A 57,671-nucleotide genomic window follows, 5' to 3' on the forward strand; every position below is an offset into this window, starting at 1 on the left:
GTCGTTAGCTCAGTCGGTAGAGCAGTTGACTTTTAATCAATTGGTCGGGCGTTCGAATCGCCCACGACCCACCATTTAATAATAAAGCGGGCGGTTAGCTCAGTTGGTAGAGCATCTCCCTTACAAGGAGGAGGTCGTTGGTTCGAGCCCAATACCGCCCACCACTTCTTTATTCCTTCGTTATAATTTCTTCTTTGTTCTCCCTAGTACTTCTCAAAAACAAGCAACAATAGTTATTTTGTTTTTAATACCTGTGTTATTGCCGTTTAGTTGCATTCTTTTAAGCCTTAATTGTTTTTTCTATATCTGTTGTTTTATCATCTTGCTCATACATGCCCCGTTCATGACCGCATATCTTTACTCACATGCTTTCCTAATCCTTGTATTGGCATATACCCTATACCCAAGGCAATACTTAGCGGCTTATTTTGTTCCTTTGGTGCTATTCGTTTCTAAGGCTGTTTTAACTTGCTATTGCATTGTGTTTTCTGTGAAAAGTGATCATTAGTCGGTTTCTTTATTACGCTTTTTTACATTCTGTTATGTTTTTATCATTTAAAGTGGAGGCGCTTAAAAAGAAAATCACTCTTCTATTGTTAAGTTAATCATTTGGGATGAGGGGGCTCAGTAGAAAGTATGTATTTATTTTTAAGTGGAGCTCAAATCTTGAGCCGAAAATATTAAAAAAATTATTCTAACTGAAAAAGAAAGAACTACTCTCTTTAGGCGTAGAAATAGGCATTTTCAGTTTATTAATAAAATTAAATAACCTCAGAGACACGGTTATAAATTATTTGAGCACTTTTTATGAGCAATATCTCTCATAAAATGAGTAAGTTAAAACATTTTAAATCAGCATTGAAAAATATGTGGCACGCATTTTTTTAGAAAAAATTCAGAAGATTAAAAGATAAAAATAGGGCTTTATAGTTAATACTTCTTACTTTTTATAAACTATAGGATAGCGCTAACAAGAAGAAAGATAAAATATAATGATGTTTTATCTTCTTTATTCTTCTTTTTTAAAGATATGATAGAACGGAATATCTTATTTAACTACATGATTTAAAATAAATTAATCTTAAAATTTGATATTTATCAATTTTTTCACCATAATGAACTGGATAGTAAATGATATAAAGCAAAAAACACTTGTTTCATCATTAATTGATTTGTCCTGAAGTGGTTAATTTCATTTTTTACGAAAAATAGAGAAAATTGTGCATTTAGCAGGAATATAAATTATATAAAAATATTAATGTTTATTTTGCCCTAAGAATAACTCTTATATGGAATAGGTGTGATTACTTAGGACGTAAAAAGATTAATTTTTGTTTTTTTTAACAAAATTAGATCATGCTAAAGGCGATATTTAATAGTTCATTCCCTCGTTAATTTGGCTTAAGATGCGATGATTACACTATTTTTGTAATGCATCAAATACGGGTATTTGAGTGAAAAAGAAAGAATAGTATTTTATGCTCATAAAAAGAATGGTTTTTATGGTAATAAGCATAATCTTCAAATAACTTACTGATAAAACAAAAATATTTATATTCACATTCACCTTTTTTCTATTTCATAAAGAAGATTTTTAATCTAATTGAAAATTAAAATAAGTTATTCATTAATAAAAATTCAAAAAAAATGCGTAATTAAATCTATAATTTTTTATTCTGGAGTAATAAAGAATTGTGGATCTTGAAATATATTTAGTTGAAAGAGTAAGGGTTTATGCTTATATAAATTAATTAACAAATGTTTAAAATGAGATTTATATCCATATTTCAATGTAATGCATGTAATTCATTGAAATTAAAGTGTAATATTGACTTTTTTATAAACTCATCAGATTTCATTGATATTGCTTAAGCTATTTAATAAAAATAAGAAAATCGTTACCTTTATGAGGTTAATTTATTATTTTAAATAAATTAGACTGATATAAGTTGATTTATTTTTACACAATTCAAACAATCACACTTTAAATTAAGCTTGTAGTAGATAATAATTCTAATTAATGAGTAAAGTTTAAGGAAAAAAAAGCGTAATTTTATAAATAAAATATTTTAAATGCATGAAAATAAAGGAAATATACCATTATCCTAGGTATTCTTTACTAGTGTGAGTAAATCATTGTGCTTGCACTGTCTTTTTTCGACTAGTTGAAAGTGTTTAAATGCGTAGTATATTATTTACATATGATAAGTCATGTTATGAATTGTAATATTTCTTATCTACTAAAAATAATATTTTATTAAAACAAAAAGGTGTCCTCGATAGTATATATTTTTATATATTATTACGCAGGAACACACCATTATAAAATTAGATATCAATCAAAGTGAAAAGCGAGAACAATATTATGAGTAGCAAGTATCCAGTCGCTTATGCAGTTGGACAAAAAATTAAGTCATTAAGAAAATCTCAAGGTTATACTGTATTTCAGTTAGCAAAAGAGATTGATATTAGTGAACAACAGTTATTTCGTTATGAGCGTGGTGTAAACCGTATTGATATTGATTGCTTAGTTAGAGTACTTGAAGTACTAGGCGTTAATATTGGTAGCTTCTTTGAAGAAGTAACAGGTGGAATAGCTCAAGAAACTGAGCGTAATGAACAACATATTCCAGCTCATTTCGATAGCAAGGCTCTTTCTATCTTCTAATAATATTCTTAAATTAGAAAGTAACTCATTTTAGAATAACTAAATTGAGTAAGATAATTCTTATATGTAAGTGTGTCTCTCTGGTTAGTTAATAATAAGAATTTTCTTAATAGATGAAATAAAGCCTCTATATGAAACCAATGCCCTTATTAGGGCATTTTACGTATATAGAGAATGAGAATTTTTAATTTTAAGAAAAAAAGAATAATTTTATTACAAATGAACTGAGAATTTCATACTTAGAGAAATATATTCTCGTATTTATTTGTATGAGAAAAAAACAGCTAATTAATACTTGTTTAGAATAAGCTTCCCATAAAATTACCTCTTATATTACCCACCACGATTTCACCTCCTGATAACATTTTTGAAGCTATTAAACGGATAACTTATGCCTTTTATACCAATAAATTTAAAAAGAATGAATTTTAATATGATTAAGACAAAATGTGTGCGTTGGAGGAAATACGTTATTAGATCAAAATTTAAGTATTTATCATTAAATGACTATCTATGGATAATAGTAGTTAATATCACATTGGGATGGGCTATTGTTGCCTCTTCGCTGTGAATATGAAGAGACGGTAACAGTTAGTCTTTGAGAGGTTTAAACATTAATGTGACAGCAGGACTTAATCCATTTTCGGTATGATTTGATCCACCAGCACGATAAGCTGTTTGATAACCAATTGCTGCACTCATTTGCCAATCTTCATGATACCCATCGCAAATGCAATGTATATCATTGCATAAATATTTATATAGCGAGAGTGGGCGCCGACTATACACCGAATAACATGTAAATAAAATGATATATTTGCTAATAATAAAACTATAAAATTATTTCTGAATTAAGATCAAAAAAAATGCCCGTTCAAACGGGCATTTTAGGAAATGAAACGTAACAGAAGGAATATTGAGAAATTAATGCTCTGTTTTTTCTGCTATGGAACCATGATCATCATGTTTCTGGTGACGGTGATGACCATCGATCATGCTACGGAATGTTTGAGTGAAAGTATCACCCAGTGTACATAAGTAGAAGTGTGCACAAATAAACATTAATGCCACTATTCCTAATACTAAGTGTGCTTTTAGCATCCAATAGCCATAACCGAGGACTTCAGGATATAAACATAATAATCCAGTAACAAGTAACAGTGGCACTAAACCAAACATCACACCTAAGTAAGCGAGTTGCTGAAGTGGGTTAAATTTATCAGTTTCAGTTGCTGCGAAAGGATGTGGTTCACCTTTCATTATACCGTAAAGATAAAAGCGAGCTTGTTTGATACAACGACCAATTAATCCGCTAAATCTTACTTTGTAATGCACACCGTTACTGGTTGTTAGATTGATAAAAATAAAACCAATCCAGAACGCGATAAGTACAAAACCACAGATCTTATGTAATAGCACCATTGAAGTGACATTTCCAATAGAGAAATGCCCTAAAAATCCGCTTAATAGTAATAGGATAAACAGTAAAGCATTACCCCAGTGCCAAAAACGAATTGCTTTAGAATATAAATAAACTCGCTCTTCTTCATAATGACCAGAGTGTTTTGGTGCAAGGGCATAGCGTAGTAAGCCATGAATAACTAATACTGCTATCATAGCAACGATTAATAAACCAGCTGCCATTAACCATACAGGCCAATAATCTGGCGTATAATGGAGTTCTGCTCCCCAGATACTAGTCATGCTTTATCTCCCTGATGGATTTCTTTACGACGGAATAAACTTGGTTTTCCGACATTATCTAATTGGTATTGATAAACGGATTTTTGTTTGATCCAAGCCTGAATTTCAGGTGAGTCGATGCGACCAAAAGCAAGTGCATCTGTTGGGCATACCGATACACATGCAGGTAATTCACCCTCAGATAATCGAGTATCAGAACAGAAGTTGCATTTGTCTGCGATATGCGTCATCGGATTGATATAACGAACATGGTAAGGACAAGCACCAACACAGTAATCACAGCCGATACACAGCTCTTTTTTCACCTGAACTATACCATTCTCATCAATAAAAGAGGCACCAGTAGGACACACAGAAACACAAGGTGCATCCTCACAATGCTGGCAAGAAACACGGAAAAATTGGTAATGTGGGTTACCCGCTTCGTCGTCATGAGGACCTTGAATTTGGACTTGAAGTCGGCTAAATCCTTCTGGAATGTCATTGATGACTTTACACGCAACAGTACAAGCTTGGCAGCCAATACAACGTTTCTCATCATGTAACATGACAAATTGTTTATCATTATTGTTCATCGTTATTTTTTTCCTTAAGCCCGACTAATTCTGACACCTGATGTATGCACATCAGTACCTGATACAGGACTAATTTCATGAGGTAATAAGTTGCCACAGTGAACGCCTGTTGTAGTCGCTGCTGTTTTCGCACCTGCTTTTGCACCTGATCCCATATAAACAAATACGGTGTCAGGGCGAATGCCTTCAGTGATCAAAGCATGTGCTTTTTCTTTGCCTATACTGTTTTCCAGAATGATTTCATCACCATGTTTAATTCCATGATTTTTAGCTGTTTCAGGGTGTAGCCAAACTGGGTTTTCCCACATTAATTCAGCTAATAATGGTACGTATTGTGTTGCACCATTAGTATGAACGGCGACTTTACCTTGGATAAAATAAAGCTCGTCTTTTTCTTTTAATGGGAAGTTGTGGAAGCGTGGAATACCATAGTTTTCTAAACGGCTTTCTAATTCTTCAGAGTAAATTTCAATTAAGCCACTTGGTGATTTAAATGAGAGAGCTTTTTCCATCATATCATTGTCATCAACATGCTTAATCGCATCAGGATATTGTTCTACGAACGCTTTAACATAGGTAGGTTCACGTAATAGCAATGGAATACCATAAGATAAATAGCCTTTTTTATGGATTTCTTTATACAGTGCCTCATCGCCATTAACTTGATACAACTGACGAACTCCCATATTTTCCCAAGGAAAATATTGGCTTAGACCTAATTTTTTACCTAGTTCCATCCAAATTAACCAGCTTGGTTTTGTATCGCCAATAGGTTCAACAACTTGCTGGCGTAAGGCATAAGCAGGATTTAGCCCTGAAACATCAGAAATCTCTTCATCACGCTCTAAATAAGTGGTTTCAGGTAACAGATAATCTGCATAAGCAGCACTTTCACTTAAATACACATCACAGCTAACAATTAAATCTAATTTCTGTGCTGCTTTTTCCAACTCTGGACGACAACTGACCGTTTGGAATGGATTATGACGAGACATAATCCATGCTCTTGTTTGATACGGCACACCTTCTAAAGTTGAATCAATAATGGACTGAACAATACCACCACCTTTATTGATGTATTTGAACTGAGGTGCTGTTGCATCAATGCGTTTTGCGGTAATTTCAGGCATACCTTTAACGCTTGGTTTCGCTAATTCAGGAGCAACATTAATGCCTGCTAATTTATTATATTTTGAAGCTGCTTTTTTCTGATACATACCGCCTTCACGTTCAATATTGCCGAGTAAGGCATTGAGGGTGAAGATCATTCTGCGCATATTGATTTCTTCTTTATTAAAGGTTGCGCGGTGACCAGGCATAATCAGTGCATGAGGTGCTTTTGCTGCTATTTCGCGTGTGATACGAACAATATCTTCAGCGGGAACATCAGAATGTGCTTGAGCCCATTCAGGTGTTGTATCTTGTAAAACGTCTTTTAATTGTGGGAAGCCAACGGTAAATTTCTCAATAAAATCTTTATCGTAAAGATCTTCTTTAATAAGAATATGGCTCATTGCCATTAAAACAGGTAAATCCCCGCCAGGGCGGATTGCGAACCACTCATCTGCTTTACTTGAAACGACAGATAAACGAGGATCAAAACTGACTAGTTTTGCACCACGCTCTTGGGCGCTCATTAGTTCGTGTGTTTCAGAGACTTCAATACCTTCATAAAGGTTATGACCGAAAGAGATAATATACTTAGAATTTGCTAAATCCATCGCAAGATCGCCACCCATCATCACTGATGCTGCAATGGCTTTACCCGCAGGGCAAGTCGATGCGTGTGTAAACGTGTTCGGTGAACCAAATGCGGCTGCCAAATGGAAAAGGTGAGAAGAGAGTGAACCTGATTTAGATGAAAAAGAGATACTTTCTGCACCATAATTTTGTTTTATGGCATTCATTTTTTCTGCAATTTCTTGATAAGCTTGTTCCCAGCTTATTACTTCCCATTCACCAGCACCTCTAGGGCCTTTGTGTTTCATGGGTTTGACAATCCGGTTTGGATCATTAACTAGGCTAACGCCACTTCCACCTCTTGCACAAACTCGGCTACTTTGGTGTTCCGCATTTCTATTTCCTTGGATAAAAACGGTCTTGTTGTTAACAACCTGAGCTTCTATCGGACAACGATAAGAACACATTTCACACAGGCTAGGTGTTAATTTTGACTGACCCTTAAGAGAATCTACAGGATTAAATGCAAGTGCACCTGGTGGTAAACTACTCACGGTACAACCCACACATCCTATTCCCATCCCCTTAATAAAAGAACGACGACTAATACTCATATAACCTCCAGTTTCTTCTTATAGCTAAATATTATATACAGACAGTTAAATAAATATTTGAAGGCGTCTCCATTTTATTAATCCATAAGTGATGACTTGGTTGTAAATAATAAATAATAGAGAATAAGACGTTAATAAATGTCACTAAATAATTTAACTAAAATAGACAAAATCAAATGATAATTATTTTCCTCCATTGGATACTATTATAAAAGTTTGGAGAAGAAATAGGAGATTTTAAGGGATATAACAGTTGTAGATTGTTCTTTTAAATTCACTAGCTTATATTATCAATCTATTTTATTAAAGTGTATTTAAAATATATGATTAATAATAATTTAAATTTGACAAAAAAGCCTATCGATATATAATTATTTATATATCGAAAATTCGTTATATTGTAATTAATTTGTTATTTAAAAATCAGAATAAATAATATTTTTTATTTTGTTTAAATCCAGTTTCTTCTTAAATTATTTTCTTTTGAAAAACAGCTAACTTATTATTTTGATGATAAATACAAATAAAAAAGAAAAATAAATTGGTGATTAATAATACAAAAAAGGCTCAGTAAAACGTGAACAAACTGATGCTAAATACGAGACAATTTATAAATTATTGTTCATTATGTTTAAATATTAATTAATGATATTAATAGTTATGGAACTGTATCGTGATTGTCAAAAAGAGATATTTTTTGTTTTATGTGTCTTAATATCATTAATGCTAAGTGAAGGTGCGTAGGAAAAAGATAAGGTGAAATGTTAAAAAATGGCGATTTTTTGAATACTAAAAACCACCATTTGCCACTATTTTATGTGTAGCCATTATTGTTTTTTTCGTTGTTTATTGCCTTTGTCTCTTCATAGAAGAAAGGATTTAAAACAGCATGACAATCAAAACAAGACTCAGTAACAGAGGATAGACTCTTGCATGCCATTTGTCGGGAATACGAGATAAAAAGCGTTCAGAGATCTTCAAGCCAACCCAAGTGCTACAAATCAGAATAAGTGCAGCTTTTAGCCAAATATAACCAATAAAACCAGATTCACTATTTAAAGGTGACGTAAAAGAGAGGGCGACATAAGTGAATGTTGCAGTGAGTGCTAAAGGTAAGGTTAATGCATTGGCGATTGCTGCTGATTGTGCCATTGGTGTTCCTCTACGGCGCAATAAAGGTACTGTCATCACACTTCCACCAACCCCTAGAAAAGCGGCAATAATACCAATTACTGTACCATTAATGCTTTCTTTTGCTTTGGTCACTTTTTTTGAGTTGTGAGTAGGAGCCATAAAACCGGGGCGAAAATAGCAGTCTAATATAGTGACAAAAAGATAACCAATAAAGATCCATTTGATCCACACACCTTCAACTGTTAAGGCGAGAAGAGCACCTAAGATCCCACCAAAAGCGATACCAATAAACAAAATGGACATGATATTCCAATCAAGCCTTTTGGCCTTATGGTGTTTAATGGTTGTGACTGTCGCAGAAAACAACATAATTAATGCAGAGGTAGCAACTGCGATTTGCATAGCATGTTCAGCAGGTAAACTGTCTATTCCCCAGAGTGTAAGAATAAGTGTATAGAGTAAGGGAACAGTGACAAAGCCACCGCCAAAGCCAAATAACCATGTTGTGATGCCTGAAATTAAACCAAAAGAAATCAGCCAGAGTGTCATTTCAAATCTCCTGTTGAGTCAGGAGATTAACAATATAGAATAAAATGATGGCTTACCCACGCGATAATGACAAATTTATACGAATTTAGGACAATTTAAATATTATGCGTAATATCGATATCAACAGTGTGGATAACCTTCCTCGTGATATTTTAGCATTAGGCTCTGATTATCCTTATGACACATTACTTGAAGCTCACCATCATCGACGAGCTCAATTTTTATATGCCCCTAATGGGGTAATGAAAGTTAAAACAGAAGATGGTCAATGGATTGTATTACCTTACAGTGGCGTGTGGATCCCAGCAGAAAAGGTACATCAAGTGCTGATGTTGGGGAGTAGTACTTATAGTCTCTATATTGAGCCTAATAAAATTCCTCGTCACTCAGAATATTGTGAGGTTTTACAAGTTTCCCCTCTGCTTCATCAGCTATTACTTTCGGCCAATGAACTTCCTTTACTTTATGATTTAGGTGGACGAGATAGTGCATTATTGACTTTGCTTTGTCATGAATTAGCTCATGCTAAGCCATTGCCTTATTTTACACCATTACCGCAACATGCTTTATTAGATGAATTGTGTACTGAATTTATGTCACAACCTAATATTCGCACGACACCAGAAATGTGGGCTGAAAAATTAAATAAGAGCCTACGTACTTTTACCCGTCTTTTTCATAAAGAAACGGGTCTTTCTTTTCGAGACTGGCGTCAAAAAGCGTGTTTAATGTATGCGTTAACCGCTTTAAAGAGAGGTGATTCAGTTACTGAAGTTGCTTTAGAACTGGGTTATGAAAATCCGAGCGCCTTTAGTGCGATGTTTAATAAAGAGATGGGATATTCACCGAAATTGTTTTTAAAACAACTGAAAGAGTTTTAATAGAACAGACATATATAAGAACAAACCATAATCATTGATGCTGATATTTATCAGATGGTTTTTAAGCCAAATTACATTGTTCAAAAAAGAAACAAAAAAATTCCTTCCAATATCAGTGCGTTAAAACTTGATTAATAGAGAGTGAGGGGGGTAGAATATAGCCCGTCCATAAGTTGTACTTAATTTTATTACGTATGTTCCCTTAGTTAAATGGATATAACAAGCCCCTCCTAAGGGCTAGTTACAGGTTCGATCCCTGTAGGGAACGCCATCTATTACCCATCCTGTAAATTTAAATATTATTCCTAGAGCAGTGTTTATCAGTTCACGCTATTATCACCCTTGTTTTACTTCTTCGTTCAATCACCAATAATATATTTAGGTTTTTATATGGACATAAAATCAATTAATGATATTCGATATCTGTAATTTTTATTTATTACTTATTTTTTTCTACTGGTGGGGTGTAACTCTAGGCTAATTGATATTCTTGTACCTCCTGAAAATTTCTATCAAGTTTCAGAAAAAGTTTATCGTTCAGGACAGCCAACACCGGGTGAAATGAAATGGTTAGAAGCCCAAGGCATCAAAACGATTATTAACTTACGCGAATATCATAGTGATAGTGATGATGCAAAAGGGACACAATTAGAAACCTTCCAAGTAAAAATGAACGCTAATAGAATTACTGATAAGGACGTTATTGAGATATTGCGTAAAATAAATAGCACGTCTGATCCTGTATTTTTTGTTTAAAAAATAAATTACTGCTAGATTTTATTTAGTCTATTTATAAGGTTTATTTTTATGTCATATTATACAACTTTTCCAGCAATTATTATTACCATCACTTAGTGGTGGTAATTGATTGTATTTAAGAACTCTCCTGATGAGCGTTTTTTTTATTTAAATTCCTTATCTGGCTTAAAGATAAGGAGAGGAATATTTTCACTACTGAAGAATTGGAACAATATACCCAATTGCTAACGCAATTAATAACCAATGCAGACCAAGCTGTTACTGACGAAAATCTTGAGTATTTAGTGAATTTTTATACTGAAAATGGCACGTTAGTGGTTAAAGATGATTTTCATATTTCTGGTAAACCTTCACTAAAAAAGCATTTTTCATACTTAGATCCAGAAGAGCCATTAGCGATAAAAGAATATAATTAAATCACACCATGTATTTTTATATTAGCCTAATAATATTGGGCTAATATTTTAAATCAGCTCGATAAGGTAATCACAAAACCCGAATTATCTTATAAGATCAAAACCTAATAAAAGTACCACTTATCATGCATTGACAGTATTATGTGTAGAGTTTATGAATATGCGAACTATGATGCTGCTCATCATAAGATAATTAGCGGAGAACATTATGAAGTATCGCCTGTGCGGTGTTGCTCTTTCAGTCGCCTTACTTTCAGGATGTGCAAGTACCCCTAATAATGGGGAGGGGCGCTCTGACCCATTAGAAGGGTTTAACCGCCAGATGTTTGATTTTAACTACTATGTTTTAGACCCCTATATCTTACGTCCAGTTGCCGTTGTTTGGCGTGATTATGTGCCACCACCAGCAAGAAATGGCTTATCTAACTTTTTAGGTAATTTAGAAGAGCCTGCAAGTATGGTAAACAGCGTATTGCGTGGTGACTTTGAAAAAGGTGCAAAACATTTTGGTCGTTTCTGGATTAATACCGTTTTTGGTATGGGCGGTTTAATAGATGTTGCTGGCATGTCTAAAGAGACGATGGAAAAAGAAGTCCCAATGCGATTTGGTAGCACATTAGGGCATTATGGTATGGATTATGGCCCTTATGTTGTTGTTCCGGGCTATGGTAGCTTTACTGTCCGTGAAGAAGGTGGTGATTGGGCTGATTTAACGTATCCTATGCTGAGCTATTTAACATTTTGGATGTCGGCGGGTAAATGGGCATTAGAAGGCATTGAAACACGAGCACAATTGCTCGACTCTGATGCAATTTTACAAAACTCGTCTGATCCTTATCTAATGATGCGTGAAGCCTATTTCCAAAGTAATGACTTCCAAGCGGGTACAGTAAAAGAAAACCCTAATGCGAAAGCCATCGAAGATGACTTAGATTCCATTGACTAACCTTTGCTGTTAGTTTTATGTATAAATAAAAAAAATGGTCTTAAAAAAGACCATTTTTTGTATAAAAATACAGTGAAAATTAAAAACGGTAGTTAAAGTTCATACCGTATAACCATGCTTTACCTGATGATTCAAATTCATAAGCAGGCAATGGTAAATCTTCAGATAATTTCTCTTTGATTGTGACTTTTTTACCGTGCATATACGCTAAGCCTACATCAACAGACATATCTTTATTAAATGCATAAGTTGTACCAGCACTTAACCAGAAGCGATCTTGGTCTGGAATGGAAATAGAACGTTTATCCGCGGGAACTGGGCTATCATCAAAGGCAATACCGGTACGGAATGTCCAGTTATCATCGTGATAATAGGTTGTACCTAAAGCCACACGCCATGCATCACGGAAGCCTTCTTCTTTCTTAAACAGTTGTTGACCATCGCTCTTACGTGTTGCTCTTAACTCTTCAAACGCACTCCAACTGGTGTAAGCGAAGTTATAGTGAACAGCCCATTTTGGTGCAACACGGTGGTAAGCTGCAAATTCCCAAATTTCAGGTAGGTTAAGATCCAGCTTACCTTTAATGGTTTCGCCGTTAGTGCCGACAATTCCCATTCCTTCGAGTTGTGGAATAGGGCGCAAATCACTTTGATATTCACCGTCTTTAAATTTCACTTTTACTTTAGAGCGATAAGTGAAGCTAATACGGTTACCTTCATCAAATTCGTATAATAGACCTGCGTTCCAGCCAAAGCCCCATGCATCACCTTTTAACTGAGCAAAGCGATCGCTAGGAGATAAGCTTGATAAATAACCACCTAATTGTTCCATGCCAGGCTTTTGAGATAATGCGCCACCTAACACTTTACCCGCTTCACCAACATGACGAGTAATTTCCGCATCAGCGTAAAGAGCATTTAACCCTAAACCTACGCTAAATTGGTTATTTACACGGTAACCTGCACTTAAGTTTAAGTTCATGGTTTTCAGATCAGTTTTACCGCCGATAAGTCCTGCAGGATAATCGTTAGGGAAATCTGTCGCTAAACCAAAGTTTGTTGTACCTGATGCGCCAATGGCCCATTTATCATTGATGGGTGCTACAAAGTGGATATTAGGTACTAATGCACTTGGTGCGATATCTTTTGCAGTGGTATCAGTACCTGTTAGAGGGGATTTACCTTTAACATCAACGCCTGGGTTAATGAGAATAGCACCGACAGAAAATTCGGGGCGATCAAACATAGTCAGTGCAGCTGGGTTTCGGCTACCTACGCTTGCGTCATCGGCAATAACGCCTTCCCCTGAAAATGCACGCCCTAGTGCTGAAGTTGAATATTCATTTAACTGAAAACCGGCAGCGCCTGCTTGAGAGGAGATTGCTCCTACAATGGCAGCTAGTGCTGTGCGAGTAAACAGGTTTTTACGGTTCATGACCTAAACCCTCATAATTTTTTTAAGTTAGTAACTTCTGATTAGAAGCGCTGGATTTTAGGTGCGGTTGTCGTTATGACAAATCAGACCAGTTGATTAAGTATAAAGTTGATCACCCTAAATGTTGCAAGTATGTTTTACAAATATTTCCATTTTGATTCAATAATTGGGATTTGGTTAACATATTTTTCACAAAATATCCCAATAAAGATGTTTTTGATTGTTAAATAAACAGAAAAATCAATTATTTTTGTAAAATTGTAATAAAATTTGAGCTAAAGCAGTTTATTTTATTTTTTTATGATTATGATAGATAATTAACATTTCTTTCGTTGGGAGACTAAAATGGCAGACGCAATTAATCGTTGTAGTGCAGAAGAAACCGCTGCTTGCTGTTGTGTAGATGTGGGTACTATTATTGACAATAAGAATTGCACAGCGTCATATCAGCATGTCTTCGCTGATAAAGTACAGGCGCAAGCAATGTTAGATCAACTTAGTGCAAAAGCACAATCTATCGCTTCAGAGCCTTGCAAAATTAATCAACAATTTGCTGATGTTGATGGTGGTGTTCAACTAACCGCTGATTTTACATTCTCTTGTGAAGCAGAAAACCTAATTTTCCAGCTGGGATTACGTTAATCCTCTGAAATTAATAGATTTAAGGCTGTTGAAATTCAACAGCCTTTTTTATCTCTCTCGATCACACCATTATCTTTTCTATCATTATTGTTAAGTTTCAGACATTTCATCGAAATATTGAGCGCTAACTCCCACTTCTCGTAAAATGACGTTTCTGAAAAGTGAAATTTTTGTTAACACTATTATCAGGTCAGACCTCTTTGGTGTTAGGAAATCATTTTGTCAGGAGCCGTTATGAAGTCATCAACGAACAGTGCTATGAAAGATCGCATCGCCATTGTCAGCGGGCTACGTTTACCTTTTGCTAAACAAGCGACTGCGTATCGAGGAATACCTGCGGTTGAATTAGGGCGTTCAGTGGTTCAAGAATTAGTGACTCGCAATGAAATTCCTCCCGAAATTATTGATCAACTTGTTTTCGGACAAGTGGTTCAAATGCCAGAAGCACCTAATATTGCTAGAGAAATAGTGCTCGGTGCAGGATTAAGTGTAAAAACTGATGCTTATAGTGTAACAAGAGCATGTGCAACAAGCTTTCAGGCGATTGCTAATGTTGCTGAAAGTATGATGGCAGGACATGTCTCTGTCGGTATTGCTGGTGGCGCAGATTCGTCTTCAGTTTTGCCTATTGGTGTTAGTAAAAAGCTTGCAGATGTTTTATTAAGTCTTAATAAGGCTAAATCATTAGGTCAACGATTAAGTTATTTAAGCCAATTACGATTTCGAGATTTGCTCCCTGTAGCGCCTGCCGTTGCTGAGTATTCAACAGGATTACGCATGGGAGACACCGCAGAGCAAATGGCAAAGACTTATCATATTTCTAGAGTTGCTCAAGATGAATTAGCACATCGTTCCCATCAATTAGCAACTAAAGCATGGGAGATGGGAAAACTAAATGATGAAGTGATGACCGCTTTTTTTCCGCCTTACAAAGAAGGTTTCCATCAAGATAATAATATCCGTAAAAACTCTGTTCTTGATTCTTACGCCAAACTAAAACCGGCATTTGATCGTCGACATGGTAGTGTCACCGCCGCAAACAGTACGCCATTAACGGATGGCGCAGCCGCGGTATTAATGATGAAAGAATCTGTTGCTAAAAGTCTTGGTTATCAACCTTTAGGTTATTTACGCAGTTATGCTTTTACAGCGACAGATGTCTGGAAAGATATGCTATTGGGGCCATCATATGCCACACCACTTGCGCTTTCTCGCGCAGGTCTTGCATTGAGTGATCTAACGTTAATTGATATGCATGAAGCTTTTGCCGCACAAACACTCAGTAATTTGACGCTGTTTGCCAGTGAACGGTTTGCTAAAGAGCAACTAGGATTATCCAAGGCGATTGGAGAAGTGGATATGGATAAATTTAATGTACTAGGCGGTTCTATTGCTTATGGACATCCCTTTGCTGCGACTGGCGCAAGAATGGTCACACAGACACTACATGAGCTTAAACGTCGAGGTGGAGGTTTTGGGTTAACCACTGCTTGTGCTGCGGGTGGATTGGGTGCAGCGATGATTTTGGAGGTGGAATAATGGAACAACAAACAACACTAGAAAAATCATCTGTTTTTCAGTTCTCAGTTCGTAATGACAAAGTGGGTGTTATCAGCATCGATGTTGTTGGTGAAAAAGTAAACACGCTAAAAGCAGAGTTTGTGCAGCAATTTCAAGATGTTTTAAGGCAAGCTCAGCAACATTCTGGTGTAAAAGGATTAATTATCACCTCAGGTAAAACAGACAGTTTTATTGCGGGTGCGGATATCTCCATGATTGCGGGTTGTAAAACTAAAGAAGAGGCGAGTGCATTAGCAAAAGCAGGACAGGATCTTTTTACTCAACTTGAAAACTACCCATTGCCAGTTGTGGCCGCTATTAATGGCGCATGCCTTGGCGGAGGGCTTGAATTGGCCTTAGCCTGTCATGGGAGAATTTGTTCTGATAATAGCAAAACGCGTTTAGGGCTTCCTGAAGTGCAACTTGGATTGCTGCCTGGCTCCGGTGGTACTCAACGCTTACCACGTCTTATTGGTGTGACATCTGCGTTAGATATGATCTTAACGGGGAGACAAGTTAATGCGAAGAGAGCCTTAAAATTAGGTCTTGTAAATGATGTTGTCTCACAAGATATTCTATTAGAAGTTGCTGCTAAATGGATTTTATTGGGTAAAAAAGAACAGAAAAAACATTCAGTGATGGATCGTTTTTGGGCCAATACAACGTTAGGTAGAAATATTCTTTTTGGGCAAGCGAAAAAACGTACATTGGCAAAGACAAAAGGCCACTATCCAGCAGCAGAGCGTATTCTTCATGTTATAGAACGTGGTCTTGAAAAAGATATTCAAGCAGGGTTTAAAGAAGAGGCAAATGCGTTTGGTGAACTTGCTATGACGCCAGTTTCATCTGCATTAAGACATCTCTTTTTTGCTTCTACGGCACTTAAGAATGAGACAGGATCATCCGAAAAACCAGATAATTTGCATCATATCGGTATTTTAGGTGGTGGATTAATGGGTGGTGGTATTGCCTTTGTCACGGCGACAAAAGGTAATTTACCAGCAAGAATTAAAGATATCAGTGATAAGGGAATTGCTCAGGCACTTAATTATAGTTGGAAAGCGCTTTCAGCCAAAGTGAGTAAAAAAAGATTATCTGCACGTGAACGTCAGCGCCAAATGGGGCTGCTCTCGGGCTCCTTGGATTACAGCGGTTTCCATCAATCAAATATTATTGTTGAAGCTGTTTTTGAAGATCTTGCTTTAAAACAGAAGATGGTCGCAGATATTGAAGGCGTGGGGAAAGGTAAAATTATTTTTGCTTCAAATACCTCTTCGCTTCCTATTCATAAAATTGCAGAAACAGCAAAATACCCAGAAAAAGTGATCGGGCTTCACTATTTTAGTCCAGTAGAAAAAATGCCTTTGGTTGAAGTTATTCCACATGAAAATACGGATGAAAAAACGATTGCTACAACGGTAGCTTTTGCTAAAAAACAGGGCAAAGTTGCAATAGTTGTTGGTGATAAACCTGGATTCTACGTCAACCGTATCCTTGCTCCTTATATCAGCGAAGCATTGACCTGCTTAGTACAGGGGGAGCCTATTGAGAATATTGATAAAGCACTTGTCCAGTTTGGTTTCCCTGTAGGGCCTATTCAGTTATTGGATGAAGTGGGTATTGATATTGGCACAAAAATAACACCAATATTAGTGAATGCATTTGGTGAAAGATTTGCCTCTCCTCCTGCTGTGGATGCCATTATTGCTGATGATAGAAAAGGTCGTAAAAATGGACGAGGTTTTTATCTTTATGCAAAACATGCATTACCTTTCTCATTCAGTAAAAATAAAAAACAACCTGATCCAGCCATATATCGACTATTACAAATTAAGCCTAAAAACCAATTGTCTTCCTCTGAAATTACGGAACGCTGTTTATTATTAATGTTAAATGAAGCGGTTCGTTGTTTAGATGAGAATATTATAAAGCAACCACGAGATGGTGATATTGGTGCTGTATTTGGTATCGGTTTTCCTCCTTTTTTTGGTGGCCCATTCCGTTATATGGACAGTATGGGAACAACAAAGGTGGAAGAAAAACTTAACCAACTTGCCGATAAATATGGAGAAAAATATCGCCCTTGTGAGCGTTTAGTGGAAATGGCTAAACGAAATGAACGTTTTTACGATTAATATCATCTCTTTACCATTGCTTTTTCCTTTTGTGACATTTGTTTTGATTGAGGCGCTTAGGCGCCTTTTTTCTTGTACTCTTTGCGTCAGATTAATAATTGGTGAATTTTTAATGGAAAAAGAGGTCGAAAGTGTTAATTATAGCCAGATATGGCAAAATAGTTATTTGAAAATAAATTTAAAAACAAAGCTTTTTAAAATAAAATTCTGAAAATGATGTTAATTTGTAAACCAAGGGCATGACCTTAAAAAGATTAATAATGCTATTGCAATTAGGGTATTGACGATTTTATATGGGAACATATTGATTTAAAATGAATTAAATTAAGTATCTTACAAGTGTAAATACCAGTAATTACAAAAATAAAATAGGTTTAATAATTTACTATGCAAATTTTTATTATGCGCCACGGAGAAGCGGCTCTTGATGCTGCTAGCGATGCACTAAGACCACTGACTGAACGTGGGAAAAGTGAATCAATAAAAATGGCTGAATGGATGACAACGCAGGGACATACAATCGATTATGTTTTAGTTAGTCCTTATTTACGTGCTCAACAGACATTGGATGCCGTAAAAGCAGATTTAGCGCTACCTAGTAAAATAGAAATAGATGATGGGCTTATCCCCGGTGGTAATCCTTCACATGTTGCACATTACTTACGTGCCTTGGGAGATACAGGATATAAAAATATTCTTGTTATTTCTCACTTACCTTTAGTTGGCTATGTTGTCGCTGAACTCTGCCCAGCTGTGTGTGCTCCTATGTTTTCAACATCAACCATTGCTTGTGTTGATTTTGACTTATCAAAAGGAGCAGGGGAGTTGCTATGGCAAGTGTCACCCTCAACATTGAAATGAAATTTAAATCAATTATCTAAGTAAGTAATTAACACCTTATTTCACCTGATAGGTGATTTAAGGGTTAATGCGATAGAATTTTTTGGGTTTAGCGGCGAGCGATATCGTCGTTTTCCACTAAGACTAATAATGCAGCATCGCCTCCCCATTCTTTTGGGGCTTGATGAAAAGCGATTACATCAGGGTGTTGTGCTAACCAAAGTGGCGTTTGTTGTTTTAAAATATGTTTGCCATGACCATGCATAATACAGGCACAATAAACATGCTCTCGTCTACATGCCGCAATTAATGCGCCAATCTCTTGTTTTGCAATTAGTTGTGTTAATCCATGCAAATCTAGAAAAAACTCAGGTACATAATCACCACGACGTAGTTTTTTTAATTCATAAGCATTAGCGCCTTCTCTTAAATAGCGCATGGGGCCTTCTGTGGCTAAGTTAGGTTGAAATTCATCTGAAAAATAATAAGAGGCGTCAACTTGCTCTTGTTGTAAACGTTCAACAGCGTAGTGTGTCACTTTTTTACGTTTTGGTGAATGAAGTATTTTATCTTGAGCTAATTTCTTAGTGCCTTTTATCATCTCCTGAAATAACTCAATTTCAGAAGGCGGCAATGAAAATTTTTTATTCATTTTTTACGATTCTTCATAGTGTTACTGTCTTTATCAGGCAATAGTACATGAAATAGTGTTAGAGATAAAAAATATAGACTATAAATTTAGCATAAAAAAAGGCAGGGAATTTACCCTGCCGAAATAGTCACATAGTTAGCAAATATAGGCTGGTTAACAAGTTGCTCTACTCATGATATCTGTGGAACATAAAACGTTGTTATATCTTCAGGTTGCGATAAAAAACGATAAATTGATATCAAAAATAGTCTTTAAAATTAGCTATTTGCTTTAAAATGACTGCATATCGAATGAAAAAAATCTATAGGCGCATTTAGTACACAGTTAATTCTTTCATGTTTTAAGTATGGTTCAATTCCATTAACTTGCTAATAAAAGTTAAATTAAAAGTATAAAACACTAATTTTTATTTATGGGTAGATCGTAAATTTTGCTTTTAATTAGCTGATTGAAGTTTAAAACCATAGTAAGTGTGTGGTTATGGTAAAGAGAATAATAATGTAGTGATGTTTTTTTATGGTTTCCCGCTGATTTATCGCCATCTTCATGGCAAACTACAGACTTTCTATTTCTTCAGAGGACAACAGTTTTGGATATAACACTAAAAGAGGAAGCGGTTGCTGATCTAAGCACTATCCTAGATATGTTACGTTGGGCTATGAGTCAGTTTAATTCATCTGATATTTATTATGGTCATGGCACAGATAACGCGTGGGATGAAGCATTACAGCTTGTATTACCAACCATTGCACTTCCTTTAGATATTCCAGATGCACTGTTATCAACCAAGTTAACAACTTCTGAAAAGATGGAAATCATTACGCTTATCGAAAGCCGAATTGAGCAAAAAATTCCAGTCCCTTATTTAACTCATAGCGCTTGGTTCTGCGGTCACGAATTTTATGTTGATGAACGTGTGCTTATCCCTCGCTCTCCTATTGGTGAATTAATCAATAACCATTTTGATGGTTTAATTCAGCAAGAGCCAACACGCATTCTCGACTTATGTACTGGAAGTGGCTGTATTGCGATTGCTTGTGCTCATGAGTTTGAAGATGCTGAAGTCGATGCGGTTGATATTTCTGAAGATGCTCTGGAAGTGGCTGAATTTAACATTGAAAATCATGGTTTAGTGCATCGTGTTTATCCAATGCAATCAGATCTATTTAACGCTATTGTTCCAACGCCTTACGATATTATTGTGACAAATCCTCCGTATGTCGACGTCGAAGATATGGGGGATTTACCTGATGAATACCAAGTTGAACCTGAATTAGCATTAGCTTCGGGTATTGATGGTCTAGATATTACGAGACAAATCCTACTAAAAGCCCCTGAATATCTGAGTGAAAAAGGTATTTTAGTCTGTGAAGTGGGTAATAGTATGGTTCATCTTATTGAGCAATTCCCAGAAGTTCCATTTACATGGCTTGAGTTTGAAAATGGTGGACTTGGTGTTTTCATGTTGACCCGTGAACAACTTGTTGAACACTCACACTGTTTTATCCAATGATAAACGTTGATGTAACAGCAATGAGACGGTAGATTGTTACTTATTGCAAATAACATATTGATAACATCACACAGTAAAAGATAGGAATAAAGGGATGGCAGGAAACAGTATCGGACAATTATTCAGAGTCACGACTTTTGGTGAGTCTCATGGTATTGCATTAGGTTGCATTGTTGATGGTGTACCTCCTGGATTGCCTTTAACAGAAGCTGACTTACAAGTTGATTTAGATAGACGTAGACCCGGAACATCACGTTATACCACTCAGCGCCGTGAACCTGACCAAGTGCGCATTTTATCAGGTGTATTTAATGGTGTTACAACAGGAACAAGCATTGGTTTACTGATTGAAAACACTGATCAACGTTCTCAAGATTACAGTGAAATCAAAGATGTTTTTCGTCCTGGTCATGCTGATTATACCTACGAGCAAAAATATGGTTTGCGTGATTATCGTGGCGGTGGGCGCTCTTCTGCACGAGAAACCGCAATGCGTGTTGCTGCTGGTGCAATCGCAAAAAAATACCTAAAAGAGAAAATGGGTATTGAAGTAAAAGGCTATCTTTCTCAACTAGGCCCAATTACTTGTGATCTTGTTGATTGGTCTATCGTTGAAACTAACCCGTTTTTCTGCCCAGATCCTTCTCGTTTAGAAGCACTTGATGAATATATGCGTGCGCTTAAAAAAGAAGGTAACTCGATTGGTGCAAAAGTGACTGTGGTTGCAGAGGGGGTGCCAGCAGGATTTGGGGAGCCAGTTTTTGACAGACTAGATGCAGACTTAGCACACGCATTAATGAGTATCAATGCTGTTAAAGGAATTGAAATTGGTGATGGTTTCGGTGTTGTGACATTAAAAGGCACTGAAAATAGAGATGAAATCACTAAGAGTGGTTTCACTAGCAACCATGCAGGTGGCATTTTAGGTGGAATTAGCAGTGGTCAGCCAATTGTTGCTCATATCGCTTTAAAACCAACATCTAGCATTACTATTGCTGGTAAAACGATAAATCGTGATGGCGAAGAAGTCGATATGATAACCAAAGGTCGTCATGATCCTTGTGTGGGAATACGCGCTATTCCGATTGCAGAGGCAATGATGGCAATTGTGTTGCTCGATCATGCATTGCGCCAACGTGGTCAATGTGGTGACGTTGTACCTCCATTAATGCAATGGTAATCATTCTACGTCAATAACGTAGTCGATAAACTGTTGTAAGTTTGATGTTAGCTTTAAAGGTGTGAGCGCCTAATTTTATTATGCTCAGATCGTGTTGCTGTAGCTTTTTTAAATAAATGAGATAAACACAGCAACACGTCCTTCATTCCTAATAATTCGGATAGATAAATGGATTGGCTCTTTTCAGATGGCATCTACCTTCTTCTCTTCTTTGTTGCTTTAATCGCAGGTTTTATTGATTCGATTGCTGGTGGTGGTGGGTTAATCACTATTCCAGCTTTGTTATCTGCTGGGATCCCGCCTGTTCAGGCTCTCGCAACGAATAAACTGCAATCGGTAGGTGGCTCGTTTTCGGCTACGCTCTATTTTATACGTCGAAAAGTTATTGATTTAAAAGCGCAGCGATTTGCAATTTTAATGACTTTTATTGGTGCGGTTTCTGGTGCCATGTTGGTACAGTTTATTAATCCAGAAATCCTTAAACAAGCACTTCCTATTCTTACCATAGCTATTGGTCTCTATTTTCTTCTTACTCCATCAATAGGCGCTCAAGACAGTAAACAACGTATTGGCTACTATACATTTGGTGCAGTGCTTGGTGGTGGTGTCGGTTTTTATGATGGTATTTTTGGACCAGGAACAGGCTCTTTTTTCGCTTTAGGTTATGTCATGTTACTTGGGTATAATCTATCAAAAGCGACGGCTCATGCTAAGTTACTTAACTTCACCTCTAACTTTGGCTCTTTACTGTTTTTTATTATTGGTGGGCAGGTTATTTGGACTATTGGTTTAGTTATGCTTTGTGGGCAGTTTATTGGTGCTCGCTTAGGTGCAGGTTTAGTATTAACAAAAGGGCAAAAATTAATAAGACCTATGCTGGTCATTATCTCCTTTTTGATGAGCATCAAACTCATACATGACAATCATGGCGATACTATTGCACTTTGGTTTTCTGCTCTTTTTAATTAGGAATAGATGGTTTTTAAATGTCAGCACATCATTATCAACAGTTAATTGATATCTTTAATCAATGTTTTAGCGAAAGTTTCCAAACCCGTTTAGTTAAAGGGGATGATGAGCCGATTTATTTGCCTGCAAATGAAGAGACACCTTATCACCAAATTATTTTTGCTCATGGTTTTTATGCCAGTGCATTACATGAAATATCACATTGGTGTATCGCCGGAGAGGCTCGTCGTCAACAAGTTGATTATGGCTACTGGTATTGCCCAGATGGACGAGATGAAACCACTCAAGGACAGTTTGAAGTTGTAGAAATCAAACCTCAAGCATTGGATTGGTTATTTTGCCAAGCTGCTGGTTATCCTTTTAATGTCAGTTGTGACAATTTAGAAGGTAACTTTGAACCTGACCGCTATGAATTTAGAAATAAAGTTAGAGAACAAGTACTCGCTTATTTACGAGATAAAAACACGCCACCTCGAGCACAGCTATTTATTAATGCGTTACATTTGTTTTACAATACCCCAGAGCTAACGGAAGAGATGTTTCCTTATCAGGAAAATCCTTTAGTTAATTAAGGATTGCGAGAATAACTATCGCCTATCCACTGTGAAGGTTTTACCCAATAGGGTGGAGTCTGAAGTAGTAAGGTTGCTAGAACATACGTATTTATGCTTTGCTAATACAAGGTAAATATAAAAAAGTAGCAACATTATATATTGAGGATAAATAATGCTTTCTGAGTATGAAGCGTACTTATTAGATAAAATTGATAGCCGTGTTGAACATGCCTCTGACGATGAGTTATTTGCAGGCGGGTATTTACAAGGCCATATTACACTGGCTATTGCTGAACTTGAGCAAGAAAATAACACACAGTTAGAAGCGTTAAGAACGCGTGTAGAAGAGAGCATTCAAAAGGCGATAAAAGCAGGCGAGCTTTCACCTCCAGATCAAGCGTTAGTTTTGTCTACATGGCATGATTTAGTTAACTCAATTAATTAATTCGGCATGTCTACTAAGAGAACAACCGGCATAAATCGGTTGTTTTTTTCTTTCTTAAAATCTTATTAAGATCACTGCCTCTAAGTTATATTTAAGATATTTACTGTTGAATTAGATTGGTTTTTATACAAAAATTGATCCTTACTATTTATCAATTGTTTTTATTTGATTTTTCAAAGTCGATGTATCTCTCATTGATTAAGCATAATAGTGCTATCTTTTGTAACTCCTTGCCATTTCTGTAAAATTACTTTTAAATGTTTTTTAGGAATGTTTCTCGGGATGCAAATGATTTGCATAGAATATTTATGATAAGGATAACGATACGATGAAAAATTTCTTTAAAATAGGACTACTGACTAGCGCTGTTTTATTTTTATCTGCTTGTGATCAACTTGATTTAGATAATAAAAAAAATAAGTTTTATTACAGTAATCCAAGTGAAAAAGTCATTAGTTTTAGCGTCGATGGTAAAGAATATCAGGTAGAGCCGGGTAAAAATGGCTACATAACACTATCACCTGGTGAGCATAATTTAAAAGATAGTGCCGGTAATGATGCTCGATTTATGGTTTATGACCATAATAATGGTGGCATATTAAATCCTGATAATTTTATGTATTACACCCTTTCTGAAGTTTATGCAGTTAAGGGAAAAACAGATCAATTTAAACCTGTCGATTACCCAGTTATTATTAATGGCTATGAATTTGAACTTCCAGTGCGTAGTACTAATGCCACATTAATTGATGGTAATGTTTTTCAGTGTACTTATGCCTTAGGCGAGCCATTTCCTAATGAAATTCGCACTCGCAATAAAAATAATGACGGTAGCATAAAAAACAAATGCTTTGATAAACCTGAATTTATTAAATATATTTCAGCGGAATACAGTAAAGATTTAGCTCCGTTTACTCAAGAAGATGAATATAACGATTCTGTTAATCTTGATTTAGACTATATGTTACCGACAGCAGAATTTACTGATCCTGATATTCAAGCTGAAGCAGAAGAGCTAGTTTCATTATTAAATCAAATTCAAGAAAGTGAAGATCCGAAGATCCATAACACATTAAAAGATAAACTTTATAAGGCGACACTCGCTGTCTCTAGCGCGTATGCTAATAGAGCCGTGAAAGACTCTGTAGAAGACAACAAGTATTATAATCAGTTTATGGAAGAGAGTGGTAAATTTCAATCTTATGGCATATTACCTAAAGATTAACGATTTAAAAAATAAGAAATTATTTTAGCTTTAACATAAGCCATCCTACGGGATGGCTTTTTAATAAATTAAGCATAAAAGTATAAAAACACCTGAGCTGGAAAAAGAGATGACAACAACACAAAACGAAATAAAAAATAACGATATTACTCTTCGCCCCACACAAATTGATGATGCAATTAAATTGCCTGCTATCGAGCAATCAGCAGGGCAACTTTTTAGTACTTTAGAAGATTTAAGTTGGATAAGTGAGAGTGGCGTACAAAGTGTTGAAAAACATTTAGCCTTTATTAACCATAAAGGGCATTGGGTTGCGGTTAATAGTGATAATGAACCAGTTGGTTTTATTATGACGATGCCATTACCTGAAAGTTTATTTATTCATGAGTTGTCAGTGAGTGAAGCTTGGCAAAATAGAGGTATTGGTAAATTACTTATTCAAAAAGTAAAAGATGAAGCAAAGGCACATCAATTTAGTGCCGTTACGTTGACGACATTTCGCCATGTTCCTTGGAATGCGCCGTATTATCAACGCTTAGGTTTTTCTATTTTGTCAGAAAGCGAAATTCCTCATTCTTTGCAAGAAATCTTAAATAATGAAGTTGAAAGCGGGGGTTTTGTAAAAGAAACGCGCTGTGCAATGAAATTTGAGGTTTAGTTTTTTTATACAAAAAAACGTTTTTTAGCGAAAAACGCCGTAAACCCTCGGCCAATGCGGGCGGGGAGCAGTCACCATTAAAAGTAGCTACATTGTAGCTACTTTTATGGCGTTTGGAGGTATGATATGAGTTATTTGGCTAAAATATTTTCTTTTATTATTAATAATCATTTCAATTAAGTGCTTCAATACTACTTATCACCTTGGCTATTTCACTTCAATCGGTTTTCCTCGTAGTAATGCTCTTACCCAAAAACGATTAGGGTGTAAGGCATTCAATACATCATCTTCAACCGGAAAAGGTTCATCAAAAATTTGACTTGCCAGAATTTCAGCTGATAAAGGCGCTGAACATAATCCACGAGAGCCCAACGCACTGATAATATAAAGTTGATGATAAGCAGGAGCTAAAGCGGGTGTTTGTCTTCTACGCTTAAATCTATCTAAGTGCGTGTATGCCACGCGCAATTTTTCGAAATCAGGTACTTCACCTAATAACGGTAGGTGATCGCGAATAGTGCAACGAATCCCAATTCGCGCTTCATTTCGGCTAAAATCAACTTCTTTAACCCAAGGGGCTTTTGCTAAACACTGTATAAGATGAGCTTGGTTATTTTCTTGCTCTTGAGTCGAAATAGCTAAATCTAATCGATCGCGGCGAAAGCTTGCTCCTACACAATGCAAATTATCTTGGTGATCAACAGGCGTAAAATAGCCATCATAACAAAGTACCGTTTTTAGTTTTGATAATGTCTTTGTTGTTGGAATATGGCTAACTTGACCTCTAACTGCGCTAATGGGTAATTTTGCACTTTGAGTAAAGTCTGTGATTCGGTGTCCATTTGCCAAAATAACGCAATCATATTGTGATTGAAATTGTGTCGCACTCACTCCATCGTGATGAACAATATCTAAGCACCAAGATGCTTTCTGCGCACTTATTTGAGTGACTTGATGATTAAATCGCAACGTTAAACCTAATTGTTCAGCGTATTTTAATGTATTGATCGTGAGCTCAGTCGGTGAAAGCCATCCCGCTTGTGGATAAAACAATGCATCACAATTAACATCTATTCCGCTGAGTTTATTGATTTCATTTTCATCGAGATAACATGCTATTTGAGCAAAAGGTATAGAATTATCCATAATTCTCTGTGCTTTTTTACGAACTTTCTCGTTATAAATAATCTGTGCGACACCAGACCATTGATGTGAAAAAGGAATACCTGCTTTACTCAAATTGTCATAAGTGCGATGAGCAAATAGAAATGCGGTTGTGAAAAATTGTTCTAGTTCATCGGATTTGCCATTAAGTAAAGGATATAACACACCTTGTCGATTGCCTGAGGCATTAGTTGCAGGTTGTTTATCTTCACAATATAAGGTGACATTGGCGCCTCTTCTTAGGCACGAAAGTGCCGTAAATGTGCTGGCAATACCGCCACCTATAATTGCAATATTCTGTGCTTTGGTTGCACTTGGTCTTGCATAGTAAGGGAGAAACTCAGGGGATGGAGTATGTGGAAAAACACCTGTCAGCATCTCTCTTTTTTGACCAAATCCTTTGATTTTATTTATCTCAAAACCAACATTTTGCAAACCTCGTTTGACGATCCCTGCGGCGGTAAATGTTGCAAATGTGCCGTTTTCTCTCATTGAATCAGCCATCGATTGAAAGAGAGTTTCACTCCACATTTGTGGATTTTTAGAAGGAGCAAAACCATCTAAGAACCATGCATCCACTTTGTTATGTAGCGCTTGGCGAGTTTGGGGTAACAAGGTGTTGATATCACCAAACCATAAATCCAATGTGATTGTTCCATCAGCAAGAATAATGCGGTGGCAACCTGCAATGGCTAATGGCCATTGAGAACAAAGCGCTTGTGAATATTTTTCGAGTTCAGGCCAATGGCGATGTGCAGATCGTAAATCACTTTTAGTCAGAGGGAATTTTTCGAAACTTACATAATGAAGGCGTTTTAAACGAGAGTCAGGAGACGTTTGTCTAAATTGCTCGAAAGCTTGCCATAGTGTTAAAAAGTTAAGCCCAGTACCAAATCCTGTTTCTGCGATAACACATTCAGAGCGTACATGTGTACCAAAACGTGATGGAAAATGATTTCCATGTAAGAACACATGTCGAGTTTCTTCTAGACCGTCTTGGTTTGAAAAGTAAATATCGCCAAATTGTTCAGAGATAGGCGTACCAAGTTCATTCCAACTTAAAGACGCAGTATTTATCGGGCTATTATTCACGGAACTGCCTGTATTTCTCGAAAAAATTATCCAACATCTTAGCGCTGTTAGGTAGCTTGTGCCAGCCTTAAAGGGGAAAGCGTTTTATTAGGTTATCTGTATTTTTGTAAAAAAGATCCTGATCGGACTTGTTCGGCGTACAACTGTACGCTAAAGTGCTAGTCAGAAATCCCGCAGCTACAACTATTATTGTAAAGAGGTATGAATGAAGCGCGCAGTGATCACGGGTCTGGGTATTGTTTCGAGCATTGGTAATAACCAGAAAGAAGTGCTGGATTCTTTAAAGGAAGGTCGTTCCGGGATAACTTTCTCAGAAGAATTTAAAGAGATGGGGCTTCGTAGCCACATTTGGGGCAACGTTAAGCTTGATACTGAAGGTCTTATTGACCGTAAAATCCGCCGTTTTATGAGCGACGCATCGGTTTATGCCTATTTATCTATGCAAGAGGCGATAGCTGATTCAGGTCTGACAGAAGACCAAGTTTCTAATATTCGTTCTGGCTTAGTCGTTGGCTCTGGTGGTGGTTCTCCACGTAACCAAGTGCAAGGTTCTGATGGTATGAGAGCTAAAGGCCTACGTGGTGTAGGTCCTTATATGGTAACTCGTGCAATGGCATCAGGTGTTTCAGCTTGTTTAGCAACACCTTTCAAAATTAAAGGCGTTAACTATTCAATCAGTTCTGCTTGTTCAACATCAGCACACTGTATTGGCCACGCTGTTGAGCTTATCCAGTTAGGCAAACAAGATGTTGTATTTGCTGGTGGTGGTGAAGAGTTAAGTTGGGAAATGACCTGCGAATTTGACGCAATGGGTGCACTTTCAACTAAATATAACGAAACCCCAACCAAAGCTTCTCGTACTTACGATAAAAATCGTGATGGTTTTGTTATCGCAGGTGGTGGCGGTATTGTGGTTGTTGAAGAATTAGAACACGCATTAGCGCGTGGTGCACACATCTATGGTGAAGTCGTAGGTTATGGTGCAACATCTGACGGTGCAGATATGGTTGCTCCTTCAGGTGAAGGTGCTGTGCGTTGTATGCAAATGGCGATGCAAGGTATTGATAAAGTTGATTATATCAATACACACGGTACTTCAACGCCAGTTGGTGATCTAAAAGAGCTTGAAGCTATCACGGAAGTGTTTGGTTCGCATACTCCAGCTATTTCAGCAACAAAAGCAATGACTGGTCACTCGTTAGGTGCTGCTGGTGTGCATGAAGCAATTTATAGCTTACTGATGTTAGAGCATGGGTTTATTGCACCAAGCATTAATATCGAAGAATTAGACGATAAAGCAATGGGGATGAACATCATTACTCAACCAACAGAACAGAAGCTGGAGACTGTAATGTCAAATAGCTTTGGTTTTGGCGGTACAAATGCTTCATTAGTCATGAGTAAATATAAAAAATAGTTAGATATACTTATATTTACTTATTAAAAAAAGCAGACTTCATTTTAATGGAGTCTGCTTTTTTATTTGAAATTTATTATGAAAAATAATTTATTATTCTAATAAAGATATTTTTCGAATAAAAATCATAAAAAAAAGATTATATAAATAACGTTTAAAAATACCTTTCCTAATAGTTACTCATTTTATTATTCTAATAAAATAGACAAAATTTGTTAATATGTTGTTTATATTGAGAAAAATAAATTAGCTTCATTTTATTTCAATCGTTTAATTTAATTCTATCCAAAATCATTAAATATTTTGTTTTATATGGAGTTAGGTGAATGGAAAAGTTGAATAAGACAAAAAGAGTGCAAAAAAATTGATCTGGGTTATTTTATTACAAATAAGTAGGAGCTATTTAATATAAAAGTTGGTAATGTTTGCCTCGGATACTTGTATTACTTTATATTTTATACTTTGATTTCTTGTGTCAGTTTTATTTATTAAACCTAACATTATGAATGTGACCGGCTAAGAATTTAGCCGGCATTTTTTATTGTTGTCTTTTTGACATTGACTCACATCTCCTGATGGCAATCTGCTTTTTTCTGAGCAGACTGACGTCGGAAATTCAGCGGCGTTCTAAGTTGTTGCACTAAGAGCACACCTAGTAACACAATACCACCACCCACTAAGTGATAACTATGCATTTCTTCACCGAGAAGCGCGATAGCAATCATTGCAGTAAATAATGGCATTAGGTTCATAAAAATAGAGGTCGTATTTGCACCTAATTTCATCACACCTAAAATCCACAGATAAGGTGCAAGAATAGAAGCTCCGATACCTGCGAAAATAACTAATCCAATATTATCTTTTGTTAACGCAACACTTTCGGCAAGAAAGAAGTTTGGCAATAATAGCAGAACACCAAATCCAATTTGCACATAAAGTGATTGCCAGTTAGGTAGTGCAATTGACCATCGTTTTGTTAATACACCGTAAAGGGCGTATGACGCCGAAGCAATAAACATCATCAGCTCACCATAACCCAAACCTTGAGAAAGCAATTGAGAGGGTTCGCCACGGCTAATTAGCCAAACTAAGCCACTAATTGAAAGCACTGTGCCTAAAACAATACCTACCGTAGGTACAACACGTAAAACAAAAATACTAATAATAACGGTTAATAATGGGATGAGAGAGTTCAGAATCCCCATAAATGTTGCGCTAACATAATGTGCTGCATAATAAGCTAAACTTTGGTACATCACCATCCCTAATGCACCAAGAATAAATAATTTCCACCAATATTGTTTGACGGTTTTACGATGATGCCAAACTGGCATGACCAAAAAAGGTGTCATAATTAAAAAGGCGAGGAACCAACGATAAAAAGAGATTGCAGCAGGATCGATAACAGACGCGGCTGCTTTATTGACAACTGCATTAATGGACCAGATTAACACCGCTAAAAGCGGAAAAATTGCGTTTTTCATTGTTCTCACATCTATTTTTAAACCAGGTCGCTATTGTAAGTCTGTCTGATTAGATATATATAATGAAAACCAGACAACAGATAGGCCAATAAAGACAACATGACAAGAGAACAACATAAAGATGACAATTGAACAACAAAAAATGCAATGGTTATTGTCTGATCCAGATACAGTTCGATTTCGTGATGAACAACTATTAGCTGAAACAGAGTTTGTTTATCATCAACATGATTTTGGTCAGTTACTTTATGTGATTTCTGGTGTCATGGATTTAGAAGCTGGAGGACAGCGGTTTTTAGCGCCACCAGAATTTAGTGTATGGATACCCAAAAATGTAGGGCATGCTAGTTACAATAAAAAAACACTCTCTTTTAAGGTGCTAGATATCGCACCAAGTTGGTGTGAAGGATTATTAGATAAACCTTGTTTGATTCAATTAAGTGCTATTTTTTCAACTATATTTTCCGACTTTTTTCATCGTGGTGTGTGTAAACCACAAACAGAAGAAGATTTTCGCTTAGCTCAAGTACTGATTGATCAACTTAAAATTTCGCCAATACATCATACTTATTTACCGTCTTCTAAAGATAAATTACTTGCTCCCATACTTTCTGTATTAGAGCAGGATCCAGCGGATAATACCTCGTTAGAAGAATGGGCTAAAAAGCGTTATACCTCAGAAAGAACACTTTCTCGTCGTTGCCAACAAGAATTAGGCATGTCATTTAGTGAATGGCGTAAGCGCCTACGCTTTTTACATGCAATTTCTTTATTAGAACAAGGGAAAAGCGTGAATGAAATAGCATTTGATGTGGGATATAGCTCTTCATCCTCATTTATTGCGATGTTTCAACAATATGCTGGCACAACACCGGAACGTTTTCGTCGATTACCCAATTGTTAAGTCTTCTTTTCATATATTTACTTAAAATCTAGGCGGATTTTACTGTCAATAATAGGCTTTACTGTGAATAAGTGGCAAAATAGATCGCTTAATTTTGTTTTTCGATTGATTGTTTACACACATAAATACCAAATCAGTGAGATAACACCGTGAAAATTCTGGTTGATGAAAATATGCCTTATGCGGAACAACTTTTCCGCCAATTAGGTGAGGTAAAAGCTGTTTCTGGTCGTCCATTACCTACTGATGAGCTTAATGATTCTGATGCCTTAATGGTGAGATCAATTACTAAAGTCAATGAATCCTTATTATCAGGCAAGCCAGTAAAATTTGTTGGAACCGCGACTGCGGGTTTCGATCATGTAGATATTGCATGGTTAAAACAGCAACAAATTGGTTTTTCATCAGCCCCAGGTTGTAATGCTATCGCGGTTGTTGAATATGTATTTTCTGCTCTGATGATGTTAGCAGAGCAAGATAGCTTTCAATTGACCGATAAAGTCGTTGGTATTGTCGGTGTGGGAAATGTGGGCGGTCGATTAGCAACGCGCCTTCGCGCATTGGGTGTAAATGTTTTACTTTGCGATCCACCAAGAGCGGATAATGGTGATGATGAAGAGTTTCATCCATTGGAAACATTGTTAGAAAAAGCAGATATTCTAACTTTCCATACACCTCTCAATAAATCAGGCTTATACAAAAGTTATCATTTAATTAATGAGAGCAACCTCGAAAAATTGCCTGAAGGTCGTATTTTAATTAATGCGAGCCGTGGCGAGGTTGTTGATAATCAAGCATTATTGTCTGTACTTGAGAAAGGTAAATCCTTACGTGTTGTGTTGGATGTTTGGGAGCCAGAGCCAGATCTCTCTATTGAGTTATTAAATAAAGTTGATATCGCAACACCACATATTGCGGGTTACACCTTAGAAGGTAAGGCGCGTGGTACAACTCAAGTTTTTGAAGCTTATTGTGATTTTATTGGACAGCCTCAAAAAGTTGAATTATCAACTCTGTTACCTGCACCTACTATTTCCACCATTTCAGTACAAGGTAAGTTAACTCAAACACTTTTAAAACAACTGATTCATCTTGTTTATGATGTGCGTCGTGATGATGCTCCATTACGAAAAGTAGCAGGAATAAAAGGGGAGTTTGATAAATTACGCAAATTTTATCCTGTTCGTCGTGAGTGGTCTTCACTCCATGTCATTTGTGATAATCAAACTACGGTTGATACATTAAATGCAATTGGCTTTAGTGCTACATATAAAAGTACTACACACAAATAAAGCAAAATATTATTTTTAAAAATTTATGTTATTGGAGGATATCTTATGGGAGAAGGTTGGAATATTGCAGTTGTTGGTGCAACAGGCGCTGTCGGTGAAGCGATTTTAGAACTGCTACAAGAGCGTGAATTTCCCATTGGTGAATTAACTGCAATCGCAAGTGAAGATAGCATTGGAAAATCGGTGCGTGTAAACAGCAAAAGTGTTGCGGTTCAAGGTATTCACAATATCGAGTGGGCTGATATTCAATTAGCTTTCTTTGCCGCACCAACAGAAATCAGTGCGCAATATGCACAACAAGCGGCTGATGCTGGCTGTATTGTTATTGATTGTAGTGGCATTTTTGCAATGGATTGGGATATACCATTGGTTGTTCCTGGCGTGAACAGTGCAATGCTAGCGGAATACCGTACTCGTAATATTGTTTCAATAGCTGATAGCATGGTAAGCCAATTATTACGTGCCATTAACCCATTAACAGAATCTGCGGGTTTAACACGCCTTAGCGTGACAAACTTAATGTCTGTTTCTCGTTTTGGAAAACAAGCCGTAGATGAACTGGCAGGGCAAAGTGCCCGTTTACTTAACGGTATTCCTCCTGAATTAGGTCGTTTTAATAAGCAATTAGCATTTAACATTTTACCTTTAATGGTTGATGACGAAGGCTCTATACAAGAAGAGCGTCGCATGGTTGACCAAATTCGTAAAATTTTGCAAGACGAAGGTTTGCCTATTTCTGTCACCACATTACAAGCACCCGTTTTTTATGGTAATGCGCAATCCGTGCAATTAGAAACATCTCGTCCAATGGGGAGTGATGAAGCGCGTGAGACATTACAAGAAAATGAAGATCTGAATATCAGTGATGAAAATGATTTTCCAACACAAGTGACTGATGCTTCAGGCAATGTGAGCTTGAATTTAGGTTGTTTCCGTAATGATTATGGTATGCCAGAAGCCTTACAATTTTGGTCAGTAGCAGATAACGTGCGCTTTGGCGGGGCATTAATGGCTGTTGAAGTAGCAGAGCAATTAATGCAGGAGCAGTTTTACTAATGAATGTGCAAGTGAGTGCTGAAGTGACAGAACAGCCCTTGACTGAGTCAGCGGTTGCCTCTGAAAGCACAACAATCAAAATTGCTTTAGGCGTTGAATATGATGGTAGTCGCTATTATGGCTGGCAACGCCAAAATGAAGTGCGTAGTGTACAAGAACGGCTAGAAAAAGCACTTTCACAAGTGGCTAATGAGCCTATATCGGTTTTTTGTGCTGGAAGGACAGATGCTGGTGTGCACGCAACGGGGCAAGTTGTCCATTTTGAAACAACGGCACATCGCAAAGATCCCGCTTGGACTATGGGAGTGAATACCCATTTGCCTGCGGATATTGCAGTACGTTGGGTAAAAACAGTTTCTGACGATTTTCATGCTCGCTTTAGTGCAACAGCAAGACGTTATCGCTATGTGATTTTTAATCATCGCTATCGTCCCGCTATCTTGTCATCTGGAGTGACACATTTTCATTATCCTTTAGACGCTGAACGCATGCATCAAGCAGCACAATGTCTACTGGGTGAAAATGATTTTACCTCTTTTAGAGCTGTCCAATGTCAATCTCGAACGCCATGGCGTAACGTTATGCATGTCAATGTTTCTCGATATGGTGACTATGTTGTCGTGGATATTAAAGCGAATGCGTTTGTTCATCATATGGTGAGAAATATTGTTGGCAGTCTTCTAGAAATAGGGTGTGGCAATCAGAATATTACTTGGATGGCTGAATTATTAGCCTTAAAAGACAGAACCAAAGCGGCTGCAACAGCCAAAGCAAATGGACTGTACTTGGTATCTGTGGATTATCCTGAGCAATTTGAATTACCAAAACCTGCAATGGGTCCACTATTTTTAGCGGATAACCCTATTGAGATATCTCAATCATAAAAACACCCAGTTTTCTGAGGATTTATGGAAATATTAACGCAATTTGTTGATTTAATAAAATTTCTAATCGATTTTATTTTACATATTGATGCCCATTTAGCTGAGCTTGTTGCTCAATATGGTACATGGGTTTATGCCATTTTGTTTCTTATTGTTTTCTGTGAAACAGGGTTGGTAGTAACGCCTTTCTTACCCGGAGACTCCTTATTATTCGTTGCTGGCGCTTTAGCTTCATTAGAAACTAATGATGTGAATGTTCATATTATTGTTTTACTGCTACTTTGTGCAGCTATTTTAGGTGATGCGGTTAACTATTCTATTGGACGACTTTTTGGCGAAAAACTGTTTAGTAAGCCTGATTCAAAGATTTTCCGTCGTGAATATCTAGATAAAACCCATGCTTTTTATGAAAAGCATGGTGGTAAAGCAATAATTTTGGCAAGATTCGTGCCGATTATCCGAACTTTTGCGCCATTCGTTGCAGGAATGGGTAAAATGTCATATCGTCACTTTGCCTTTTATAATGTTACTGGGGCAATTGCATGGGTACTGCTATTTACTTATGCAGGATACTTTTTTGGTGACTTAGATATAGTTCAAAAGAACTTAAAATTGCTAATTGTTGCCATTATTGTTATTTCTATTTTACCGGGCGTTATTGAGATCTTACGCCATCGTAGAGCGAGTGCAAAAGCAAAGAAAGAAAGTGATAACAAAGAGGTTTGAGCAGTTATCATCAGTTTTTGCCGTAGAATAGCCATAATAAAGAGATGCGCTGAAATTCAGTAAGCGGTATCATCATAAACTTTGCTAACCACACAGCCAGTGTATTGTGGTTGATACGCTAACAATAATTTTACTGGCGAAGGTCAGATTCAGACGAAAAGGTCCATTAATGAGCTGGATTGAAAAAATTCTAAACAAAAGCACTATCACAAGTTCACGTAAAGCCAATATCCCTGAAGGGGTTTGGACTAAATGTGATAGCTGTGGGCAGGTACTCTATCGCGCAGAATTAGAGCGCAATTTAGAGGTTTGCCCTAAATGTGATCACCATATGCGCATTTCAGCGCGCCGTCGCCTTGAGACTTTCCTTGATACAGGAAGTACAACAGAATTAGGTAGCGAATTAGAACCTAAAGATATTCTGAAATTCCGCGACTCTAAAAAATACAAAGACAGAATTAGCGCTGCTCAAAAGCAAACGCAAGAAAAAGATGCATTAATCGTGATGAAAGGAACGCTGAAAAAGATGCCAGTTGTTGCTGCATCCTTTGAATTTGCGTTTATGGGCGGTTCAATGGCTTCTGTTGTTGGGGCGCGTTTTGTTCGTGCGGTTGAACAAGCACTCGAAGATAACTGCCCATTAGTTTGCTTCTCTGCAAGTGGTGGCGCTCGTATGCAGGAAGCGCTGATGTCATTAATGCAAATGGCCAAAACCAGTGCAGCATTAGCAAAAATGCAAGAGCGTGGTTTACCTTATATTTCAGTTATGACTGACCCTACAATGGGTGGTGTTTCTGCCAGTTTAGCGATGTTAGGGGATATCAACGTTGCTGAACCTAAAGCATTGATTGGCTTTGCAGGTCCCCGCGTTATTGAACAAACAGTACGTGAAAAACTGCCTGCTGGCTTCCAACGTAGTGAGTTCCTGTTAGAAAAAGGGGCGATTGATATGATTATTCGTCGTCCTCAAATGCGTGATGAGCTGGCTGAATTACTGGCTAAGCTGACTCAATATGATTTAGTAGAAGATGAAGATGAAATCATCGGTGAAGAAATGATTGCTGATGAAATTGAATCTACAGACAACGAGCCAGAAATTAACATCGAAACGAATAAAAAAGAAGATGTCTAATATCATAACTGCTCCTAAAGCCACATCGCCTTTGTCGGTGTGGCTTTCTTATCTTGAACATTTACACTCCAGCGCCATCGATATGGGGTTAGAGCGAGTAGGCAAGGTAGGAAAAATATTAAATGTGTTACGTCCTGCGCCTAAGGTAATTACTGTCTCAGGCACGAATGGAAAAGGCACAACCTGTCATATGCTAGAGTCAATCTTGATAGCATCAGGATTGAAAGTCGGCGTTTATAGCTCCCCTCATCTTGTTCGTTATACAGAACGCGTTCGTATCCAAGGCAAAGAACTCTCCGAAAATGCTTTCTGTGAGGTTTTTGCAGAAATTGAACAAGCTAGAGGCGATATCTCGCTCACTTTTTTTGAATATGGCACTCTGGCTGCGCTGAAGTTATTTCAACAAGCACAACTTGATGTTGTTATTCTTGAAGTAGGATTAGGCGGTCGGTTAGATGCGACAAATATCGTTGATGCGGATATTGCTGCTATCACAAGTATTGCCCTCGATCATACTGATTGGTTAGGCGCAGATAGAGAGCATATTGGCCACGAGAAAGCCGGTATTTTCCGAGCTAATCATTATGCTGTTGTGGGTGAGCCAGATATGCCTCATTCCATTGCACAAGTTGCCAATGAAAAACAAGCCAAGCTTTTCCGTCGTGGAACAGATTGGTCCTTTGTTATTGAAGATGATCACTGGCATTGGCGTTGTGTTGACTGTGAATTTGATGCGCTGCCAATCCCTAATATTCCGCTAGCCAATGCGGCGACAGCGATGGGGGTTATTCGTTGCTTGCTTAAATCTGATGACAAAGTCAGCCAAGCAATAACACAGCAAAGTATTGTCGACGGTATGTCTCGTGCACAATTACCAGGTCGTTTTCAGGTAATTTCTCAACATCCTTTGGTTATCTTTGATGTGGCACATAATCCTCATGCAGCAGGATATTTAGCGGAAAAGTTATCACAATTACCACAAAAATCTGATACTCAAGTGCGTATTGTTGTTGGTATGCTGGGTGATAAAGATATTGCAGGAACTTTAGCGTGCTTAACACCATTGGCTGATCATTGGTATGTAGCTCCACTTAATGAATTTCGTGGCGCTTCTGCGGATGTGTTAGCTCAACATCTCGAGAAACCAATGGTATTCGATAGTGTTGAAAATGCATGGCAACAAGTAATGTCCGATGCTGCTCCTAACGATATTGTTGTGGTTTGTGGCTCATTTCATACAGTCGCGCATGTGATGGAACTTTTGGAAAAGGAGAGTGTGGGTGGCAAGTAAATTTCAAAATCGCTTAGTCGGTGCCGTTGTATTGGTGGCAGTAGGGGTCATTTTTTTACCCGCACTGCTCGACGGCGATAAGAAATATAACGAAGACCAGTTCGCCTCTATTCCTTTAGTACCCAAACCAGGTGATGAGCAAGAAATAGAATCTATCGCCCCGATAGAGCAAACTTCAGTGCCTTCTACTCCATCAGAAGGCGCATCTGAAGGTATGCTTTCTGAAGCTGTGACAGGTGTCGAGCAACCTGCTGTTACAACACCTGAACCACCTGCTGTTGTACCTGTTACACCACCGGTACAACCACCACAACAGCCAACGCCTACACCAGAGCCTCCGGTTGTGGTTACACCACCAGTACAACCACCAGCACCTCCAGTACAAGAAACTCAGCCACCGAAAGGCGAGGCTTGGGTTGTTCAATTAGGTGCGTTGAAAAATGCGGCGAAGGTAGAAGAAATTATTGCGAAAATGCATTTCTCAGGTTATCCGGTATATACCGTACCTGCACGTCCTGTTGCTGGACAAGTGACTCGAATTTACATTGGTCCTAGTGCATCTAAGTCAGAATTACAGGCTATTTTGCCTCATTTAAAAGAGCTTACGGGCTTACAAGGTGAGGTAAGGGCATATAAGCCTTAATTTTTTCTAAACGAGTCATCAGATGAGTGATGTAACAAAGCGTTAACTTATTGCGGCGATTATGATTTTTCATATCGCCGTAAATTATTTTGAAATTAGCGAAAATTAGCATTACGCAAACGTTTTCGTTTTCTGTTAGAATGCTTCCGTATTAATGCGGAGCATCATTATTGGATAAAGAATTTATGGTCTGGATAGATTACGCCATCATTGCCATTATTGGTTTTTCCGCATTAGTCAGCCTGATCCGTGGCTTTGTTCGTGAAGCATTGTCACTCATCACCTGGGGTTGTGGTTTCTTTGTTGCTAGTCAGTTTTATCCTTATCTTGCCGTCTATTTTACCCGGTTTGAAGATGAGCTGGTTCGTAACGGGATTGCAATAGTCACGTTATTTATTGCGACACTGATTGTCGGTGCTGTTGTGAATTATGTGATTAGCTCTCTTGTTCAACGCACAGGGTTATCAGGTACAGATCGTGTATTGGGGGTCTGTTTCGGGGCTTTAAGAGGCGTGCTGATAGTTTCAGCATTACTTTTTGTTTTAGGCGCATTTACGCCTATGGCAGATAGCGCTGATTGGCAACGTTCTGAGCTTATTCCTCAATTCAACCATATTATTAGGTGGTTCTTTGACTACCTGCAAAATGCGTCAAGTTTCGTGTCGGAGAGAATATAACCTCTCCGTCTGGCTGATGAGGATCTATTCATGTGCGGTATTGTCGGTATCGCTGGAGCTAATCCAGTAAACCAATCAATTTATGATGCGTTAACGGTGTTACAACACCGAGGTCAAGATGCAGCAGGCATTGCAACAATAGACGGTAACAACGGTTTCCGTCTTCGCAAAGCGAACGGACTGGTTAAAGATGTATTCGAAACCCGTCATATGTTGCGTTTAAAAGGTACTATCGGGATAGGGCATGTCCGTTATCCAACTGCGGGTAGTTCTAGTGCATCAGAAGCGCAGCCTTTTTATGTGAATTCACCTTTTGGTATTACGTTGGCGCACAATGGTAATTTAACCAATGCGCATTTATTACGTCGCCAATTATTTGAAACAGCACGTCGCCATATCAATACCACCTCTGATTCTGAAATCCTGCTCAATGTATTGGCATACGAATTAGACCGTTTTGACCATTTCCCGCTTGAGCCTGATAATATTTTTGCAGCCGTTGCGGCAATGCATAAAAAACTCCGCGGGGCTTATGCTTGTGTTGCTTTGATCATCGGTCATGGCTTACTGGCTTTTCGTGATCCCTTTGGTATTCGCCCTTTAGTCTTGGGTAAACGTACCTTAGAAGATGGTCGCCATGAATATATGGTCGCATCTGAAAGTGTTGCGCTTGATACTTTAGGTTTTGAATTTTTACGTGATGTTGCACCGGGTGAAGCGGTTTATATCACAGAGCAAGGACAACTCTTTACTCGCCAATGTGCTGAAAATCCGCAGTTAATGCCTTGTTTGTTTGAGTATGTTTACTTTGCTCGTCCTGATTCCTTTATCGATAAAATTTCGGTTTATAATGCGCGTTTACGCATGGGGCAGAAATTAGGCGCTAAAATTGCCAAAGAATGGGATGATTTACACATTGATGTTGTGATCCCAATCCCTGAAACATCTTGTGATATTGCCTTAGAAATTGCGCATATTCTCAATAAACCTTATCGCCAAGGCTTTGTAAAAAATCGCTATGTTGGTCGTACCTTTATTATGCCGGGTCAGCAAGAGCGTCGTAAGTCAGTTAGACGTAAACTGAATGCAAATCGCGCAGAGTTTCGTGATAAAAATGTTCTGTTGATTGATGACTCTATTGTCCGTGGCACAACGTCAGAGCAAATTGTCGAGCTAGCAAGAGAAGCGGGTGCGAAGAAAGTCTATTTTGCCTCAGCTGCGCCAGAAGTTCGCTTCCCTAATGTGTATGGTATTGATATGCCAAATGCCAATGAGCTTATTGCTCATGGACGTGAAGTGGATGAAATTCGTAAATTAATTGGTGCTGATGGACTTATTTTCCAAGATCTCACTGATTTAATCGCCGCAGTACAAGAAGAGAATCCTGATATTAATCAGTTTGAATGTTCTGTATTTGACGGTGTTTATATTACGAAAGATATCGATCAAGATTACTTGGATTATTTAGAAAATCTACGTCGTGATGATGAACACAAAATTCGTGATCAGAATGAAATAGAAAATTTGGAAATCTATAACGAAGGCTGATTTTTCGGTAAGATACCTTCCTTATAAAGCGTCGATGCCAGTGTGTTCTGCATCGACGCTTGTTTTTTGAGGGTTAATCATCATAATGATTAACAAAGGTATATATTCTGAGGATTATAATGAAAAAGCTGATAGTTGGGCTAACAGGTGCCAGTGGTGCAATTTACGGTATACGTTTATTAGAGATACTAAAATCAGTGCCGTCAGTTGAAACACATTTAGTGATTAGCCAAGCTGCACGCCGTACGATTTCATTAGAAACTGATTATTCGCTAAAAGATATTCATGCTTTAGCGGATGTGATTTATGACGATCGCGATATTGGCGCATCTATCTCTTCAGGATCGTTTCGTGTCAATGGAATGGTCATATTACCCTGCTCAATCAAAAGCCTGTCAGGTATTGTTCATAGCTATACAGATACCTTAGTCACTCGCGCTGCGGATGTGGTATTAAAAGAAGGGCGTAAGTTAGTATTATGTGTGCGTGAAACGCCACTGCATTTAGGTCATTTGCGATTAATGACACAGGCTGCTGAGTTAGGCGCAGTGATTATGCCACCAGTACCTGCCTTCTATTTTCAGCCTAAAACGATTGATGATATTGTTAATCAAACAGTAAATCGTGTACTTGATCAGTTTGAGATTGATTTACCTGATGATTTATTTCAAAGGTGGGAGGGCGATAAGCCCACTCGCTAAGTATACTCGTCATTCTTCAAGTTGCAGCGTTGTTGACTGCGTTTATTCGCACTAGTCACATACTGATGTATGCTCCTAGCGACTCATTCACTTGTCGCCTAGCTGCATCTTGAATTATTTAGAGTATTTACTCGTCATACTTCAAGGTATAGCGTTGTTGACTGCGTTTATTCGCACTAGTCACATACTGATGTATGCTCCTAGGCGTTTTTTCAAGGAATAGATTCACTTGTCGCCTAGCTGCATCTTGAATTATTTAGAGTATTTACTCGTCATACTTCAAGGTACAGCGTTGTTGACTACGTTTATTCGGTAGAATACCTAATTCGAATTAAAAGAGATTATTTTCCAGTGGTAATAATATTTTTTAATGCCTCTTCTAATTGTGGATAACGGAATTCAAAGCCTGCATTGAGTAATTTTTCAGGAATGGCTTGTTGTCCACCTAATACTAATGTCGCGCTTTCTCCCATCACTAGACGCAATACACTTTCGGGAACCGTCATTAATGCTGGGCGATTAAAAGCTTTTCCTAATAGGCGAGTAAACTCTTTATTTTGTACTGGGTTAGGTGCTGTTAAGTTAAAAGCGCCTTTAGCATCTTGGGTCTTAAGCAAGAAAACAATCGCACTGACCATATCATCGATATGTATCCACGGCATATACTGTTTTCCGCTCCCTAATTTGCCACCTAATCCTAATTTGAAAGGTTTGCTCATTTTAGGCAGTGCGCCACCGAGAGTTGAAAGTACAATCCCTGTACGCAACAAGCAAACTCGTGTTAATGGTGTTTGAGCTTCAAGCGCGATACGTTCCCATTTTGCACAGAGTTCATGTGTAAACTCAGGATTTGCTGGCGTCTCTTCTGTAACTCGTGTATCACCTTGATCGCCATAAAAACCTACTGCGGAGCCAGAAATGAAAACTGCTGGAGGAGAATCGCTAGCTTTAATCAAATCAACCAATTTCTGGGTTAAATGACAACGGCTATTAACCAGTTTTTGCTTTTGAGAGGGAGTCCAACGGTTATCAGCAATAGGTTCTCCAGCAAGATTAATAACGGCATCAAACTCATTAAGATTTTGTTTATCGTTGAGTTGAGTCCAGCAGGTGATTTCATTACAAAAATGCGAATAAACTTTTTGAGGCGAACGAGAAAGCACCGTAATATCATTATTGGCGAGCGCAAGCTCACAAACTAATGCTTTGCCAATTAATCCTGTACCACCTGTGATAAGTATTTTCATCACAATCCTCCTGATCTACTTGCTTGATAAAGAATAAATATCATCCTGATATATAAATTGCTTATATTAGCTAAAGAGTTTTTTCGTAGCTGGGCGTTGGTTAATGTTGTTTAGCCAATTATCCATTGCGGGATAATTTGCTAAATCAATATTGTGGTGATCGTGCAGACGAGCCCATGTATATGTGGCGATATCCGCAATGCTGTACTCTTTGCCCCCAAGGTAAGGTGACTGCGCTAACCTTTTCTCTAATACACTATATAAACGCTGTGTTTCTTCAGTATAACGTTTAATCGCATAAGGGACTTTTTCTGTGGCATAACGGGTGAAGTGATGATTTTGTCCCAACATTGGGCCAAATCCCCCCACTTGCCAAAACAGCCATTGTAGTTGTGTTGTTTTTTCTCGTAAATTTTGACTGAGCAATTTGCCACTTTTTTCAGCTAGATAGATAAGAATAGCACCTGATTCAAAAATAGAGATAGGCTCACCACCATCAATAGGTGAATTATCTACAATCGCGGGAATTTTATTATTGGGTGAAATTGCTAAAAACTCAGGTTTAAATTGATCGCCTTTACTAATATCGATGCGATGTAACTGATAAGGTATGCCAGTTTCTTCAAGAAAAAGCGTTATTTTTTGGCCATTTGGGGTATCTGCATAATATAAGTCAATCATTAAAAGCTCCAAAATAAAGTAGGCACTAAATAGACAATATAATCACAGTCTGCCTTTTAACATCATAAAAAGCAAAAAAGCGCAAGATGGATAAAACAAGTCACGTATGATTATTGTAGTGGTGAAAAATAGTGATTTTGGTATATTCAGGATAAAAATTACGATCGTTTAGTATCGGTTAAAAAAGGTTTGTTGAGGATGGAACAAGAAAAGACGGCATTGGTTGAATGGGTTGATATTGTTGATGATAAAAATGAAGTCGTTGCACAAGCAACACGTCAACAAATGCGAGCTGAAAATCTAAGACATAGAGCAACTTATATCGTTGTTCATGATGGAATGGGGAAAATCTTGGCGCAGCGTCGAACTGAAATAAAAGATTTTTATCCTGGTTGGTTAGATGCTACTGCGGGTGGGGTGGTTCAGCAAGGTGAGAATTTACTTGAAAGTGCGCGTCGTGAAGCAGAAGAAGAGTTAGGTATTGCTGGAGTCCCTTTTGCTGAGCATGGTCAATTTTATTATGATGATGAAAGTTGCCGTGTATGGGGAAGCTTGTTTAGCTGTGTTTCTCATGGACCCTTCGCACTGCAAGCAGAAGAAATTGAGGAAGTGTGTTGGTTAACTCCCTCTGAAATTACTGAGCGCTGTGATGAATTCACGCCTGATTCATTAAAAGCCCTCTCTCTTTGGTTAACACGTAACAACAGTACACGCCTAGAAAGTAGAGAAACTGTGGACTAAGGGGTGCTTTGCCCTAACTCAAATCGATAAGCATAGTTGATAACGGTATCTTCGAATATAGCGTTATCATCTTCGTCTCTTAAACGTTGTAAAAGTGCTATCAGATGTTTTCCTGCCTCTTTTCCCATTTTGTGATAATCAAAACGAATTGATGTGAGAGAAGGGGATATCTGATCACTATTTTCAGAGCCTTCTAAACAAGCGATAGCCAGATCTTGTGGGATCTTAATTAATCGACGTTGACACTCAAAAATCATACCTAATGCAATACTCTCATGGCTACAAATGACCGCATCTAGTTCGGGTTGGCGCAATAAAATCTCTGTTAATGCTTGTCGACCGTATGCCATAGATGCGGGATCAGGTGTAGTGACACTTTGCTCAGCATTTAAATAATTTTTGAGTAACGCTCGTGACCAACCGGTTATTTGCTGGTGGTGCAGGCGTTGTCCTTGTAACGCACCAATATAGCCAATACAACGCTTTCCTCGGGTGACTAAATGGTTTGTTAAATCATATGCCGCTTGCTCATAAGAACAATCAATACTAATAGCGGCTTGTTCATCTGGTTGGCTGGCAACGCTGACAACAGGCACATTGGCATTACTGATATGCAAAAAATGAGTTGGGCTAAGCTGTGAACCAAAGACAACTAATGCGGCAGGATTACTTTGCAACAGCATATTAATCACATCGCTGGCTTTATGAGGTTGGTGCTCATAGCAACCCACTAAAATTTGATATTGATGGCGATTGAGTATTTGTTGTAAAGATTGCATAAAATCTGCACTGGCTCTATCTGTGAAGGAGGGCAACAGTACCGCAATAATATGACTTTGTGCTGAAGCTAAAGCACCTGCCGAGGCATTAGGAATATAGCCAAGTTCCTCTACGGCTTGATTAACTTTTTCTCGTAACTTATCAGAAACTAATTCAGGGGTTCGCAATGCACGAGAGACGGTCATTGATCCGACTCCTGCATGTTTAGCGACATCTTGTAATGTGACTCGACCTGTATTTCGGCGCTTACGTGTTTTGATCATTTGTTATTATGCTTGCCTAGCCTATTTTATTAACCGCAGATCCTACCTGAAATCTTCCTATTATGCTGAAACAATACAGTGTCAATTGTTGGCATTTTCTGCAATTAACATTTCATTAAAATGATAGCGCTATCACAATTACGAATGATCTATCTAGATAGCGCTACCATTAATGATTACTATCCTTAATAACGAAGCTCATAGAGAGTCTTATCGAGGTTGCAAGTATGCTTAAAACGTTATTAACGCCCGATGTGGTGCAAGTGGTTCCAAACGTTATCGATTGGAGAGATGCAGTCAAAGTGGCATGTCAGCCATTGATTGATAAAGGTTGTATTGAACCTCGTTATATCGATGCAATTTACAAATCACACGAAAAAATAGGGCCATATTATGTTTTAGGCCCCGGTATTGCGATGCCTCATGCTCGTCCTGAAGATGGTGTTAATCAACTTTCTCTTGCATTAACGATTGTTGAGCAAGGTGTTGAATTTGGTGCTGATGAAAACGATCCAGTGAAATTACTGATTGTTTTGGCTGCAACAGATAACGATAGCCATATTAATGCCATTGTGAAATTAGCCGAACTTTTTGATAACGATGCAGATATTCAAAAGCTATTTAATGCGAAAAGCAAAGCGGATGTATTAGCCGTTATCAACAATTATTAATGACGATTTAAATTACCAAGGGGAATATCATGAAAATTACAGTTGTGTGTGGAAATGGTTTAGGTAGTAGCTTAATGATGGAAATGAGCATCAAAAGTATCCTAAAAGATATTTCTGTGAATGCAGAAGTAGATCACGTTGATCTGGGATCAGCAAAAGGCACACCAAGTGATATCTATGTAGGTACGCGTGATATTGCAGAGCAACTCAATTCACAAGCGGTAAATGGAAAGGTTGTTTCATTGGATAACATGATTGACAAAGTAGCGATGAAAGAAAAACTTTCTGTCGCATTACGTGAATTAGGCGCGTTATAAGGAGCCTATCATGGACTTTTTCCGCTTTCTAATGAGTGATGTGCTTTCAGAGCCAGCCATTTTAGTGGGTTTGATCGCATTAATTGGTTTAATCGCCCAGAAAAAACCAGTGACAGAATGTATCAAAGGCACCGTAAAAACCATTATGGGTTTTGTTATTTTAGGTGCAGGTGCAGGGTTAGTTATCAACTCACTGGGTGATTTCTCAACAATTTTCCAACATGCATTTGGTATTCAAGGCGTTGTGCCAAATAATGAGGCGATTGTCTCTATTGCACAAAAAAGCTTTGGTAAAGAGATGGCTATGATTATGTTCTTTGCCATGTTGATTAATATCTTAATTGCACGTTTAACCCCGTGGAAATTTATTTTCTTAACGGGTCACCATACTTTATTTATGTCTATGATGGTGGCGGTTATTCTGGCAACCGCTGGCTTAGAAGGTACAGTATTAGTTGCGGTAGGTTCATTAGTTGTTGGGATTTCAATGGTGTTTTTCCCTGCCATTGCTCATCCTTATATGAAAAAAATTACCGGTTCTGATGATGTGGCATTAGGACACTTCTCGACTATCTCTTATGTTGTTGCTGGTTTTATCGGCAGTAAATTTGGTAATAAAGAGCATTCAACCGAAGAGATGAATGTGCCTAAAAGTTTACTATTTTTACGTGATACGCCTGTTGCCATCGCCTTTACAATGGGTATTATTTTTATCATTACGTGTTTATTTGCGGGCGATGCTTTTGTTCGTGAAGTCAGTGGTGGCAAAAACTGGTTTATGTTCTCATTGATGCAATCCATAACCTTTGCAGCAGGTGTTTATATTATTCTGCAAGGTGTACGTATGGTGATTGCTGAAATCGTTCCAGCATTTAAAGGTATTTCTGATAAGTTAGTCCCTAATGCAAAACCCGCTTTAGATTGTCCAGTGGTGTTCCCTTATGCTCCTAATGCGGTATTGGTCGGCTTTTTAAGTAGCTTTGCCGCTGGCGTTATCGGTATGTTCATTCTTTATGCCTTAGATTGGACGGTGATCATTCCAGGTGTTGTTCCTCACTTCTTTGTAGGTGCAACAGCGGGGGTCTTTGGTAATGCAACCGGTGGACGTCGTGGTGCTATTTTAGGTGCCTTTGCTCAAGGTTTATTAATTACCTTCTTACCTGTATTCCTCTTGCCTGTGCTTGGCGATATCGGTATTGCTAACACTACATTTAGTGATGCAGACTTTGGTGTTATCGGTATTCTGTTAGGTATTATTGTTCGCTGATTGTTTTAAGAATTAAGATAGATAAACGCCTCATTGAAATTAATTCATTGGGGCGTTTTTTTATGTGAATTTATATGTTTATTTTGTGAATAATAATGCTATTATCCTGAGTGAATATTCACTGTGTGTATATTTTCGTACCTAATTAATTATAAAAATAGGTTTACATCACAATCACTAAGGAAAAAGAAGATGTCTTTTGGTATTCGATATCTTGCGTTGTTACCACTTTTTGTTATCACTGCTTGCCAACAACCGATTAATCACAATCCTCCCGTGACTCAAACGGCGCAGGTTCAACCTGCAATCGTGAATAACTCATGGATTGAAATCTCACGTAGTGCGCTCGATTTTAATGTGAAGAAAGTACAATCACTTTTAGGTGATAAATCCTCTCTTTGTGCTGTTTTAAAAGGCGATGCATATGGTCATGATTTATCATTAGTTGCACCTGTTATGATTGAAAATAATGTGCAATGTATTGGCGTAACGAATAACCAAGAGCTAAAAGAAGTTCGTGATCTAGGATTCCAAGGCCGTTTAATGCGTGTACGTAATGCCACAGAGCAAGAGATGGCTCAGGCAACAAGCTATAACGTGGAAGAATTGATTGGTAATTTAGATATGGCTAGAAAATTAGATGCCATTGCTAAACAACAAAATAGAGTGATCCCTATTCATTTAGCTTTAAATTCAGGTGGAATGTCTCGTAATGGATTAGAAGTGAATAATAATGCAGGGCTTGAAGAGGCGAAGCAAATTGCTCAATTAGCTAACCTTAAAGTGGTTGGCATTATGTCTCACTATCCTGAAGAAGATGCTGATAAAGTAAGAGAAGATCTTGCTCGTTTTAAACAGCAATCACAAAAGGTATTGGATGTTACAGGACTAAATCGTAAAGATGTCACTCTGCATATGGCAAATACGTTCGCCACAATTACCGTACCTGAATCATGGCTAGATATGGTGCGTGTGGGCGGAATTTTCTATGGCGATACTATCGCAAGTACAGATTACAAACGTGTTATGACGTTTAAATCGAATATTGCTTCAATCAATTATTATCCTAAAGGTAATACTGTTGGTTATGACTGTACTTACACACTAAAACGTGACTCGGTATTAGCGAATATTCCTGTCGGTTATGCAGATGGCTATCGCCGCGTTTTTAGTAATGCAGGGCATGCTTTAATTGGTGGCCAACGTGTGCCTGTTTTAGGTAAAACGTCAATGAATACGGTGATTGTTGATATTACAGATCTTAAAAATATCAAATCAGGGGATGAAGTCGTGTTCTTTGGTAAGCAAGGTAATAGCGAAATTACAGCTGAAGAAGTTGAAGATATCAGTGGTGCATTATTTACAGAGATGTCGATTTTATGGGGTGCAACCAATCAACGGGTATTAGTGGATTAAAGTAGGGTGCTTGTAACCACAAAACGCAACAACGTGTGATGAGAAATTGTGGGGGAAAATTCCCCCACAAAGCTATTTATCGCAAGATAAAGTCGCTTGAACTACTGTATGACCACTACGAATATTGAAAGAGCATAATCTTTCATGTCTAAGTAATGATAAACACAGTGCTGTCACACAGACAGCAATCAGCCCCATCAGGGCAAATTTAGCCATTTCTCTTGACACTCCTTTATAAAGGAGACAGAATCAAGTTGTCTGGTTTGAGACTGCCTCGGATTTTAATAAAATAGAATTCGGGGCTTTCGTCTTTTTGGCTCTCACTAATGCTTGAACCAAAATGATCCAAGCACCCACCTGCATACTAACAGAAACTACCTCATTTCTATCTTTTTTTGAATAAAAACAATATAAATAAACGATTAAAATCAATATGTTAGTTGTATTTGTATTGGGAGTTTATATGCGAGATTTTTCTTGACTCTCCTTTATAAAGGAGACAGAATCGATGCTGACACTGCTTCGAATTTTAGTAAATTAAAAATCTGTAGAATAAAAAAACGCCAGATGAAATCAATCATCTGGCGTTTTTTATTATTTGAAGCGAACTTCAGTAATTATGCGTTTTCTTGTTGGCTTGCTTGAATTGCTGTTAACGCAACGGTGTAGACGATATCATCCACTAATGCACCACGAGAAAGGTCATTCACTGGTTTACGCATACCTTGTAACATTGGTCCGATTGAAACCAAGTCAGCTGAACGTTGTACTGCTTTATAAGTAGTGTTACCGGTGTTCAGATCAGGGAAGATAAATACAGTCGCTTTACCTGCAACAGGTGAATTTGGCGCTTTAGATTTAGCAACGTCAGCCATAACAGCCGCGTCGTATTGTAAAGGACCATCAATCATCAGATCAGGGCGTTTTTCTTGTGCTAAACGTGTCGCTTCACGAACTTTCTCTACATCGCTACCTGCACCAGAGTTACCAGTAGAATAAGAGATCATCGCAACGCGTGGGTCGATACCGAATGCAATTGCAGAATCTGCAGATTGAATTGCGATTTCAGCCAGTTGTTCTGCTGTTGGATCTGGGTTAATTGCACAGTCACCATAAACATAAACTTGTTCAGGTAACAGCATAAAGAACACAGAAGACACTAATGAGCTACCTGGTGCAGTTTTGATTAACTGTAATGGTGGGCGAATAGTGTTAGCGGTAGTATGAACAGCACCAGAAACTAGGCCATCTACTTCACCTTTTTCCAGCATTAATGTGCCAAGAACAACGTTATCTTCTAACTGTTCACGAGCAACAACCTCTGTCATACCTTTGCTTTTACGCAGTTCAACTAAGCGAGGCACATAGATTTCACGGACTTCTTTAGGATCGACTAACTCAATGCCTGTACCTAATTCAACACCTTGTGCAGTTGCTACACGACGAATTTCTTCAGGATCGCCTAACAGTACGCAAGTTGCGATACCACGTTCAGCACAAATTGCTGCTGCTTTGACAGTACGTGGCTCATCACCTTCAGGTAAAACGATACGTTTTTTCGCTTTACGTGCTAGTTCTGTTAACTGATAACGGAATGCTGGTGGTGATAGGCGGTTAGGGCGTTCAGAGTTAGCTGTCAGTGAATCAATCCATTGTGTATTGATATGTTGAGCAACGTAGTTCTGAATTTTTTCAATACGTTCATGGTCATCAGCAGGAACTTCTAAGCTAAAACTTTGCAGATTTAAAGAGGTCTGCCAAGTGTTCGCACTAACCATAAAGATTGGTAAGCCAGTTTCAAATGCACGTTCACAAAGTTGTTTGATTGGTGCATCGATTTGGTAACCACCTGTTAGTAGGATTGCACCAATTTCAACGCCATTCATTGCTGCAAGGCATGCTGAAACTAATACATCAGGGCGATCCGCTGAAGTCACTAAAAGTGAACCAGGACGGAAATGCTCTAACATGTGTGGAATACTGCGTGCACAGAAAGTAACAGACTTAATACGACGGGTTTCAATATCGCCTTTATTGACGATAGTCGCATTTAAGTGTTTTGCCATATCTGTTGCACGAGTGGCGATTAAATCGAAGTTCCATGGAATGCAACCCAGTAAAGGCAGTGGGCTATTTTTTTCGATGGTTTTTAAATCGACATTAGAGATAATCGCTTTACTTGAATCATCAAAGATTTCAGATAAGTCAGGGCGAGTACGGCCTTGATCATCAACAGGTGCATTTAGTTTGTTAACAATAACGCCTGTGATATTTTGGTTTTTTACACCGCCGAATTCAGCACGCGCAAATTCGATACGCTCTTTTAGCTGTTCAACAGTGTTGTTACCTAATGCAGTAACGAAAACAATTTCAGCACCTAATGTTTTTGCAATTTCATAGTTTAATGATTGTGCAAAAGGGTGCTTACGCATAGGTACCAGACCTTCGATGAGAATAACTTCTGCATCAGCGGTGTTTTCATGGTATCTAGCAACAATTTCTTCCATCAAAACATCTTTTTGGTTTGAGCTGAGTAGAGACTCAACATAATCCATGTTTAAAGGTTCTGATGATTGAATAGTGGAGTGAGAGCGGATAATCGCAGTTGTCTGATCTAACGCGCCTTTTACACGAGGTTGTGCAATTGGTTTGAACACGCTCAGGCTAACGCCTTTTTGTTCCATAGAACGGATAACACCCAAGCTGACGCTGGTTAAACCTACGCGTGTATCAGTTGGGACTAGCATAATTGTACGGGACACGGAAACCTCTTTAAATATCGGTTGCTCGTTATGTAAAACAGTACTGCCAGTATTACACTGGCAGTACATCAAAGAACTTAAGCGGTCAGGCGACTTGCGTCCTGAGCGATAACTAACTCTTCGTTAGTTGGGATAACAACAGCAAGACGGCTGTTATCGGTAGTGATAGTGCCTGATTTACCGAAACGTGCATCTAAGTTACGTTGATGATCAACTTCAAAACCTAACAGAGCCAGTTTTTTCAGTGATAATTCACGTACCATTGCTGCGTTTTCACCGATACCACCAGTAAAGATAATAGCATCTAAACGACCTTCCATCAGTGCACAGTAAGAACCGATGTATTTCGCTAAACGATGGCAGTAAACGTCCATTGCACGTTTAGCATCTGCTTTAGTGTCGTAGTTATCTTCAACATAACGGCAGTCACTAGTGACTTCAGTTAAACCTAATAAACCAGATTCTTTAGTCAGCAGTTTGTTGATGTCTTCAACGCTCATACCTAAAGCATCATGTAAATGGAACACGATAGCAGGATCGATATCACCACTACGAGTACCCATGACTAAACCTTCTAATGGAGTCAGCCCCATAGAAGTATCAACACATTTACCATTAACGATAGCAGAAACAGAACCACCATTACCTAAATGGCAAGTGATTACGTTCAGTTCATCAACAGGTTTGTTTAACATTTTAGCGGCTTCACGAGAAACGAAGAAATGGCTAGTTCCGTGAGCACCATAACGACGGATGCTGTGATCTTTATATAAGCTGTATGGCAGAGCATACAAATAAGCTTCTTCTGGCATTGTTTGATGGAATGCAGTGTCAAATACAGCAACCATTTTTTCAATTAAATGAGGGAATGCTTTACGTGCTTCTTCAATACCAATAAGGTGAGCTGGGTTATGCAATGGTGCAAATGGGATTGCTGCTTCAATACCTTTGATAACGTCGTCAGTGATCACGACAGATTTAGTGAATTTCTCGCCACCATGAACAATACGGTGACCAATAGACGCGATTTGTGCAGAAAGTTCTGGTTTTTGAGCCAGAATAGTATTTACGATGAAGTTTAATGCTTCGCTATGAGCAGCGCCTGCGCCTAACGCAGCTTCGTGTTTCTGGCCATCCATTTTCCATTTCAGGCGGGCTTCAGGAAGGTTGAAGCATTCAGCCAAACCTGACAGGAATTCATCACCATTTTCTGGGTTGATAATTGCAAATTTAAGAGAAGAACTACCGCAGTTCAGTACCAGCACCAGCTTACTTGACATGGAATTACCTATTTATCTTGTTGTCGTAGTGTCTTTTATATTATAAAGACGGTGGTTAATAAAACGTCAATCATAAAAGCCTATCGCATTCCTATGATGACATTAATGACGCGCATCATGCTTAAAGTAAAAAACTTGATGCTAATTATAGTTGCCAATCATTAATTGGACGATTTTTATTCACCCATTAACTTTTCGCGTTAAAATCGGCGAAAAGGGTTGAAAATCACGCCGGCAAACAAAATATAGCGCTTTATTGCCACAAAGCTTTAGAATGGGCACAGGATACAGAGTAAAGGCAACAAAGACAAAATATACTTAATTCTACTAAAAGATTTTTATTCTTTATAGGTATTTTTTAAAAGTTACAAAAGAAATTGATTGAGGTCATTATGAGCGAACCGACAGTGACTCCCCCCGGCTTTTTTAAGAAGCTTCGTTTGGGTAACGAGTATTTAAAAACCTGGCCGGTTGAAAAGCAGTTAGCGCCTGTTTTCCCTGAAAATCGTATTGTCAAAGCCACGCGCTTTGGTATTCGCTATATGCCACCTATCGCCATTTTTACAATGACATGGCAAATCGCATTAGGCGGCAATTTAGGGCCAGCAATTACAACAGCGCTCTTTGCTTGTAGCTTGCCAATGCAAGGATTATGGTGGTTAGGCAAGCGTGCAGCAACGCCTCTTCCTGCTACGTTATTGCGCTGGTTTTATGAAATTCGTGAGAAATTTGAAGAAGCAGGTATCGCTTTAGCCCCTGTAGAGCAAACACCGACTTACCTTTCTTTAGCCCATTTATTAAAACGTGCTTTTAAGCAACTGGATCGTTCTTTTCTTGATGATGTGTAGAACATTTGTTCTACCTTCTTCGTTTGTCATTATTGTCATCTGAATTACCCCGTTGAGATCAAAAAACGCGTAGTTAGCACTACTCAATACTTTTGATTAATGTCATGCTCTCCTCAATGATTTCTTTGGAGAATTAATGATGGAAATGACACACGCACAACGCTTGATCCTCTCTAATCAGTATAAAATGATGACTATGATGGATCCTGATAACGCTGAACGTTATCGTCGCTATCAGACAATTATTGAACGTGGTTATGGATTACAATTACGTGAACTTGATCGTGACTTCGATGAAATGTCAGAAGAGACTTGCCGTACCATTATTAACGTCATGGAAATGTACCATGCACTGCAAGTTTCTCGTGATAACTTAAAAGAACAAGAGATGCCAGATGCTCGACGTGTCGCATTTATAGGCTTTGATGCGGCGACAGAATCCCGCTATCTTAGCTATGTGCGTTTTATGGTGAATACAGAAGGGCGTTACACGCATTTCGATAGTGGCAGCCATGGTTTTAACTCTCAAACACCAATGTGGGAAAAATACCAAAGAATGCTTAATGTTTGGTTAGCGTGCCCTCGCCAATATCACCTTAGCGCCGTTGAAATCCAGCAAATACTTAATGCGTAATTGCAGTACATAATAGTTAACGCATCACTATAAGGTAAAAGTAGGCATAAAATATGGCAATCACATGTAAAGGTTTTCTGTTTGATTTAGATGGAACATTAGTCGATTCATTACCAGTTGTTGAACATTGTTGGGCGTTATTTGGTGAGCGTGTCGGTGTATCAACACAAGAGATTAATGACTACATCCACGGAAAGCCTGCTATTGAGTCGATTCGCCATTTTATGCCTAATGCCACCGAACAAGAGATAACCGAGACATTTCGTTGGTTAGAGAAATTAGAATCAACACAAATAGAAGGTTTAGCCCCGCTTCCGGGGGCTATTGAGTTAATTAATCGCCTTAATGACTTAAATATTCCGTGGGCGATTGTCACATCAGGTACGGTTCCGATCGCAACAACACGCCAATCTGTTACGGGTATTCCAGAACCTAAGCATTGGGTTACAGCGGAATGCATTAGTAAAGGTAAACCTAATCCCGAGCCTTATCTTTTAGGTGCCAAAAAGTTGGGATTATTACCACAAGATTGTGTGGTTTTTGAAGATGCAGCTGCGGGGCTCTACTCTGGTTTAGATGCGGGATGCCAAGTTGTTGCCGTTCATGCCCCTCTTTCTCTCCCTCGCCGTAATGAGATTCATTTAATTATTGATTCTTTAAATGATATTCAAATCGAGAAGCAAGCTGAAAAAGTAATAATCACGCACAAAAGATAGTCTTTTCTTTGATCATATTAGAAGATTTATTGTTGTAAAAATGGTCTACTTATCAATGTAGTGAATTGATGTCTTAAACTGTTTTCACTTATTGCTGATCGAGGCCATTTTGAATAGCGAATTATTATGGGTTTTAAGCCTGCTATTGATAGCTATTGTCCTTTTTACGACCAACAAAATCCGCATGGATGTGGTCGCTTTACTTGTCATCATCGCATTCGTTCTTAGCGGTACTCTCTCATTAAATGAAGCCACGGTAGGGTTTAGCGATCCTAACGTATTACTTATTGCGGCCCTTTTTGTTATTGGTGAAGGGTTAGTGAGAACAGGTGTGGCTTATCAAATGGGGGACTGGCTAGTTCGTGTCGCGGGTAGCAGTGAAGTTAAAATGCTTGTGCTATTAATGATATGCGTTGCAAGTTTAGGTGCTTTCATGAGTTCAACAGGTGTTGTTGCCATCTTTATTCCTGTTGTATTGAGTGTTGCTGCTCGAATGAAAACATCGCCAGGTCGTTTAATGATGCCGTTAGGCTTTGCTGGACTGATTAGTGGATTAATGACCTTAGTGGCAACACCACCTAATATGGTTGTTAACAGTGAATTAGTCAGAGAAGGTTTACCGAGTTTTCAGTTTTTCTCCATTACGCCAATAGGTATTGCTGTATTATTTGCAGGTATTCTTTATATGCTGGTGGTACGTCGATGGCTAGGAAATAACGACAATGGTAAGCAAAAAGAAGCTTATCGTCGTACTTTCCGTGATCTTATTCGTGATTATCAGTTAGCTGGGCGTGCTCGTCGTTTAGCCATTCGTAAAGGTTCTCCGCTAGTAGGTCATTCACTTGATGAATTACATTTACGTTCTCGTTATGGTGCAAACGTTGTCGGTGTTGAACGCTGGAGGCGCTTTCGGCGTGTTATGGTTAGCGCAACGGGTGGTACTGAATTAAGAGAGCGTGATGTTTTATTAGTTGATATGTCAGCCAGTGATGTCGATTTACGTGAGTTTTGCCGTGAACAGATGTTAGAACCAATGGTATTGCGGGGTGAATATTTTTCTGAACAATCTCGTGATGTAGGGCTTGCTGAAGTCTCCATGAATCCTGATTCCGAATTATTAGGTAAATCATTAAGAGAAATTAAATTTCGTACCCGTTATGGACTAAACGTGGTTGCTATTCGTCGTGAAGGAAGTGCTTTACCGGGTAAAATTGTCGATGAGCCATTACGCCTTGGTGATGTGTTATTGGTGATTGGTGATTGGAAATTAATCCGTATTCTTTCGACGAAACCACGTAATTTTATTGTGTTAAATTTAGCTGCAGAAATTGAAACTGTTGCCCCTGCTTCATCCCAAGCTCCTCATGCACTGTTTTCGTTAGCACTAATGGTGGCGTTAATGGTGACGAATGAAGTCCCTAATTTTATTGCGGCACTTATTGCCTGTTTGTTAATGGGGAAATTCCGTTGTATTGATATGGAAAGTGCTTATCGCTCTATTCATTGGCCAAGTATTATTTTAATTGTCGGTATGATGCCTTTTGCAGCCGCATTACAAAAAACAGGCGGTATAGAGCTTATTGTTAATGGTTTAATGGATGTTGCGGGTAGTGCTGGTCCTCAAGTGATGTTGGTGTGTTTATTTATACTTTGTGCATCAATTGGGTTGTTTATTTCCAATACGGCAACGGCGGTATTAATGGCACCAATTGCTATAGCTGCGGCTAACCAAATGAATGTTTCTCCACTACCATTTGCAATGGTGATAGGTGTTGCAGCATCTGCAGCATTTATGACGCCAGTTTCATCGCCTGTTAATACGCTGATCCTGGAGCCGGGTGGTTATAAGTTTGCCGACTTTATCAAGATTGGTGTGCCATTTACGGTTATTGTGATGTTGATTAGTGTCTTCCTGATCCCGCTATTATTCCCATTCTAAATATTAATACTTTTGTTTTGCTGAAACGCTGTTTGTTAATTAATAAACAGCGTTTTTTATTTATTGGGCGATGTTTTTTATTTGATGTATGCGACATATCTATGAATGTGTGTTTTCTGAAAATCTTTCTTAGAAAAAAAAGTATAGTCATATTATTGATCTGAAAATAATTTAATAAGAGAGACATATAATGTGTATAAATTCAATAAGCACCTCAAACAAAATTTTGATTCAGAATGATAAAAGTAATCAAGATGACAATAGAATAAGCACTATATCAAACAATAGTAGAGAGTTTAAAACTAATGGCAATATTCATACATCAAAAGAAAGTAACAAAGTATTAAGTAATAAAATAAAAGAG

52 protein-coding genes and 2 tRNA genes (1 of these 54 running past the window's edge) are annotated in these 57,671 nt (G+C 38.0%); 40 read left to right on the top strand and 14 right to left on the bottom strand.

The features are described from left to right. Nucleotides 1-88: 88 nt before the first annotated feature. Nucleotides 89-164, top strand: a tRNA-Val gene (locus ABN212_RS13005). 2,201 nt (nt 165-2,365) lie between these two features. Continuing rightward, a complete protein-coding gene (locus tag ABN212_RS13010) occupies nt 2,366-2,668 on the top strand; it encodes a helix-turn-helix domain-containing protein (RefSeq protein ID WP_196533856.1) in 303 nt (100 codons plus the stop codon). Between the two features lie 924 nt (nt 2,669-3,592). Here ABN212_RS13010 and phsC read toward each other — a convergent pair. The 4 genes from phsC to ABN212_RS13030 form a co-directional block, all read right to left on the bottom strand. Next, nucleotides 3,593-4,372, bottom strand: coding sequence for a thiosulfate reductase cytochrome B subunit (gene phsC, locus ABN212_RS13015; RefSeq protein WP_109370939.1), 780 nt, complete (start codon nt 4,370-4,372; stop codon nt 3,593-3,595). Further along, nucleotides 4,369-4,947, bottom strand: coding sequence for a 4Fe-4S dicluster domain-containing protein (locus ABN212_RS13020; protein WP_198625808.1), 579 nt, complete (start codon nt 4,945-4,947; stop codon nt 4,369-4,371). Before ABN212_RS13020 ends, phsC begins: the two co-directional genes overlap by 4 nt. 14 nt (nt 4,948-4,961) lie before the next feature. Next, nucleotides 4,962-7,241: a thiosulfate reductase PhsA gene (gene phsA / locus ABN212_RS13025; RefSeq protein ID WP_198632661.1), complete on the bottom strand. Its 2,280-nt coding sequence runs from the start codon at nt 7,239-7,241 to the stop codon at nt 4,962-4,964. An 879-nt stretch (nt 7,242-8,120) separates the two neighbouring features. Continuing rightward, the gene (locus ABN212_RS13030; protein ID WP_198625806.1) at nt 8,121-8,924 is read right to left on the bottom strand and encodes a sulfite exporter TauE/SafE family protein; all 804 of its coding nucleotides are present in this window, start codon (nt 8,922-8,924) and stop codon (nt 8,121-8,123) included. A 104-nt stretch (nt 8,925-9,028) separates the two neighbouring features. On the opposite strand from ABN212_RS13030, the gene ABN212_RS13035 reads away from it, so the two are divergent. From ABN212_RS13035 to mlaA, 5 genes are all read left to right on the top strand, one after another. Beyond that, entirely contained in the window at nt 9,029-9,805 is a 777-nt protein-coding gene (locus tag ABN212_RS13035; protein ID WP_109370937.1) for an AraC family transcriptional regulator, read from the top strand. A gap of 196 nt (nt 9,806-10,001) precedes the next feature. Beyond that, nucleotides 10,002-10,076, top strand: a tRNA-Arg gene (locus tag ABN212_RS13040). Nucleotides 10,077-10,264: 188 nt separating this feature from the next. Beyond that, complete coding sequence (locus tag ABN212_RS13045) at nt 10,265-10,561, top strand: fused DSP-PTPase phosphatase/NAD kinase-like protein (RefSeq protein ID WP_198619747.1); 297 nt, start codon at nt 10,265-10,267, stop codon at nt 10,559-10,561. 224 nt (nt 10,562-10,785) lie between these two features. After that, nucleotides 10,786-10,980, top strand: a complete 195-nt coding sequence (locus ABN212_RS13050; protein WP_198619748.1) for a hypothetical protein — start codon at nt 10,786-10,788, stop codon at nt 10,978-10,980. Between the two features lie 208 nt (nt 10,981-11,188). Beyond that, nucleotides 11,189-11,926, top strand: coding sequence for a phospholipid-binding lipoprotein MlaA (gene mlaA / locus ABN212_RS13055; protein WP_109370934.1), 738 nt, complete (start codon nt 11,189-11,191; stop codon nt 11,924-11,926). Between the two features lie 79 nt (nt 11,927-12,005). On the opposite strand, the gene fadL is transcribed toward mlaA, so the two are convergent. Next, complete coding sequence (fadL, locus tag ABN212_RS13060) at nt 12,006-13,361, bottom strand: long-chain fatty acid transporter FadL (RefSeq protein ID WP_198625804.1); 1,356 nt, start codon at nt 13,359-13,361, stop codon at nt 12,006-12,008. Between the two features lie 345 nt (nt 13,362-13,706). Here fadL and ABN212_RS13065 point away from each other — a divergent pair, with 345 nt between their 5' ends. From ABN212_RS13065 to sixA, 4 genes are all read left to right on the top strand, one after another. Further along, the gene (locus tag ABN212_RS13065) at nt 13,707-14,003 is read left to right on the top strand and encodes a YfcZ/YiiS family protein (RefSeq protein WP_006533378.1); all 297 of its coding nucleotides are present in this window, start codon (nt 13,707-13,709) and stop codon (nt 14,001-14,003) included. 234 nt (nt 14,004-14,237) lie between these two features. Next, complete coding sequence (gene fadI / locus ABN212_RS13070) at nt 14,238-15,542, top strand: acetyl-CoA C-acyltransferase FadI (RefSeq protein WP_109370932.1); 1,305 nt, start codon at nt 14,238-14,240, stop codon at nt 15,540-15,542. Further along, entirely contained in the window at nt 15,542-17,698 is a 2,157-nt protein-coding gene (fadJ, locus tag ABN212_RS13075; RefSeq protein ID WP_198619750.1) for a fatty acid oxidation complex subunit alpha FadJ, read from the top strand. Before fadI ends, fadJ begins: the two co-directional genes overlap by 1 nt. 387 nt (nt 17,699-18,085) lie before the next feature. Beyond that, on the top strand, nt 18,086-18,559 hold the full coding sequence (sixA, locus tag ABN212_RS13080) for a phosphohistidine phosphatase SixA (protein WP_196533845.1): 474 nt from the start codon (nt 18,086-18,088) through the stop codon (nt 18,557-18,559). A gap of 88 nt (nt 18,560-18,647) precedes the next feature. Here sixA and smrB read toward each other — a convergent pair whose 3' ends face one another. Continuing rightward, entirely contained in the window at nt 18,648-19,190 is a 543-nt protein-coding gene (smrB, locus tag ABN212_RS13085) for an endonuclease SmrB (protein WP_109370928.1), read from the bottom strand. A gap of 643 nt (nt 19,191-19,833) precedes the next feature. Here smrB and prmB point away from each other — a divergent pair. The 7 genes from prmB to ABN212_RS13120 all read left to right on the top strand — a co-directional run bounded on the left by prmB (nt 19,834) and on the right by ABN212_RS13120 (nt 25,734). Beyond that, entirely contained in the window at nt 19,834-20,703 is an 870-nt protein-coding gene (gene prmB / locus ABN212_RS13090) for a 50S ribosomal protein L3 N(5)-glutamine methyltransferase (RefSeq protein ID WP_232797528.1), read from the top strand. Between the two features lie 94 nt (nt 20,704-20,797). Then, a complete protein-coding gene (gene aroC / locus ABN212_RS13095; RefSeq protein ID WP_198625803.1) occupies nt 20,798-21,883 on the top strand; it encodes a chorismate synthase in 1,086 nt (361 codons plus the stop codon). A 168-nt stretch (nt 21,884-22,051) separates the two neighbouring features. Continuing rightward, nucleotides 22,052-22,852: a sulfite exporter TauE/SafE family protein gene (locus ABN212_RS13100; RefSeq protein ID WP_198619753.1), complete on the top strand. Its 801-nt coding sequence runs from the start codon at nt 22,052-22,054 to the stop codon at nt 22,850-22,852. A gap of 17 nt (nt 22,853-22,869) precedes the next feature. After that, nucleotides 22,870-23,424, top strand: a complete 555-nt coding sequence (locus ABN212_RS13105) for an elongation factor P hydroxylase (protein WP_088495095.1) — start codon at nt 22,870-22,872, stop codon at nt 23,422-23,424. Between the two features lie 154 nt (nt 23,425-23,578). Next, entirely contained in the window at nt 23,579-23,851 is a 273-nt protein-coding gene (locus tag ABN212_RS13110) for a YfcL family protein (RefSeq protein WP_109370924.1), read from the top strand. Nucleotides 23,852-24,179: 328 nt separating this feature from the next. Next, the gene (locus ABN212_RS13115) at nt 24,180-25,076 is read left to right on the top strand and encodes a hypothetical protein (RefSeq protein WP_349443295.1); all 897 of its coding nucleotides are present in this window, start codon (nt 24,180-24,182) and stop codon (nt 25,074-25,076) included. 109 nt (nt 25,077-25,185) lie between these two features. Continuing rightward, on the top strand, nt 25,186-25,734 hold the full coding sequence (locus ABN212_RS13120) for a GNAT family N-acetyltransferase (RefSeq protein WP_198625801.1): 549 nt from the start codon (nt 25,186-25,188) through the stop codon (nt 25,732-25,734). 207 nt (nt 25,735-25,941) lie between these two features. On the opposite strand, the gene mnmC is transcribed toward ABN212_RS13120, so the two are convergent. Next, the gene (gene mnmC / locus ABN212_RS13125; protein ID WP_349443296.1) at nt 25,942-27,990 is read right to left on the bottom strand and encodes a bifunctional tRNA (5-methylaminomethyl-2-thiouridine)(34)-methyltransferase MnmD/FAD-dependent 5-carboxymethylaminomethyl-2-thiouridine(34) oxidoreductase MnmC; all 2,049 of its coding nucleotides are present in this window, start codon (nt 27,988-27,990) and stop codon (nt 25,942-25,944) included. A 205-nt stretch (nt 27,991-28,195) separates the two neighbouring features. Between mnmC and fabB the strand changes: the two genes are divergently transcribed. Continuing rightward, nucleotides 28,196-29,407 (top strand): beta-ketoacyl-ACP synthase I, encoded by a 1,212-nt coding sequence (gene fabB, locus ABN212_RS13130; protein ID WP_088495099.1) that lies wholly within the window; start codon nt 28,196-28,198, stop codon nt 29,405-29,407. Nucleotides 29,408-29,970: 563 nt separating this feature from the next. Here the strand turns inward: fabB and ABN212_RS13135 are convergent. Beyond that, nucleotides 29,971-30,891 carry a DMT family transporter gene (locus tag ABN212_RS13135; protein ID WP_109370919.1) on the bottom strand — a complete coding sequence of 307 codons (921 nt, stop codon included), beginning with the start codon at nt 30,889-30,891 and terminating at the stop codon, nt 29,971-29,973. A 121-nt stretch (nt 30,892-31,012) separates the two neighbouring features. Here ABN212_RS13135 and ABN212_RS13140 point away from each other — a divergent pair, with 121 nt between their 5' ends. From ABN212_RS13140 to ABN212_RS13190, 11 genes are all read left to right on the top strand, one after another. Next, nucleotides 31,013-31,795, top strand: coding sequence for an AraC family transcriptional regulator (locus tag ABN212_RS13140; protein WP_349443297.1), 783 nt, complete (start codon nt 31,013-31,015; stop codon nt 31,793-31,795). Nucleotides 31,796-31,944: 149 nt separating this feature from the next. Continuing rightward, nucleotides 31,945-33,087, top strand: coding sequence for a 4-phosphoerythronate dehydrogenase PdxB (gene pdxB, locus ABN212_RS13145; protein ID WP_198619757.1), 1,143 nt, complete (start codon nt 31,945-31,947; stop codon nt 33,085-33,087). Nucleotides 33,088-33,132: 45 nt separating this feature from the next. Further along, nucleotides 33,133-34,143, top strand: a complete 1,011-nt coding sequence (locus tag ABN212_RS13150) for an aspartate-semialdehyde dehydrogenase (protein ID WP_196533837.1) — start codon at nt 33,133-33,135, stop codon at nt 34,141-34,143. Next, nucleotides 34,143-35,027, top strand: a complete 885-nt coding sequence (gene truA / locus ABN212_RS13155; RefSeq protein WP_232797506.1) for a tRNA pseudouridine(38-40) synthase TruA — start codon at nt 34,143-34,145, stop codon at nt 35,025-35,027. The genes ABN212_RS13150 and truA overlap by 1 nt, the downstream gene beginning before the upstream one ends. A 24-nt stretch (nt 35,028-35,051) precedes the next feature. Then, the gene (locus tag ABN212_RS13160) at nt 35,052-35,753 is read left to right on the top strand and encodes a DedA family protein (protein ID WP_109370915.1); all 702 of its coding nucleotides are present in this window, start codon (nt 35,052-35,054) and stop codon (nt 35,751-35,753) included. 169 nt (nt 35,754-35,922) lie between these two features. Beyond that, nucleotides 35,923-36,885: an acetyl-CoA carboxylase, carboxyltransferase subunit beta gene (accD, locus tag ABN212_RS13165; RefSeq protein WP_109370914.1), complete on the top strand. Its 963-nt coding sequence runs from the start codon at nt 35,923-35,925 to the stop codon at nt 36,883-36,885. Continuing rightward, nucleotides 36,878-38,176 carry a bifunctional tetrahydrofolate synthase/dihydrofolate synthase gene (gene folC, locus ABN212_RS13170; protein WP_198625797.1) on the top strand — a complete coding sequence of 433 codons (1,299 nt, stop codon included), beginning with the start codon at nt 36,878-36,880 and terminating at the stop codon, nt 38,174-38,176. Before accD ends, folC begins: the two co-directional genes overlap by 8 nt. After that, a complete protein-coding gene (dedD, locus tag ABN212_RS13175; RefSeq protein WP_198619760.1) occupies nt 38,166-38,819 on the top strand; it encodes a cell division protein DedD in 654 nt (217 codons plus the stop codon). The genes folC and dedD overlap by 11 nt, the downstream gene beginning before the upstream one ends. A 185-nt stretch (nt 38,820-39,004) precedes the next feature. Further along, complete coding sequence (cvpA, locus tag ABN212_RS13180) at nt 39,005-39,496, top strand: colicin V production protein (protein WP_023581692.1); 492 nt, start codon at nt 39,005-39,007, stop codon at nt 39,494-39,496. A gap of 30 nt (nt 39,497-39,526) precedes the next feature. Continuing rightward, nucleotides 39,527-41,044 (top strand): amidophosphoribosyltransferase, encoded by a 1,518-nt coding sequence (gene purF, locus ABN212_RS13185; protein ID WP_075670606.1) that lies wholly within the window; start codon nt 39,527-39,529, stop codon nt 41,042-41,044. A gap of 119 nt (nt 41,045-41,163) precedes the next feature. Further along, nucleotides 41,164-41,745: a UbiX family flavin prenyltransferase gene (locus ABN212_RS13190; protein ID WP_198619761.1), complete on the top strand. Its 582-nt coding sequence runs from the start codon at nt 41,164-41,166 to the stop codon at nt 41,743-41,745. 341 nt (nt 41,746-42,086) lie between these two features. Here the strand turns inward: ABN212_RS13190 and ABN212_RS13195 are convergent, their stop codons facing one another. Further along, nucleotides 42,087-42,992, bottom strand: a complete 906-nt coding sequence (locus ABN212_RS13195) for a TIGR01777 family oxidoreductase (protein WP_349443298.1) — start codon at nt 42,990-42,992, stop codon at nt 42,087-42,089. A gap of 66 nt (nt 42,993-43,058) precedes the next feature. Beyond that, a complete protein-coding gene (locus ABN212_RS13200) occupies nt 43,059-43,673 on the bottom strand; it encodes a glutathione S-transferase N-terminal domain-containing protein (protein WP_349443299.1) in 615 nt (204 codons plus the stop codon). Between the two features lie 198 nt (nt 43,674-43,871). On the opposite strand from ABN212_RS13200, the gene yfcD reads away from it, so the two are divergent. Continuing rightward, nucleotides 43,872-44,414, top strand: a complete 543-nt coding sequence (gene yfcD, locus ABN212_RS13205; protein WP_099073791.1) for an NUDIX hydrolase YfcD — start codon at nt 43,872-43,874, stop codon at nt 44,412-44,414. On the opposite strand, the gene ABN212_RS13210 is transcribed toward yfcD, so the two are convergent. After that, nucleotides 44,411-45,457: a LacI family DNA-binding transcriptional regulator gene (locus ABN212_RS13210; protein WP_109374110.1), complete on the bottom strand. Its 1,047-nt coding sequence runs from the start codon at nt 45,455-45,457 to the stop codon at nt 44,411-44,413. The genes yfcD and ABN212_RS13210 overlap by 4 nt on opposite strands. Nucleotides 45,458-45,684: 227 nt before the next feature. Between ABN212_RS13210 and ABN212_RS13215 the strand changes: the two genes are divergently transcribed. The 4 genes from ABN212_RS13215 (at nt 45,685) to alr (ending at nt 49,128) form a co-directional block, all read left to right on the top strand. Beyond that, the gene (locus ABN212_RS13215) at nt 45,685-46,128 is read left to right on the top strand and encodes a PTS sugar transporter subunit IIA (protein WP_109374111.1); all 444 of its coding nucleotides are present in this window, start codon (nt 45,685-45,687) and stop codon (nt 46,126-46,128) included. A gap of 29 nt (nt 46,129-46,157) precedes the next feature. Beyond that, nucleotides 46,158-46,445 (top strand): PTS sugar transporter subunit IIB, encoded by a 288-nt coding sequence (locus tag ABN212_RS13220; RefSeq protein WP_196533829.1) that lies wholly within the window; start codon nt 46,158-46,160, stop codon nt 46,443-46,445. Between the two features lie 10 nt (nt 46,446-46,455). Continuing rightward, nucleotides 46,456-47,712: a PTS ascorbate transporter subunit IIC gene (locus ABN212_RS13225; protein ID WP_196533828.1), complete on the top strand. Its 1,257-nt coding sequence runs from the start codon at nt 46,456-46,458 to the stop codon at nt 47,710-47,712. Nucleotides 47,713-47,904: 192 nt separating this feature from the next. Next, nucleotides 47,905-49,128 carry an alanine racemase gene (gene alr, locus ABN212_RS13230; protein WP_349443300.1) on the top strand — a complete coding sequence of 408 codons (1,224 nt, stop codon included), beginning with the start codon at nt 47,905-47,907 and terminating at the stop codon, nt 49,126-49,128. A 72-nt stretch (nt 49,129-49,200) separates the two neighbouring features. Here the strand turns inward: alr and ABN212_RS13235 are convergent, their stop codons facing one another. The 3 genes from ABN212_RS13235 to ackA form a co-directional block, all read right to left on the bottom strand. Then, complete coding sequence (locus tag ABN212_RS13235) at nt 49,201-49,344, bottom strand: Hok/Gef family protein (protein ID WP_109374114.1); 144 nt, start codon at nt 49,342-49,344, stop codon at nt 49,201-49,203. Nucleotides 49,345-49,745: 401 nt separating this feature from the next. Next, nucleotides 49,746-51,890, bottom strand: a complete 2,145-nt coding sequence (gene pta, locus ABN212_RS13240) for a phosphate acetyltransferase (protein ID WP_109374115.1) — start codon at nt 51,888-51,890, stop codon at nt 49,746-49,748. Nucleotides 51,891-51,967: 77 nt separating this feature from the next. Beyond that, nucleotides 51,968-53,170, bottom strand: a complete 1,203-nt coding sequence (ackA, locus tag ABN212_RS13245) for an acetate kinase (protein ID WP_109374116.1) — start codon at nt 53,168-53,170, stop codon at nt 51,968-51,970. A 392-nt stretch (nt 53,171-53,562) separates the two neighbouring features. On the opposite strand from ackA, the gene yfbV reads away from it, so the two are divergent. From yfbV to ABN212_RS13270, 5 genes are all read left to right on the top strand, one after another. Beyond that, a complete protein-coding gene (gene yfbV / locus ABN212_RS13250; protein WP_069367978.1) occupies nt 53,563-54,018 on the top strand; it encodes a terminus macrodomain insulation protein YfbV in 456 nt (151 codons plus the stop codon). Between the two features lie 139 nt (nt 54,019-54,157). Further along, nucleotides 54,158-54,652 (top strand): YfbU family protein, encoded by a 495-nt coding sequence (locus ABN212_RS13255; protein ID WP_088495118.1) that lies wholly within the window; start codon nt 54,158-54,160, stop codon nt 54,650-54,652. A 53-nt stretch (nt 54,653-54,705) separates the two neighbouring features. Then, nucleotides 54,706-55,368, top strand: coding sequence for a sugar phosphatase (locus ABN212_RS13260; protein ID WP_198619764.1), 663 nt, complete (start codon nt 54,706-54,708; stop codon nt 55,366-55,368). Nucleotides 55,369-55,477: 109 nt separating this feature from the next. Next, nucleotides 55,478-57,307: an SLC13 family permease gene (locus tag ABN212_RS13265; protein ID WP_349443301.1), complete on the top strand. Its 1,830-nt coding sequence runs from the start codon at nt 55,478-55,480 to the stop codon at nt 57,305-57,307. A gap of 190 nt (nt 57,308-57,497) precedes the next feature. Further along, nucleotides 57,498-57,671, top strand: partial view of a hypothetical protein gene (locus ABN212_RS13270; RefSeq protein ID WP_349443302.1) — the 5' end (the start) only. Its footprint extends 1,080 nt past the window's final position; only the first 174 of its 1,254 coding nucleotides appear in the window; its start codon is at nt 57,498-57,500; the stop codon falls past the right edge of the window.

This window comes from Proteus genomosp. 6 (assembly GCF_040139785.1).
Classification (GTDB): domain Bacteria; phylum Pseudomonadota; class Gammaproteobacteria; order Enterobacterales; family Enterobacteriaceae; genus Proteus.

Excerpts from the sequence above, each read along its gene's own strand:
- ackA (WP_109374116.1), bottom strand. The coding sequence starts at position 53,170 with ATGTCAAGTAAGCTGGTGCTGGTACTGAACTGCGGTAGTTCTTCTCTT.
- ABN212_RS13190 (WP_198619761.1), top strand. The coding sequence starts at position 41,164 with ATGAAAAAGCTGATAGTTGGGCTAACAGGTGCCAGTGGTGCAATTTAC.
- ABN212_RS13235 (WP_109374114.1), bottom strand. The coding sequence starts at position 49,344 with ATGGCTAAATTTGCCCTGATGGGGCTGATTGCTGTCTGTGTGACAGCA.
- ABN212_RS13120 (WP_198625801.1), top strand. The coding sequence starts at position 25,186 with ATGACAACAACACAAAACGAAATAAAAAATAACGATATTACTCTTCGC.
- ABN212_RS13140 (WP_349443297.1), top strand. The coding sequence starts at position 31,013 with ATGACAATTGAACAACAAAAAATGCAATGGTTATTGTCTGATCCAGAT.
- alr (WP_349443300.1), top strand. The coding sequence starts at position 47,905 with ATGTCTTTTGGTATTCGATATCTTGCGTTGTTACCACTTTTTGTTATC.
- ABN212_RS13010 (WP_196533856.1), top strand. The coding sequence starts at position 2,366 with ATGAGTAGCAAGTATCCAGTCGCTTATGCAGTTGGACAAAAAATTAAG.
- ABN212_RS13105 (WP_088495095.1), top strand. The coding sequence starts at position 22,870 with ATGTCAGCACATCATTATCAACAGTTAATTGATATCTTTAATCAATGT.
- accD (WP_109370914.1), top strand. The coding sequence starts at position 35,923 with ATGAGCTGGATTGAAAAAATTCTAAACAAAAGCACTATCACAAGTTCA.
- ABN212_RS13150 (WP_196533837.1), top strand. The coding sequence starts at position 33,133 with ATGGGAGAAGGTTGGAATATTGCAGTTGTTGGTGCAACAGGCGCTGTC.
- fadL (WP_198625804.1), bottom strand. The coding sequence starts at position 13,361 with ATGAACCGTAAAAACCTGTTTACTCGCACAGCACTAGCTGCCATTGTA.
- fadJ (WP_198619750.1), top strand. The coding sequence starts at position 15,542 with ATGGAACAACAAACAACACTAGAAAAATCATCTGTTTTTCAGTTCTCA.
- ABN212_RS13220 (WP_196533829.1), top strand. The coding sequence starts at position 46,158 with ATGAAAATTACAGTTGTGTGTGGAAATGGTTTAGGTAGTAGCTTAATG.
- ABN212_RS13035 (WP_109370937.1), top strand. The coding sequence starts at position 9,029 with ATGCGTAATATCGATATCAACAGTGTGGATAACCTTCCTCGTGATATT.
- yfbV (WP_069367978.1), top strand. The coding sequence starts at position 53,563 with ATGAGCGAACCGACAGTGACTCCCCCCGGCTTTTTTAAGAAGCTTCGT.
- smrB (WP_109370928.1), bottom strand. The coding sequence starts at position 19,190 with ATGAATAAAAAATTTTCATTGCCGCCTTCTGAAATTGAGTTATTTCAG.
- ABN212_RS13135 (WP_109370919.1), bottom strand. The coding sequence starts at position 30,891 with ATGAAAAACGCAATTTTTCCGCTTTTAGCGGTGTTAATCTGGTCCATT.
- aroC (WP_198625803.1), top strand. The coding sequence starts at position 20,798 with ATGGCAGGAAACAGTATCGGACAATTATTCAGAGTCACGACTTTTGGT.
- phsC (WP_109370939.1), bottom strand. The coding sequence starts at position 4,372 with ATGACTAGTATCTGGGGAGCAGAACTCCATTATACGCCAGATTATTGG.
- prmB (WP_232797528.1), top strand. The coding sequence starts at position 19,834 with ATGTTACGTTGGGCTATGAGTCAGTTTAATTCATCTGATATTTATTAT.
- purF (WP_075670606.1), top strand. The coding sequence starts at position 39,527 with ATGTGCGGTATTGTCGGTATCGCTGGAGCTAATCCAGTAAACCAATCA.
- ABN212_RS13195 (WP_349443298.1), bottom strand. The coding sequence starts at position 42,992 with ATGAAAATACTTATCACAGGTGGTACAGGATTAATTGGCAAAGCATTA.
- cvpA (WP_023581692.1), top strand. The coding sequence starts at position 39,005 with ATGGTCTGGATAGATTACGCCATCATTGCCATTATTGGTTTTTCCGCA.
- ABN212_RS13100 (WP_198619753.1), top strand. The coding sequence starts at position 22,052 with ATGGATTGGCTCTTTTCAGATGGCATCTACCTTCTTCTCTTCTTTGTT.
- ABN212_RS13225 (WP_196533828.1), top strand. The coding sequence starts at position 46,456 with ATGGACTTTTTCCGCTTTCTAATGAGTGATGTGCTTTCAGAGCCAGCC.
- ABN212_RS13200 (WP_349443299.1), bottom strand. The coding sequence starts at position 43,673 with ATGATTGACTTATATTATGCAGATACCCCAAATGGCCAAAAAATAACG.
- sixA (WP_196533845.1), top strand. The coding sequence starts at position 18,086 with ATGCAAATTTTTATTATGCGCCACGGAGAAGCGGCTCTTGATGCTGCT.
- ABN212_RS13210 (WP_109374110.1), bottom strand. The coding sequence starts at position 45,457 with ATGATCAAAACACGTAAGCGCCGAAATACAGGTCGAGTCACATTACAA.
- ABN212_RS13115 (WP_349443295.1), top strand. The coding sequence starts at position 24,180 with ATGAAAAATTTCTTTAAAATAGGACTACTGACTAGCGCTGTTTTATTT.
- fadI (WP_109370932.1), top strand. The coding sequence starts at position 14,238 with ATGAAGTCATCAACGAACAGTGCTATGAAAGATCGCATCGCCATTGTC.
- ABN212_RS13160 (WP_109370915.1), top strand. The coding sequence starts at position 35,052 with ATGGAAATATTAACGCAATTTGTTGATTTAATAAAATTTCTAATCGAT.
- ABN212_RS13260 (WP_198619764.1), top strand. The coding sequence starts at position 54,706 with ATGGCAATCACATGTAAAGGTTTTCTGTTTGATTTAGATGGAACATTA.
- truA (WP_232797506.1), top strand. The coding sequence starts at position 34,143 with ATGAATGTGCAAGTGAGTGCTGAAGTGACAGAACAGCCCTTGACTGAG.
- ABN212_RS13110 (WP_109370924.1), top strand. The coding sequence starts at position 23,579 with ATGCTTTCTGAGTATGAAGCGTACTTATTAGATAAAATTGATAGCCGT.
- ABN212_RS13065 (WP_006533378.1), top strand. The coding sequence starts at position 13,707 with ATGGCAGACGCAATTAATCGTTGTAGTGCAGAAGAAACCGCTGCTTGC.
- fabB (WP_088495099.1), top strand. The coding sequence starts at position 28,196 with ATGAAGCGCGCAGTGATCACGGGTCTGGGTATTGTTTCGAGCATTGGT.
- ABN212_RS13030 (WP_198625806.1), bottom strand. The coding sequence starts at position 8,924 with ATGACACTCTGGCTGATTTCTTTTGGTTTAATTTCAGGCATCACAACA.
- folC (WP_198625797.1), top strand. The coding sequence starts at position 36,878 with ATGTCTAATATCATAACTGCTCCTAAAGCCACATCGCCTTTGTCGGTG.
- phsA (WP_198632661.1), bottom strand. The coding sequence starts at position 7,241 with ATGAGTATTAGTCGTCGTTCTTTTATTAAGGGGATGGGAATAGGATGT.
- ABN212_RS13020 (WP_198625808.1), bottom strand. The coding sequence starts at position 4,947 with ATGAACAATAATGATAAACAATTTGTCATGTTACATGATGAGAAACGT.
- mlaA (WP_109370934.1), top strand. The coding sequence starts at position 11,189 with ATGAAGTATCGCCTGTGCGGTGTTGCTCTTTCAGTCGCCTTACTTTCA.
- ABN212_RS13255 (WP_088495118.1), top strand. The coding sequence starts at position 54,158 with ATGGAAATGACACACGCACAACGCTTGATCCTCTCTAATCAGTATAAA.
- ABN212_RS13215 (WP_109374111.1), top strand. The coding sequence starts at position 45,685 with ATGCTTAAAACGTTATTAACGCCCGATGTGGTGCAAGTGGTTCCAAAC.
- yfcD (WP_099073791.1), top strand. The coding sequence starts at position 43,872 with ATGGAACAAGAAAAGACGGCATTGGTTGAATGGGTTGATATTGTTGAT.